Below are 57,671 nucleotides of genomic sequence, written 5' to 3'. Positions count from 1 at the left end.
CTGACTTAAACACTGCAGCAAAGACATCTGATAGTTGGTAAAATGAAAAATAAAAATTTCAATTTTGCTATCTGACTTTTCTGAGGACTTTTTTCAAAAAGGGGGATAGGATACACCCCACCCCATTAAAATTGAAAATTCCTACTTACCATATAGCAAAAACAGCATATTATAATGATTAGCCATCTTCATTGCAAGGTGGCTTTTTTATTTCCACATAAACAGCTAAATTTGAGTTTGTTTATGCTATGTTTATGCACATAAAAAGAAATCCCTCATAAGTCATTGACCTACAAGGGATTACCTGCGCTTTGTCGTACTCGAAGCGGGACTTGAACCCGCACAGCCGCAATGGCCAAGGGATTTTAAGTCCCTCGTGTCTACCGATTCCACCATTCGAGCAGCCTTTCAAAGAAGAGCGGAAAACGAGACTCGAACTCGCGACCCTAACCTTGGCAAGGTTATGCTCTACCAACTGAGCTATTTCCGCGTTTACGGGTGCAAATGTAGGGAGTTTTATAATAAGCTCCAAACATTTCTCCCGTTTTCTTTACAAAAAAATATATTTTATCGACCTAAAAGGCTTTTTTCAGCTTGTTCTACTGCTGAGAAGTTAAACCCTTTCGATATTTCTTCCATTAAACCGACTATTTTATCATTGCATAAATTACCTATACTTCCAGCATGGGTATGATGCACCTGTTTGTTATGAGTAAATTTGCCGGCTTCAATATCCAATCCTACTTTCTTATAAGCATCACGGAAAGGCATACCTTCTGCTGCCAGACGGTTAACTTCTTCCACACTGAATATATACAGATATTTATCATCGTCCAATATATGCTCATTTACCTTTATCTTATCCATAATGTAAGCAGACATACGCAGACAATCTTTCAATTCTTCGAATGCGGGAAGGAAAACCTCTTTGATAATTTGCAAATCACGGAAATATCCGGAAGGAAGATTATTCATTATCATCATAATCTGCTGAGGGAGTGACTGCAACTTGTTACATTTTGCACGGGTCAACTCAAATACATCCGGATTCTTTTTATGAGGCATAATGCTGGAGCCTGTGGTACATTCGTCGGGGAGCTTCACAAAGCCAAAGTTCTGGCTGCTGAACATACAAGCATCAAAAGCCATTTTCGAAATGGTTCCGGCGATAGAAGCCAATGCAAATGCCACATTGCGCTCCATCTTTCCACGTCCCATCTGAGCATAAACCACATTATAATTCATTGAATCGAATCCCAAAAGGCGGGTCGTCATTTCGCGATCGAGCGGGAAAGATGAACCATAACCGGCTGCTGAACCTAAAGGATTGCGGTTACACATTTTATATGCTGCCTGCAAAAACATCATGTCGTCAACCAGGCTCTCGGCATAAGCACCAAACCACAAGCCAAATGAAGAAGGCATAGCTATCTGCAAATGGGTATACCCCGGCATCAATACACCTTTATATTTATTGCTCTGAGAAATCAATACATGGAACAAATCTTCCACAGCCTCAGCAATCTGCTTAAGTTGCTCGCGAGTAAAGAGTTTCAAATCGACCAGTACCTGATCATTTCGCGAGCGCCCGCTATGTATCTTTTTTCCAACATCTCCCAACTTACGAGTCAGCATCAGCTCTACTTGTGAATGTACATCTTCTATTCCGTCTTCGATGACAAACTCGCCACGTTCGGCAGAAGCGTAAATATTCTTCAGTTCTGCCAATAAAACCTGCAACTCATCTGCCGACAACAGACCAATACTTTCAAGCATAGTAATATGAGCCATCGAACCTAAAACATCATGCTTAGCCAGATAAAGGTCCAGCTCACGGTCTTTTCCTACGGTAAAACGGTCTATTTCCTCATTTACCTGAACGCTTTTTTCCCAAAGTTTCTGAGCCATAGTTCTATTTTTTAATAAGGTATCATAGCTAACATATCCGCCAGTCTTTCTACTCCTTCCTGCAACGGTTTAGAAATCATAGCTTTCATAAACATATTCACTTCGGCACGAATGGTTACTTTAATTTTAGCCTCTGCTTCTGTTACCGGAAGTATTTGTATCCATAAATTCAATGGAACAGGAGTTTTGTCGCCTTCGAACTTAACACACTTCATCGGTTCACGTTCGATGATACGCAATGTCAAATTGATACCTTGTACTTTTAATGTTAATGAATCACGGTCGAAAGACAAGTCCTCTATTTTACCACCCAACTTATCTTTCATCATATCCAGACGGTCGCGCACTGATTCCAGATTGCTTAAATCCGACAATTTATTATATACCCGCTCTTGGCTATAAGGTATATGTTTTACTGTGCTTTCAAATTGTACCATAATCTTTTATAAAAAAAGAGCACGGATTACACAGAAAACACGGTTTGCTGACAAAAACCGTGCACTCCGTGTAATCCGTGCTCAGTATAATTATTTAATTTCAATTATTTTCCAGTCCAGTGTGCAGGATCTTCTCTCCAAGCCTGAAGAACCGGTATATCCTGTTCGTCAATATAATCAGTCTTCAAAGCTGCATCCAACACTGCATTGTAGTTGGTCAATGTAACCAGCTCTACTTTTGCATTCTTGAATGCTTCTGCTGATACATCGAAACCGTAAGTGAACGAAGCTACCATACCGATAACATCGCATCCATTACGACGAATAGCATCAACAGCCTTCAAGCTGCTGCCACCTGTAGAAATCAAATCTTCTACTACAACAACTTTCATACCCGGACGAAGTTCACCTTCAATCAAGTTTTCGAGTCCATGATCTTTTGGACTTGAACGTACATATACAAACGGGAGGTTCAATTCTTCTGCCACCAAAGCACCCTGAGCGATAGCTCCTGTTGCTACGCCGGCAATAGCGTCTACCTCACCAAACTTTTCAAGAATAACGCGGCAAAGCTCCAACTTCACGAAATTACGTAATGCTGGATAAGACAAAGTCTTGCGGTTGTCGCAATAAATAGGCGATTTCCAACCAGAAGCCCAAGTAAACGGGTTAGCCGGCTGAATCTTTACGGCTTTTACTTTCAGCAATTTTTCTGCAAATAATCTTTCCAAAGCTTTCATAACCTTAATATATCTGATAAACGTTGGTGCAAAATTATGTAAATCCTACGTGATTAGGAAATATATGTGTATCTTTTTTAGTTAAAGAAATCATTTTGTTCATCGGGCCCATGCCAAAGTCAACACACTAATCTTTATATTTTCCACTCCAAGCAGTGCGTCGGCACAAGCTACCAGCGTAGCTCCTGTAGTAAGAACATCATCAACCAGCAAAATATGTTTATCATGCAAGTTTGCAGCATGGGGTGTAGGCAAAAACAGCCGGTCTACATTTTGCCAACGTGCATAACCGCTTTTGTGGGTTTGAGTCGCATTATTACGAGAGCGCACTACTGCATCTGTACAGAGAGGGATACCCGTTACACATGATATCCCCCGCGCCAGAAGCTCACTTTGGTTATATCCTCGCTGACGCAATCGGGAAGAGAACAAAGGAACCGGAAGCAGATAATCTATTCCTTCAAAAAAGCCGGAATCACACAATTCTCCAGCCATATATTCACCCATCCTGCAACAAAGTTTTTTCCGCGCATGATATTTCATGGCATATAAAATCTGAGCCACATCTCCTCCTTTTGCATAATAAAAAAGTGAAGAAGCACGAACAACCGGAAAACGTCCCCAAAAGCATTTCTCCATTTCATTGCCTGAAGTATTACCTAAATGCGTATATGGTAATGACGAAAAACAGGATATACAAAGTCCGTCTTCGCTTTGCAAGAGTTTCTTCCCACACGACAGGCATAAGCGAGGAAAAAGGAAATCCCGTATGTCAGTCCATAAATTCATCAGGATCTTTCTGTTTAATATAGCGCAACACCTCATCTACTGTAAACCCTCTGCCTACAGCAAAACGAATAAGTTTTGTATTGCGTTCGTATTCGTTTTTCCCCGAAACAGTTTTACTCTTCTGACGCAACAGTTCTTTCAAGTTCTCACAGTATTCGGTTTCGTCTATTTCATCCAGACCTGCAGCAATATCTTCCGAAGAAAGTTGCTTCTGACGAAGTGCCTGAGCAATTTTCATCCTACCCCAACGCGCAAACCGATATTTATCGCGAGCAAAAGCTTTACAAAAGCGCTGAGTATCCAGATAACGTTCTTTTTTCAAATGCTCCAGAATATGTTCTGTCACTACATCATCGGCTCCCCAAAGATTCAACTTAGATATTACTTCAGAAGGGCAATGTTCGGCCGTTGAGCAATATGCTTCGGCTTTATATTTCAATTCATCTTCGGTATATTCTTTCATGGTCTGAATGCTTTTATCATACGGTCGTTGCCAAACATATCTTTTCTTAATTCTACAGATTGATACCCCATTCCTTCAAGCAACTGCACTGTTTCTTTGCCATATGCCCGATTAATCTCATAATACAAAGTACCACCTGAAACTAAAATGTCACAACCTACTTCTGCTATCCGTCGGTAGAATAAAAGCGGATCACTATCCGGAACAAACAAAGCGAGTTCAGGCTCCCAATCCAATACGTTTCGCTCCATCCCGCTACGTTCTTTCTCTGTAATATACGGAGGATTGCTCACCAGAACATCGACATGAATATCCGGTAACGCAGTATCGAATATATCGACTTGAGCCAAAGTGATATCAACCTGGTTGAGAAGTTTATTCCGCCGAGCAATATCCAATGCTTTTTCTGACACGTCCCATGAAGTTATTTTACTGTCTTTTAATTTTTTGCCCAATACGATAGGAATACAGCCACTACCCGTTCCTACATCCAAAATCCGTACTCCGGCTTTATCTGTGTAATCCGAGATAATCCAGTCTATCAGTTCAGCAGTTTCGGGCCGGGGGATTAAGGCTCCAGGAGCCACTTCAAAAGGTAATCCACAAAAATCGACCTTACCCAATATGTATTGTAAAGGTTCATATCGTTTCAGGCGGGAAAGAATATCTTCCAGCCTGTCACACTCGTTCTTAGAAAAATTCATATCTTTGCCCGCATAGAGTTCCGTGGTGGACAGACAAAATACATCTGTCAATATCCACTTTGCTAATGCCGCTGTTTCCTCTTCCGGGTAAACTCCTGCAAGCGTCTGCCTGATGTAAGTATAAATAGGATGCATAGGTACAAATGTAAGAATAAAAAACAAACCGAATATGACAAAAGATGAAAAATATATCCGCCGCTGCATACAACTGGCGCGTAACGGGATGTGCAATGCTGCACCAAATCCAATGGTAGGAGCCGTAATTGTCTGCAACGATCATATTATCGGTGAAGGTTACCACGTACGTTGCGGAGAAGGCCATGCCGAAGTCAACGCAATCCGTTCTGTAAAAGATGAGAGTTTGCTTAAAAAGTCTACCATCTATGTCAGTCTGGAACCATGCTCTCACTATGGGAAAACACCTCCTTGTGCCGATTTAATTATAAGTAAAGGAATTCCTCGCGTAGTAGTAGGATGTGTCGATCCTTTTTCACTTGTTTCAGGCAGAGGTATACAGAAATTAAGAGATGCCGGAATCGAGGTAACAGTCGGAGTTCTGGAGAATGAATGTCGGGCATTAATAAAACGTTTCGTAACTTTCAATATCCAGAAACGCCCATACATAACTTTAAAATGGGCAGAATCGGCAGACGGATTTATTGATGTGAATCGTGAAAGCGGCCAGCCTGTTATACTTTCTACTCCAATAACATCTATGTATGTACATAAGCAACGGGCAGAACATCAAGCTATCCTGGTCGGACGTAAAACAGCCTTACTGGATAACCCTTCACTCACAACACGCAACTGGTATGGTAAAAATCCTATCCGACTAGTTATAGATAAAGAGCTGACTCTACCTTTGAACTTAAAATTATTCGACGGTAAGACCCCGACATGGGTATTTACAGCTTTAGAAAAAGAATCGACGACAAATATTATTTACTACAAACTGGATTTCAATCAGAATATTCTGCCACAAATATTACAAATATTATACGAAAACAAACTTCAGTCATTACTCGTAGAAGGAGGCAGTCAACTCTTGCAATCGTTTATTGACGAAGAAATATGGGATGAAATTTATATAGAATACTCTGAAGCACTACTCCATAAAGGAGTAAAACACCCTGTTGTTCCTGCAGGATATGGCAAACAGGTTTTGTCAAAAGATAAAAACACCATCATTCATTATGAAAAATAAGCACAAAAATATGCCAATTCACAGATAAAAAAGTTACGCTTATCCATAATTTTATATAAAACTTGATATAAAAGTTCCTATTCGAAAAAAAACTTTCTACTTTTGCAACTTGTAATCAAAGACAATTTTATAAATGAAAATAAAGTTTTTACCCATACTGCTAGTTAGCTTACTCGTCACAATGTCTGCAATGACTTCATGTCTGGACAATGATATTGAGCAGGTTACTTATAGTTCTGAAACAAGCATTACTTCATTCTCACTTGGTACACTGCATGTCAAGAGAGTTGGAAAAGACTCGAAAGGAGAAGATTCTACATATACGGATACCATTTCCATGGCAAATTATCCTTTCACCATCAATCAGGCTATGAGAACCATTGAGAATAAAGATTCACTTCCTGTTGGAACTGATATCTCAAGAGTGCTCACAAAAATCACAGCTGACACTGATTACATTCTGTATGGTAAAATCGATTCAGAAGGAGCTGAAGCCAAAGACACTCTCTGGACTTCAAGCGATTCTATCAACTTTGCATTTGCTCCAACAGAAGGACTTTCTTTCAAAGTTTTGGCTTATAGCGGCGTAATGGGTAAGGCTTATCGTGTAAAAATCAATGTTCACAATCAGGAACCTGACTCTTTACAATGGACAAAAGAACCCATCGGAGCAGGATTTACTTCCGGCACTTTAATCAAACAAAAAGCAGTTTATGCCAATGATAAGATTTATGTATTCGGAACTACACAGAATGGCAAACAGGTAGTTGAATACACGTCTGTTTCAAACGGAACGCCTGGAACATCATGGACAACAATTAATTTGCCTGATGCTACAGATACTTACTCTGCAACACTTTGCCAAGGTAATATTTACTTCCTCGTAGAACAGGTTTTGTATAAACTGACAGATAATGGTTGCGAAGCATCTTCGGTTTCTAATTTGTCTCAACTTCTTGCTGGCATAGACAATCTGTTATATGCACGCACTGCCAAAGATGAATCGTATATATATGATGTACAAGCCAATAGTGGAACAACAGAAAATTATAATATAACAGATTTTCCTAGCAAAGGTACAAGAACATTATCGGTAAATATTCCGGTTTCTTACAATACCAGCCTGACCCGTGCTGTCGTTATGGGATATAATACAGAAAAAGCAGATGGTTCTGGTATCGTTTCTACACGCCTGACAAACGATAATACATGGAGCACTTATAATTATGAAGAAGCAGACACCTTCAGATGCCCGAATATTGTTGATCCTTCATTGATTTATTATAACAAGAAGCTATATGTATTCGGCGGTGAAATTACAAGTAAAGATTATACAGACTATAAGAATCCGTTCAGTACACTCTTCTGTTCTACAGATAACGGTCTGACATGGGAAACCGTTAAAGAAGATATGACATTTGCTACAGAAGGTACATCTTTCGTAGAATTGTATAACAGAGGAAAAGTTAAGGGTGAAGGAAGTTATTCGTGTGTTGTTGACAAAGATAACTTTATTTGGATAATCTGGAACAACGGATACATGAGTAGAGGACGAATTAACCATTTTGGATTCCTTCCTAAATGGGAATAATACATTTATAATCCGAAAGCTATGCTATATAAAGACCAAGTGGATAAGACACGAATCCCCGCCCACATCGCCATCATCATGGATGGAAACGGGCGATGGGCAAAACAGCGAGGACTAGTTCGTTCGCTCGGACATCAGGCGGGTGCAGAAACTGTTCATGTCATTGCAGAAGAAGCATCAAATCTGGGAGTAAAATATCTCACACTTTATACTTTTTCTACCGAGAACTGGAATCGCCCAGCAGACGAAGTAGCAGCATTAATGAGTCTTCTGATAGATTCTATCGAAGAAGAAACCTTTATGAAAAACAATATCAGTTTCCGTATTATTGGAGAAACTGAAAAATTACCAGCCGATGTACTGAATCGTCTGAATCAATGTGTACAACGAACTTCAAAAAACACCGGTATGTGTCTGGTATTGGCATTGAGTTATTCTTCAAAATGGGAAATAACCAAAGCAGTCAAAGAAATATCAGAGAAGGTGGCTTGTGGAGAGCTGAATATAAATGATATAACCGATCAAACGGTCAGCCAATATCTGGCAACCAACTTTATGCCTGATCCCGACCTGCTGATACGGACAGGAGGAGAAATCCGCCTCAGTAACTATATGCTATGGCAATGTGCCTATTCCGAACTTTATTTTTGCGATACATTCTGGCCTGACTTCAAGGAAGAAGAATTATGTAAAGCAATCTGTGATTATCAACGAAGAGAACGCCGATTTGGCAAAACAAGTGAACAAATATTGAAGTAAAAAATGCGATACTGTCTTTCTATCATTCTATTGGCTTTGGCTTGCATTTTCAGCTATTCAACTGTTAATGCACAAGAAAATAACAAAACAGAAAACGACCAGCCGGTAATTTTGTATAATGGAACACCCAAAAAGTATGAAATTGCCGACATAAAAGTTACAGATATTGAAAACTACGAAGACTATGTCTTGATTGGAATCTCAGGACTTGCCGTAGGACAGACAATCACTGTACCGGGTGATGACATTACCAGTGCTATCAAACGCTACTGGCGTCACGGGTTATTCTCTGATGTTAAAATCACAGCAGAAAAAATAGAAGACAATAAAATCTATCTGTATATCCATTTGTCTTTACGCCCACGTATTACTGATATCCGATTCCACGGAGTAAAGAAAAGCGAACGTGAAGACTTGCAGGCAAAATTGGGTATGGCAAAAGGAAGCCAGGTTACTCCTAACCTGATAGACCGTGCAAAGATCATTATCAAAAGACATTTCGATGATAAAGGTTTCAAAAACGCAGAAATCAATATTGTAGAAAGCGAAGATCCTGCAAACAAGGAACAGGTATATGTTGATGTAAACATCGATAAGAAAGATAAAGTAAAAGTCCACAAGATTACAATCGATGGCAACAGTGTACTGACAGACAAGAAATTGAAGCGCGTTATGAAAAAGACCAATGAAAAAGGAAAACTGGTCAACTTATTCCGTGCCAAGAAGTTCATCGATGAAAGATACCAAGAAGACAAGCAGAAGATCATAGACAAATATAATGAGCTGGGATATCGTGATGCAATCATCGAGATAGACAGCGTTGCTCCCTATGATGAAAAGACAGTAGATGTCTACATGAAGATTTATGAAGGTAACAAATATTATCTGCGAGATATTACATGGGTAGGTAATACAGTTTATCCTTCAGACCTCCTGAATGAACAACTTCGAATGAAGCGAGGAGATGTATACAACCAGAAACTGTTGAACGACCGTATCAGTAACGATGAAGATGCTATCGGTAACAATTATTACAACCGTGGTTACGTATTCTATCACCTTGATCCGGTAGAAGTTAATATCGACGGTGACTCTATCGACTTGGAGATGCGTATCGTAGAAGGTCCACAGGCAAGTATCAGTCATGTACGTATCAACGGTAACGACCGATTGTATGAAAATGTAGTCCGCCGTGAACTTCGTACCCGTCCGGGAGACTTGTTCAGTAAAGAAGCTCTTGAACGTTCTTACCGTGAAATTGCACAGATGGGACACTTCAATCCGGAAAATATCAAACCAGATGTTCAGCCAAATTACGAAAATGGAACAGTTGATATTAACTGGGGACTTGAATCAAAAGCAAACGACCAGGTAGAATTCTCAGCTGGTTGGGGACAAACAGGTATTATTGGTAAATTGAGTTTGAAGTTTACAAACTTCTCATTTGCAAACTTGTTCCGCAAGAATGATAACTTCCGTGGATTCCTTCCACAAGGTGACGGTCAGACATTGACCATCAGTGGACAAACCAACGGACAGTACTACCAGTCATACAGTATATCATTCCTTGATCCCTGGTTTGGTGGAAAACGTCCTAATTCATTGTCTGTATCAGCATTCTACTCTGTACAGACAGACGTCAGCAGTCAGTATTACAACTCTGCATATATGAACAACTACTATAACTACTTAAGTGGATATGGAAACTACTATGGTGGTTATTATGACAATTACGAATCATATTACGACCCTGACAAGTCTATTAAGATGTTCGGATTGTCATTAGGTTGGGGTAAACGTCTACGCTGGCCGGACGACTACTTTACATTAATGGCAGAATTATCTTACCAGCGATTCATGTTGAAAGACTGGAGCTATCTGTATATCATGCTGAACAACGGACAGTACATGAATACCGGTAACTGTAACAGCTTAAGCCTGAACCTGACATTATCACGTAACTCAACCGATAACCCGATATTCCCGCGTTACGGTTCTGAATTCAGCGCTTCTTTGCAGATTACTCCGCCTTACTCACTGTTCAGTAAGAAAGATTATTCTACTTATGGAAAGAATAATTATGATGAAGCAGCCAGCATGTATAAGTGGATTGAATACCACAAATGGAAATTCAAAGCAAAAACTTATACAGCCCTGATGGATATCCAGAAATGTCCGGTTATCATGACACGTACAGAGTTTGGTATTCTGGGACACTTCAACAAATACAAACGCTCACCGTTTGAAACATTCTATGTAGGTGGTGACGGTATGACAGGATATAGTTACAACTACGCTTCAGAAACAATCGCATTGCGTGGTTACGAAAACGGATCTTTAACTCCGTACGGTAGTGAAGGTTATGCTTACATCCGCCTGGGAGCTGAATTACGTTATCCGTTGATGTTGGAAAATTCAACAAGTATCTATGCTTTGGGATTTGTAGAAGCAGGTAACGCTTGGAATGATGTAAGTAACTTCAACCCGTTCCAGTTGAAACGTTCTGCCGGAGTAGGTGTACGTATCTTCCTGCCGATGATTGGTATGATGGGTATTGACTGGGCTTATGGTTTCGATAAGATCAACGGTTCTACTCAATATAGCGGAAGCCAGTTCCACTTCATCATCGGACAAGAGTTCTAATACAGACAAACCAATTTAATGAAGAATAGAAGAATGAGAAATGAAGAATCCAAAGCCATGGCTAACAGCCAGTTCTTCATTTATCATTCTTCATTACATTTAAAAACAACATTGCTTATGAAAAAAGTTTTCTTTCTAGCAGCATTGCTCGTGTGCAGTATAGCAGCACAAGCTCAGCGATTTGCTTTGGTGGATATGGAGTATATCCTGAAACAAATCCCTGCCTATGAACAAGCGAACCAGCAAATGGAAAGCCTGTCAAAACAATGGCAAAGTGAAGTAGAAGCTAAAGCTCAAGAAGCGAAAACAATGTATGATGAGTATCAGAAAAACGCTTCTAACTTATCAGCTACTCAAAAAACCGCACAAGAAAATGCCATTATCGCCAAAGAAAAAGAAGCAGCAGATTTACGGAAAAAGTATTTTGGTCCCGAAGGTGAAGGCATGAAAAAACGTCAGGAACTGATTACTCCTATTCAGGATGCCATATACAATGCTATTAAAGATATTGCAACACAGAAAAATTATGATGCAGTAATCGACCGAGCATCAGCACAAAGCATGATTTTTGCTTCTCCACGTATAGACATCAGCAACGAAGTGCTCGCTAAATTAGGATATTCAAATTAATTTTATACTTTTGCAAAGTCTAAGAAAGACAGCAAATAAAAAACGGAAATAAATTAATAACAAATAGAAATAATAAGATTATGTTGAAAAAAATTGCTTTATTACTTTTACTTATCGCTCCTATGAGCGTATTCGCACAGAAGTTCGCACACTTCAAGTCTATGGACATTATCCCTGTGATGCCAGAATATACAAAAGCTCAGACAGACATTCAGGCATTGCAGAAACAGTATGAAGACGAAATCAAACGTGCTTCTGATGAATTCAACAAAAAGTTTGCTGAATATCAACAAGAACAGAAAACTCTTCCACAAAATATCCAGGAACGTCGTCAGAAAGAATTACAAGAGCTGTCTGACAAAGGAATGCAGTTCCAGCAAGATGCACAGCAGCAGTTGCAAAAAGCTTATGCAGATATGATGGAACCTATCTATAAGAAACTGGAAGATGCAGTAAAAGCAATCGGTGCAGCAGGTGGTTATACTTATGTGTTCGACCTGAACCGTACAGATATTCCTTACATCAACGACACTATGTCTAAGGACGTTACAAATGATATCAAAACAAAATTAGGTATCAGCCTGACAGCTGTTCCTGCAGCAGCACCAGCAGCAGCTCCTGCTCAATAAGAAATACGTTTTCAACGTAACAAAATAAAGTTGTCATTGGCTCTCACTCCAGCCAAAAGGGTGAGGTCAATGACAATTATTTTTTCACACTTAATCAAGTCATATCCATGCTTTCTGCCACAGGACCAATCGGAGTATTTGATTCCGGATATGGAGGGCTGACAATCCTTGATAAAATCCGTGAATTACTGCCTCAGTACGATTATATCTATCTGGGGGACAATGCCCGTACCCCATACGGAACAAGATCATTCGAAGTTGTTTATGAGTTTACACTGCAAGCTGTACGCAAGCTGTTCGATTTAGGCTGTCCATTAGTCATTTTGGCCTGCAATACTGCTTCGGCAAAGGCCCTGAGAAGTATTCAGGAAAACGATCTTCCACATATAGATGCAACCCGTAGAGTTTTGGGAGTAATCCGTCCTACAGCAGAATGTATCGGTGACATCACAGTTTCGCGCCATGTTGGCTTGCTTGCCACAGCCGGAACAGTAAAATCCCAGTCATACCCGATAGAACTGCATAAGCTCTTTCCGGATATACAACTCACTGGTGTAGCCTGTCCGCTTTGGGTTCCGCTAGTGGAAAACAACGAATTCAACTCTCCGGGAGCAGATTATTTTGTACAGGAATATATTAATCAACTTTTGGAACAAGATCCGAAAATAGATACCATCATCTTAGGCTGTACACATTATCCCTTGCTGATAGAGAAAATACGCCAGTTCACTCCCCCACATATCCGTCTGGTAGCTCAAGGAGAATACGTAGCAGCCAGTTTAAAAGATTACCTCCACCGTCACTCGGAGATAAGAACACGTTGCACAGCAGGCGGAACCTGTGAGTTTCTCACAACCGAATCTGTTGAAAAGTTTCAGGAAGCAGCATCCATCTTCCTGCATCAGAAAGTACATGTAAAAAGTATTACACTAGAATAATACCTGATAAATAGAATCATTCCTAACCTAAGATCATACAATAATGAACACATTCGCCCCGTTTGCACGCCCGATGTATATCATGGCAAAACCAGTGGGTTCTCTTTGCAACCTGGCATGCCATTACTGCTACTACCTGGAGAAGGCTAAACTTTACCAGGACAACCCCAGGCAGATAATGACAGATGAACTATTGGAAAAGTTTATCAAAGAATATATCGAAAGCCAGACTATGCCACAAGTCCTCTTCACCTGGCATGGTGGAGAAACACTGATGCGCCCACTCGACTTCTATAAGAAGGTAGTTGCCTTACAAAGAAAATATGCAGGAGGCAGAACAATCGACAACTGTATTCAGACCAACGGAACTCTCCTGACCGATGACTGGTGCCGTTTTTTCCACGACAATCACTGGCTGGTAGGTGTTTCTATTGACGGGTCGCAGGAGTTTCACGACGAATACCGGAAGAACAAGCAGGGAAAACCTTCATTTGTAAAAGTAATGCAAGGTATCAACCTGTTAAACAAACATCAGGTAGAATGGAATGCACTTGCAGTAGTAAATGATTTCAATGCTGACTATCCGCTCGATTTCTATCACTTCTTTAAGGAAATAGGGTGCCGATACATACAGTTTACTCCCATCGTAGAGCGTATATTCCAACATTCCGACGGGCGTTATCTAGCCTCGGTAGAGGAAGGAGCAACAGAAACCGTAACCGATTTTTCCGTTACTCCCGAACAATGGGGAAACTTTCTCTGTACCATTTTCGATGAATGGGTACGAAATGATGTCGGCGAATATTTTATACAATTATTCGATGCTACACTTGCCAACTGGGTAGGTGAGCAACCTGGAGTTTGCTCTTTGGCAAAAAATTGTGGCCATGCCGGAGTAATCGAATTCAACGGCGATGTATATGCTTGCGACCACTTCGTATTTCCACAGTACAAATTAGGAAACATTTATTCAAAATCGCTGGTAGAAATGATGTACAGTGAAAAGCAATTACAGTTCGGCCGGGATAAATCTGAGAAACTGCCGACACAATGCAAGGAATGTCAGTATCTCTTTGCATGCAACGGAGAATGTCCCAAAAACCGTTTTTGCAAAACAGCTTCCGGAGAAACCGGGCTAAATTACTTATGCAAAGGTTACTATCAGTATTTCGACCATGTAGCTCCTTACATGGATTTTATGAAAAAAGAATTATTGGCTCAGCGTCCACCTGCCAATATCATGGAAGCTATCAGAAAAGGCACATTATAACCAAGGCCGAAAGACTTATCATTCACTAATAAAGATATAACGGGCTCATGCTACTTAGATGACAAAGTTCCTTTCACAATGTCGGCATGAGCCCTGTTTTTTTTGTACAAACTCGACGAACCTTCGTACAAAAAAAATTAAAAATTCTCGATGTTTTCAGTAAAAGATGCTGTTGTTTTTTGCAAAGTATGCACAGAAAAAAATAAAATATCCTCTTTATACTTTTTTCATTGGAGAATAATGTATAAAGAGGATATTGCAATGTGATAATAATAGAAATTATTTCTTTTTCAACTCATCGGCAGGAACTATACGATAAAGCTTGTCGCTAGGACGAATACGGTCGGGTACCTTAAACGAAACATGTACCCCCTTCTTTACCACATCTACCGGTTTCAGGTCAACACGTGCTTCTTCCAAAGTAACATACATGGCTCCCGTAGTAGGACCTGTAATCAGAAGTTTATCTCCAACTTTTATTTCGGAAGCTTCGATCAGGAATTCAGCTACCCCGATATTCGAGAAATATTTGATACCACGTCCGGCATATACCTTACGTTCGGTAGCCTCCGAACCATAGTTCTTGCTCCATTCACCCAGACGTTGTCCCAGATAATAACCGTTCCAGAATCCACGGTTGAATACAGTCTTGAGACGAGTATCCCAGTCAGCTTTCTTCTCTTCTGTAAAAGTACCTTCCAGATACGAGCGTATAGCCTCCTTATAACATTCCACTACAGTTCGTACATACTCAGGTCCACGTGCACGACCTTCGATTTTGAACACCCGCACTCCAGCCTCTATCATCTCATCCATGAAATGAATAGTCTTCAAGTCCTTGGGCGACATGATATACTGGTTATCTATTTCCAGTTCGATATCGCTTTCCTTATCCTTCACAATATACGAACGACGGCATACCTGCATACAAGCTCCACGGTTTGCCGAAGCATTCAATTCATTCAAGCTCAGATAACATTTACCCGATACGGCCATACACAAAGCTCCGTGACAGAACATTTCGATACGTACAGGCTGCCCCATAGGTCCCGTAATATGCTGTTCCTGAATAGCATCATAAATTTTACGTACTTGCTTCAGATTCAATTCACGGGCCAAGACTACTACATCGGCAAACTGCGAATAAAATTTCAAAGCTTCCGCATTACTGATATTCAGCTGAGTAGACAAATGTACCTCCTGTCCTATCTGATTACAGTATGCCATGACAGCTACGTCGGCAGCAATCACAGCGCTGATACCGGCTTCTTTTGCAGCATCTACAATTTTCCGCATCAGAGCCAGATCCTCATCATAAATAATAGTATTTACCGTAAGGTAGCTTTTCACCCCATTCTCGTCACATACTTTCGCTATCTCACGCAAGTCATCAACAGTAAACGTATTTGCAGAACGGGCACGCATATTCAGGCTTTCAATGCCGAAATAGATAGAATCTGCTCCTGCATGAATAGCCGCAGCCAGCGACTCTCGAGAGCCGACCGGTGCCATAATTTCGAAGTCCTTTATTGAGTAATTCATCTTTTCTTATTGATTTCGGATGCAAAGGTAACGAATTTCCGGCAAACACACGAACAAGCGGACAGAAACCCCTGAACGATCTTTCTAAAACAGTACATAAATAAAGCATACATATAGTGTCAGTATGCAGAAAGTAGAAAAACGAACAAAAAATATTACTTTTTATTACATCTTATATAAATTATTTTATATTTTTGTCGTTCGACAAAAAACATAAGGCAAAAAGACACAAAAACCTTTAAAAAAAGTATCAATGTTTTCATTGAGATGAAAACAAGAAAACATAAGGCATAAGCTAAGAAAGAACCGAAAAATTATATTAACCCAAAATCATTAAGAGACAATAGTTCGTTAAAAATTCGCCAAGCCTAAGCGGCTCTGGCAGTAAATAAAATGAGTTCTTTGAAAAGTTTGTCAATAACTTGCGGGTCTGGGCTAATCCCAAACACGCAAATAAATCGTTCAAGCATATAAGCATTGTGTATGAATGACTTGCAGGAGGATATGGAATAGGCTATTCCGAGCCTCTTACATGCCGCTTTGGCCAAGTTGACAGCAGCAAGCGATGCATTGAAGTGAAAATCCAATTTCCTGAAGTCGGTAGACTGGCAGCTGGTGATTCCTGCATGCTGCTTGCCATCTCTAAAGCAAAATTCCAACTGGAACCTGGTTCTGTAATAATCCAGCACCTCACGTCCATCCATGGAATCGTCTGTAGAGAAATAAAGTTGCCACTTGTCTGTTCTTCCGTCCATCGGATACCAGATGGCTAAGGAAACATACCTTTTGAAAGCTTTAGCATAAACCCTCAATCCGTATAGCTTTCCTTTGTTCACCTCGTATTCCTTGCACCGGGTCAAATCCAGATTGGCAAAGTCAATCCTGCCGTCAAACCACTTGGGATGACCACGTTTTCCTGTTTTCTTTTCCAATGTCGGATAGTACAGGACAACATCATTCCTAAAGCGGCTGATGACATGGAAATCGTTCTCACACATAGGCGTTACGAAAGTTTTCTTGGAAAAGAATGCGTCTGCAACCACCGTTTTGGATATGCTTTGCAGCTTGTCTTTTCTGCTGATAAGATAGCAGCTGTACCAGTCAACAAGGTTCTTGTCCATATTATCCAAGGTCTTACAATCCGGTGTCTGAATGGAACCTAAAGTCATGCATTCATGGTTGTCGATGTCAATGACACCGATGCCCATGATTTCCAATCCTCGCTTGTACTCTCCTGCACAACCGGACCAGAAGTAACCTATCCAAGGTGTCTTCTTGCCTGATTTGGGAATATAGGAAGGGTCGATGGCAATGGCTTTTCTTTTGCCTGTGAGATGCTTGCTGATGATAGATCCGTTGAACGCAAACCAGTCGAAAGTTTCATGCTCAAAAAGGTTACGATAAGTCTGTTCTGAGAAACAGCCATATCTGCCCAATTGAAGGAAATTTATACGATCCGGGATGGCCATGAATAATTTCATGGTGTCCATGAATGCTTTTTCAAAAGGTTTGTGTATATTCGCTACTGATTTGAGAGCCGACAGGCACTCGGATTGGTATTGCATAAGGAGTGTTTCTTTAGTCATAATCAGAAGAGTTCAGAGACTTCTAATTTACTAAGAAATAACGAATTATGCAATACTTTTTTACCTTTATTATCAGCAGGTTAGCTCTCTTTTTTCAGCACATTTCTTCATGCTTAACCATTCGTTTTTGACAACATTTCAATGACCTCTTTAGTGTTTCCGAACCAGCTTTTGCCGGTTCTATTGTTTAACTTTTAATTTTTCGGTAAAAATTTACCGAAGTATTGTAAGAGAGAGATTTATGAGTAAATTCTTATCACTGCTATGCAGCTTGCTAATCTGTGTAGCGACTTACGCACAGGAAATTACTGTGAACGGAAAAGTTACGGCCAACGGCGAAGAGATGCCGGGAGTAACAGTGGCAGTCAAAGGAGGAACACATGGTACAATTACCTCCATAGACGGTAGTTATTCACTACAAGTTGAAGCAAAAAGCACACTGGTGTTCTCATTCATCGGATATGAAACCGTAGAAATGCCGGTAAAAGGACAAAAAGTCATCAACGTTGATTTGAAGGAATCTTCTATAGCCATGGAAGAAGTAGTTATTGCCGTGCCATATGGTACTGCCAAAAAATCTACTTTTACAGGTTCTGCCAGCGTTATCGACAAGAAAATTGTAGCAGCTTCACAGGTTTCAAGTGTATCAAAAGCATTACAGGGAACAGTAGCAGGTTTGCAGTCATTCTCTACAAGCGGACAGCCGGGAGAAGATGCTAACATTTACATTCGTGGTGTAGGTTCTGCCAATGCATCTCAGACACCGTTATATGTAGTCGATGGTGTTCCGTATGATGGTAAATTGTCTTCTATTTCTTCACAGGATATCGCTTCAGTTACAGTTCTGAAGGATGCCGCTGCTGCCTCTCTTTACGGTTCTCGTGCAGCAAACGGTGTTATCATGATTACAACGAAGCAAGGACAGAACGGTTCTGCTCCGACAATTCAGTTATCAGCAAAATATGGTTTCTCAAGCCGTGCCGTACGCGATTACGACCAGTTGAGTACAAACGATTATTTTATGCTGCAATGGGAAGCTTTGCGCAACAGCTATATTGACAACGGATCAGACCCTGTTGAAGCAGCACAAAAAGCTTCTTCTATCGTTGCTACTACACAAACAGGAGGTCTGGGTATTAATCCTTACGGAACAAATTATCCGCAGCCTGTAGGAACAGACGGAAAAATTGTAGCCGGCGCAACTCCTCTGTGGAACGACAGTTGGGAAGATGCTTTGTCGCAGAATGCACACTACGCCGACTTAAACGCAAGTGTTTCAGGAGGTAGTGAAAAAACTAAATATTATTTTTCTTTAGGCTACCTGGACGATCAGGGTGCTTACATCTGTTCAGGATTCAAGCGTTACAACTTGCGTTCTAACATCACAACCGATCTGCGTAAATGGTTACAGGTCGGACTGAATGTAGCAGCCAGCCATTCTATACAAAATTACCCGAAGCAGAATGATACAGCTATCGGCAATATTGTATTGGCGGCACGCGACATTCCTTCTTTCTATCCTGTTTATGAACGTGATATGACAACAGGAGAATATATCCTGGATGAAAATGGAAACCGTGTTTACGATTATGGTACTTACCGTAAAGGTTCATACAACGGTTATAACTTCGCACAGTCTATGCTGTACGACAAGAAAGAGTACAAGCGTGATGCTGCATCTATACGTGGTTACTTGCAAATTACCCCGATCGAAGGTTTAAGCTACAAAATGTCTTTGAACATTGACTATGACAGCAAGTTTACTCACAACTACAACAACCCAACCTACGGTAAACAACCGTTGACAGGTAGTGTAGAAAAAGGAAACGACCGTACTACCGGTATGACATACAACAACGTTATCAACTGGAACCATACTTTCAAAGAAGACCATGATGTTCGTCTGATGGCAGGTCAGGAATATTACGAATTTAACACATCAAATTTCAGCGGATCAAGAACGGGTGTCATTACTGACGGTTATTTTGAACCAGATGTAGCTTCTACATTGAGCAGCTTCGGTGGAAACAGCGACCAGTACAAATTGCTGAGTTTCTTCGGAAGTGCCGAATATTCTTATAAGAGCAAATATTTTGTATCGGCTTCAGTTCGTACCGACGGTTCTTCACGTTTCCATCCGGATCATCGCTGGGGTACTTTCTGGTCATTCGGAGGTTCATGGAAAATCTCACGTGAGAAATTCCTGGAAGAAGCAAGCAATAACTGGCTGAGCAACCTGACCCTTCGTGCAAGTTACGGTGCACAAGGTAATGACAATGTAGGTTACTATGCATATAAGGCTCTCTATTCAATCGGCAGCTCACTGGGTGAGTCTACTCTGCACGCATCACGTTTGGAAACTCCGGAATTGAGCTGGGAAACAAACTTGAACTTAAACGTAGGTTTGGACTTTGGATTTTGGAGCAACCGTTTGAACGGTACTATCGAATTCTTCCAACGTTCTTCTAAAGATTTGTTGTTTGCCCGCGACCTGGTTCCTTCAAGTGGATTCTCAAGTATCGATGCCAACATCGGTAAACTGAAGAACTATGGTTGGGAATTTACAATCAGTGGTACTCCAGTTATGACAAAAGACTGGACTTGGAAACTGAGCTTGAATGCAACTACTTATAAGAATGAAATCGTAGAACTGCCAACCGATGTTATGTGGCAGAGCTCAAAGAAATGGGTAAAAGGTGGCTCATTATATGATTTCTGGTTGTATGAATGGGCTGGTGTAAATCCGGAAAACGGTAAACCACAGTGGTATTACACCGCAGAAGATGGCAGCCGTCAGGTAACCGAAGACTACTCTAGCCTGACACCGGACGATAAGGTGAAGGTAGGCAGCTCACTGCCTAAGTTGAGTGGTGGTTTCCAGTCAGATCTTAGCTGGAAAAACCTGTCATTATCTATGCTGTTCTCTTATGCAATCGGAGGTAAGCTGTATAACAACGACAAGATTAGCATGATGAGCGTAAAAGGTGGAAACGGTAGCTCTATGAGTGAAGATATGCTGAACCGCTGGACACCGGAAAACCGATACACAGACATCCCACGTCTGTCGTACAACCAGACAAGCTATTTCACAAGCAGTTCAAGCCGCTGGTTGGTAAACCGCTCATTCCTGCGTTTGAAAACTGTTACATTAAGCTATACTTTGCCTAAAAACTGGATACATTTTGCCACACTGAAAGATGCCAGCATCTTCGTTCAGGGAGAGAACCTGTTGACATTCAGTCACCAGCAAGGTCTTGATCCTGAACAGCCTATCAGCGGTGTCGTATCATACCGCTATCCGGCAATGAAAACATTCTCATTTGGTATTAATGTAACCCTTTAATAAATAGACTAGATATGAAATTCAATTATAAAAATATATGCCTTGCCGCACTGGCTGCTTGCTCTGTAACAGCCTGTGACCTAGATACAGCTCCTACAACTTCACTTGAAGCAAATGCTGTATTCAAAAATCTGGAAAACGCTGACCGTGTAATCAGAGGATCCTGGAACTATATCTTTAATTCCGGTTCTACTTACGCATCTATCGGATATGGAGCTATCATGATCAATGATGATTTTGCAGGTTCGGATGTCGTAAGAACAACCAGCTATGGTTATTCTTCCAGTTATAATCTGACCAATGGTTACGGACGTGGAGAAATAAACGATGTAATGTGGGACATGGTTTACGACCCGATTAACAACTGTAATGCTGTTATCAAAAATATCGACGGTATTTCAGGAGATCAGACAGAAAAGAATCGCATCAAGGGACAAGCTTATGCTACTCGTGGTTTCTTGTACATGTTACTGGCAAGCCATTATTCTTTCGCTATCGATAAAGATCCGGATGCTGTTTGTGTACCTATCTATACAGAACCAACCGACTACGATATGGCGACAACCGGAAAGCCGGCTGCAAGTGTATCGGAAGTATACGAACAGGCATTAAACGATTTGAAATGGGGTTACGACCTGATTCCGGAAGATTACAATCGCGGTTCGAATGCAACAGATCAGTACAAAATCGACCATACTGTTGTAACCGGTCTGAGAGCACGTGCAAGCTTATATGCACGTAAATGGGAAGATGCATACAAATATGCAGATGAAGCTATGAAACTGAAAAATAGCTACCTGATGAGCGAAGCGGAATACAAGTCAGGTTTCAACAACGCACTGAACAAAGAATGGATGTGGGGCTACTCTTGTACGTTGGATGATAACCTTCCAGCTTATAACTTCTATTATAAAGATACAACAACTCCAGGTGGTGGTTATACAAACTTCAACACAGACCCTTACTTCAAGGAACTGTTTGATAAAAATGACTACCGTAGAGATCTGTTTAAATGGGGCTTGAATACAGGTTACGGCGAGTGTGCCATGCTTAACTATAAATTCCTGTTCGCTGATATCAATAATATGTTAGGAGATGTCATCATGATGCGTGTGGCAGAAATGTACCTGATCAAGGCAGAAGCAGCTGCACATATCAGTGGAAAAACTGGTGAAGCACAGACACTTCTGAAAGAACTTCGTGATGCCCGCATGAAAGAGGGATTCGAATCGCCAGCCGTTACCGCTACTGGTGATGAACTGTTGAAAGAAATCTGGCTGGAACGCCGTAAAGAGCTGTGGGGAGAAGGTTTCTCACTGACCGATATCATCCGCAACCAGCAATCAGTAGAACGTAAGAAATTTGAGAAGTACGCAATGGCAGATATTACACACGACAGCAAAGGTCAGGAAATAAGAACTCCAAAACTGGATGAAAACGGTGATGTAATATTAGCTCCGGAAGATGCAAGTGACGAGTATAAAGAAAAAAATTGTATGCTTATCAGCGGACATCCTACATTGAAGTTCCCTGACGGTTCTGATTTCGAAGTGAACAGCAAATATTACCTGTTCCGTATCACAGAAAAAGAAGAACTGCAAAATCAAAATCTGTACAACGATCATCCTAAATTGAGCATCTACCGATAAGTGGTAGTTCAAACAATACTTAATCCTCCCAGACGAAAGGTAATCCTTCCGGTTTGGGAGGATTTCTTTTATTTATTAATTTTGCAGCGATATTCAACAATCTGTTTATAATTGTACTCAAATTTTTACCTGCACTGCTTGCAGTGAAACCCTATAAAACATTACGATGAAAATAAGAAATATTGATCTGGGCGACAAGCCTGTATTGCTTGCTCCTATGGAGGACGTGACAGACCCCGCATTCCGCTTGCTGTGCAAAGAATTTGGAGCAGACATGGTATATACCGAATTTGTATCGAGCGATGCCTTGATTCGCTCAGTTGGAAAAACCATGTTAAAACTGAACATCAGTGATGCAGAACGTCCTGTTGCCATTCAGATATATGGGAAAGATACTGATACCATGGTAGAAGCTGCCCGTATTGTGGAACAAGCCAATCCAGATATTCTGGACTTGAATTTCGGTTGCCCGGTAAAACGTGTAGCAGGTAAAGGAGCTGGTTCCGGAATGTTGCAGAATGTTCCGAAAATGCTGGAGATAACCAAGGCTGTTGTTGATGCCGTAAAAATTCCGGTAACGGTAAAGACCCGTCTGGGATGGGATGCGGAACACAAAATCATCGTCGAACTGGCAGAACAGCTGCAAGACTGTGGTATCGAAGCTTTAACCATACACGGACGTACACGAGCACAAATGTATACAGGTGAAGCCGACTGGACACTGATCGGTGAGGTCAAGAATAACCCACGTATGCATATTCCTATTATCGGTAATGGCGATGTTACAACTCCACAGCGTGCACAAGAATGCTTCGACCGTTACGGAGTGGATGCCATTATGATAGGCCGTGCCAGCTTCGGACGCCCATGGATATTCAAAGAAGTAAAACATTACCTGAAAACTGGAGAAGAACTTCCTCCTTTGTCATTCAAATGGAAAATGGACGTCTTACGCCGTGAAGTACAAGAGAGTGTCAATCTGCTCGACGAACGCCGGGGTATTCTTCATGTCCGCCGTCATCTGGCTGCATCTCCATTGTTTAAAGGCATTCCTAATTTTAAGGATACACGTATAGCCATGCTTCGCGCAGAAACATTGCCGGAGCTGAACGGAATACTCGATCATATAGAAAGCACTTTCGGAGGAGAATAATAGAACAGTTTATCCCATCAGCTTAAAAACTGGTGAGATAAACCATCTTTTATACATCAATGTAGCAAGCTGGTAAACAAAGAATGCCGATACAAAACCTACGATGGCATCTATCAGATAATGCGCCTGAATATATACAGTAGCGCAGCAAAGAAGAATATAGAAAGGAGCCAGCACATAAGCCAGTTTCTTGTTTACACGCCATGCCATTATCATTACAATAGTAGATATTCCTACATGTGAACTGGGAAAAGCTGCGGTAGGACGTTCTCCAACTTCCTGTGAAGCCTCGACAAGCTGATAGAAGAAACCGTGCTCAAAGCCCGGACCAGGTATCAGATAATCATTGGTATTAAAGTAGTCCCCAATAGCAGGGAAAATGCAGGCGTTTACCTTATCCATCCCGATAGCCGGGAAATAGAACTGAGGTCCTGCTACGGGTAACATTATATAGACAAAATAATAAATGAAAAATGAGGTAACCAGTACGAAACAAATCTTTTCGAACCATTCAAACCGGTTCAGAAAATAATATACCACTACCACCAGTATCATCGGATAATAAAAGAAGTAGCCCATATTGAAAGGTTCACTGAACCATATGGAAGGACAGAGCTTGCTGAATTCAACAGCAGGCTGACAGCCAAACAATATCTGCTCAGCATGAGCAAATAAATAATCCAGGTTAGGGAACAGACGGTTAAACTCAAACGTATCCGGATACCAGTAAGCGAGCAGACTCATCTGTACAGCCATACGGACAAAAGCCGTCAGACGACAGGGAAAAGCCTGATACAGAAATATCAGGACAAACGTCAGAATAACAATACCCAGACGCTCCAGCAGCATCATGCCCGGATGATCCATACGAGGAAAAAGCAATAAAATCAGCAAAGATGTTAAAGCATTGTATATCAAGCTAATTGTTTCTACTGCAAACAATCCCCTTCCACTATCTACACGTTCAAACAATTTTATAGCCATTTCTCCTTTTTATACCATGCAATAATCTCTTTTACACCTCTCTCTAACGGGTATTCTGCCCGATAGCCTAATTCTTTTTCCAATGGAGTAATATCACATTGCCAGTTACGCTGCTTCATTATTTTATACTTATCCAGATTCAATGTGCTCGATTTATGAAACAGTCGGGCTATGTTTTCAGCAAAGAAAGATATTACTTTAAGCAAAGCCAACGGACATGTAAAACGTATCAACCACGGATTGCCTAACTCTTTTTGGATTAAATCAGAAAATGTCCGGCTATTATATACATATCCGTCACTTACAAAATAAGCTCTGCGCACTACTTTCTTATCAATAGCGCGATATACAGCTTGAACCAGGTCCTTGACATACACAAATGTTATATCCTGCCGACGAAATCCGGCAGCAAAATCAACATGACGGGAAATCGATTCGACCATCAGGAAATAGTCTTTCTCCCGAGGACCATAAACTCCTGTCGGACGGAATATGACATACGGAAAATCCTTCAGCTTCTGCAAGTATTCTTCCGAATGCAGCTTACTTACCCCATAAGCTGTATTAGGGCAAGGCGTATCTTGTTCACAAATGGGAGAATAGTCTTTTTCCCTTATCGGTCCGAAGATACTCAACGAACTGATATAAATGAATTGTTCGGGAAGCATCTCCAAACGCATCAATGTTTCAATAAAATGACGAGTGGCCCAATAATTACCTATTTCAAAATCTGCTTTGTCACGGCACTTCGTCACCCCTGCACAATGAATGATGTAATCCCATCCACCATACTCCAGTTTATGTTGCTTCAATTGTTCTTCCAAACGGTCGGAATCAGTAAAATCAAGCTCAGCAAAACTGATACGGCTATCTTGCAAATATTTCCTGCTACTGCTCTTACGTACACCAGCCCATACCTGCATACCGCGCTCCAGCCCTCCTTCTACCAAAAAGCTTCCGATAAAGCCGCTTGCTCCGGTTACCAATACTTTTTTCTCCATGCGGCAAAGATAATAGTTTCTCACCTTTCTACCTTAAAATATAGCGAGTTATTGCTCCTTTATTCCATTTATTTTGTTTACTTTGTGAAAGAAACAGTTGTTGTATCAGGCTGGTTATTCCAAAGGTTATAGCAGCAAATTAAAACATTACGATTATGGCAAAGAAAAAGAAAGAAAAAAAAGGCGGAAAATATATGAAGAAAAAAGAACTGGCAGAGATGCTGGTCAATTATTTCCGTATGAAGCCAATGGAAAGTTTCGGTATGAAACAGTTGTTCACCGGACTGAAACTAACTACTCATCCATTGAAAATGCTTTGTGCCGATATCGTTCAGGAAATGGCAGAAGATAATTTTCTGATAGAAACAGAAAAAGGACATTATAAGCTGAATGATAAAGGTCAGATTATGACCGGAACATTCCAGCGTAAAAGCAACGGAAAAAATCTTTTTATTCCGGAAGATGGTGGAGAGCCTGTCTTTGTAGCAGAACGCAATTCTGCGCATGCCATGAATAATGACAAAGTTAAGATTATCCTTTGTGCCAAACGCCGTCGTCATGAAATAGAAGGACAAGTTATTGAAATTCTCGAGCATGCCAATACCAATTTCGTAGGAACTCTGAAAGTCAGCAAAAACTATGCATTCCTTCTTACAGAAAGCAATACACTTGCCAATGACATCTTCATTCCTAAAGAAAAGTTGAAGGGAGGGAAAAACGGAGATAAAGCTGTGGTCAAGATAACCGAATGGCCCGAAGAAGCAAAAAATCCGTTTGGAGAAGTTATAGATATTTTAGGGAAAGCAGGTGAGAACACAACAGAAATGCATGCCATTCTTGCTGAATACGGATTGCCTTATGTCTATCCGCAAGCTGTAGAGGCTGCAGCCGAAAAGATATCGGCAGAAATAACTCCTGAAGACTATGCAGAACGTGAAGACTTCCGCGATATCGTAACTTTTACCATCGACCCCAAAGATGCCAAAGACTTCGACGACGCACTTTCTATCCGTCAGTTGAAACCGGGATTATGGGAAGTAGGTGTACACATTGCTGATGTTTCACATTATGTAAAAGAAGGTAGTATCATCGATAAAGAAGCTGTAAAACGAGCTACTTCCGTGTATCTGGTAGACCGTACTATTCCGATGCTGCCCGAACGTCTTTGTAATTTTATCTGTTCACTGCGTCCAGACGAAGAGAAGCTGGCTTATTCTGTTATTTTCAATATGAACGAAAAGGCAGAAATAAAAGATTACCGTATTCGTCATACAGTCATCAAATCGAATCGCCGTTTCACTTATGAAGAAGCACAAAACATCATCGAGACAGGAGAAGGAGATTATAAGGAAGAAATACTTCAACTGAATAAGCTTGCACAAATTCTCCGTGAAAAGCGAATGGCTGCCGGTGCCATTAACTTCGACCGTTGTGAAGTAAAATTTGAAATAGATGAAAAAGGAAAGCCTTTGAGTGTATACTTCAAGGTTTCCAAAGAGGCAAACAAGCTGATAGAGGAATTCATGTTGCTGGCAAATCGTACGGTAGCCGAACATATCGGAAAAGTTCCTAAGAACAAAAAGCCGAAGGTATTTCCTTACCGTATCCACGACCTGCCTGATCCGGACAAACTGGATAACCTGAGTCAGTTTATAGCACGTTTTGGCTACAAGATACGTACAGGAGGAAGTAAAACAGATGTATCTAAGTCAATCAACCGACTGCTGAGCGACATTGAAGGTAAAAAGGAACAAAATCTGATAGAAACCGTTTCATTACGTGCCATGCAGAAAGCAAGATATTCTATTTATAATATCGGGCACTATGGGCTGGCATTTGATTTCTATACACATTTCACTTCTCCAATTCGCCGTTATCCGGACTTGATGGTTCACCGGTTACTTACCCGCTACCTTGCAGGAGGAAGAACTGCACAAGCTGATAAGTATGAAGAATTATGCGAACATAGCTCTGCTATGGAGCAGACTGCTGCCAGTGCCGAACGTGCATCCATCAAATACAAACAAGTAGAATTTATGAGTGAGCGTATCGGAAACGTTTATGATGGAGTTATATCAGGAGTCACTGAATGGGGACTTTATGTAGAAGTCAACGAGAATAAATGTGAAGGTATGGTTTCTATGCGTGATCTGGGTAACGACTACTATGAGTTCGACGAGAAGAACTACTGTCTTATCGGACGGCGTCATCATCGCAAATTCAGTCTTGGCGACCCGGTAAAAATTAAGGTAGCCCGTGCTAACCTGGAAAAGAAGCAGCTTGATTTCATCCTTGCTGATGAATAAAGAAACAGTGTAATATACAAAAACGGACCTGTACAGAAAGCTCTACAGGTCCGTTTTTTTATAATGTCTTTACTAACTTTCTATTGCAGATATAAATCAATTCCTACTTATTCAGCAACCGTTTACTAAGAAAACGTACAGGATACCATACCGACAGAAAACCAATCAATAATACGGTGATAAAAATAAGAAGTACATCTGATGCATGTACACTTACCGGATAAGCATCAACTACAAAGCTTCCAGAGCTTCCCAAAGCTATCAAGCCATATTCTTGCTGCAACCAACAAAGCAGCAAACCTAATACAACTCCTGCAAACGCTCCGAAAAACGATATCATACGTCCTTCGAACAAAAAGATACGCACTATCTGCCGATCGCTCGCACCCAAATTGCGCAAGGTCACAACATCATCGCGCTTATCAATAATGAGCATCGAGAGAGAGCCTATCACATTGAAACATGCAATCATCAGGATGAAGGTAAGAAACAGGTAAGAAATAAGCTTTTCTATCTCCATTATACGATAGGTATCTGCCTGCTGCTCGTAACGGTCTTGTACCAGGAAATCATCACCTAACAAATCTTGTATATGTTTTTTTACTGCATCCGTATCCGCTCCAGCTTTCAGTTTCAGATTTATTGCACTGACCTCTGTAGTATATTGAAATAAACGTCGGGCAAAATCTATTGATGTCAGTATGTAAGAAGCATCATATTTTTCCTGGTTTACAGCAAAAACCAGTCCCGATGAAAATAAATTACCGGTAACAAAAGCTGTAGAAGGATTTGCCATATTCACCTTTGCACCACGACGGGGAGCGTATATTTCCAACGGATCCAGAAAACGGATACCTGAGCCTAATGTAGAAAGCAATTGAATACCGGGAATAGCATAATCAACAACCTCATCATGAAGTAGTAAATCACCTCTTCCAAAAAGAATACTGTCTATGGGAGTCAGCTGATCAAAGTTATCTTCAACTCCTTTCACCACCGCCATAGCCTGTCTGCCTTGATATTGCACCATTACATTGTCTTCCAAAGACTCGGAATAAACTTCTACGTCTGGCATTTTTTTGAGCTGAAGCACTCGCTTATCTTGCCCGTCAAATACCTTTCCACGAACAGCAGTAATCTTCAATTGCGAATCGAAGGCTGTAAAAAATGTAGTTACCAAATCTTGAAACCCATTGAATACAGACAACGTACATACCAGTGCCAGCGTAGCAAGTGCCACTCCACATACGGAAATAGCTGAAATCACATTGATAGCATTGTGCGATTTCTTGGAAAACAAATATCTTCGAGCTATGTAAAAGGGGAAATTCATGGTGTATTAATTTTTCACCACAGACCGCACTTCTATAACAAAAAGAAATAGAATGATGCAGCCTGTGGTGAACAAGAGAGTTTATTTCTTAAGCAGCTCATCGATATGAGCAGCATAATCCAGCGAATCGTCGACAAAGAATTTAAGTTCCGGAATAATACGCAACTGATGACGTACCCGATTTCCCAATTCAAAACGAATCGACTTCATATTGTCATTGATATTTTTTACGATTTCCTCACTACGTTCCGACGGGAACACGCTAAGATATACACGAGCGTAACTCATATCCGGGCTAATACGCACAACACTGACTGAAACCAATACACCGTGCATCGCCTTTGTTTGCAGCAAGAAAATATCACTCAGCTCTTTCTGAATGAGCCGAGCGATTTTATTTTGTCTGGTTGTTTCCATATAAATAATTACTTTTTACGTATGATGGTTAAGCCGTCACGCAAAGGCAATATAACTTTTTCTACACGTGTATCGGCCGCCACCAAATCATTAAACTTCTTAATACCGATAGTTTGCGTATCTGTATGATGAGGTTCGGGTTCAAGTACATGTCCGTCCCACAAAGTATTATCGGCTATAATATAGCCTCCTGAATTCATCTTTTTCAGAATCATCTCATAATACTCTACATAAAAACGCTTATTACCGTCAACAAAAGCAAGATCAAATGTTACGTCCATATCAGGCACAATCTTCAAGGCATCACCTATATAGAACTTTATTTTATCGGCATACAATGAATTTTCCAGCCACGGACGTGTAAAATCCTCTTGCTCATCATTTATCTCGAAAGTATGGAGCATAGCCCCTTCTTCCAGTCCTTCTGCCAGACAGAGAGCGGAATATCCGCTGTAAGTACCTATCTCAAGCACTTGTTTCGGACGTATCATCTGTACAAACATTTTCAGCATACGTCCTTGCAGATGCCCTGAAGCCATACGGGGACGCAAAAGTTTAACATGCGTCGCCCGGTATAAAGCCTTCAAGTATTCTCCTTCTTCATCTATATGCTGAAGTATATAGTCGTCCAGAGCGTCCGTTTCTTTCATATATATTATAAGTAACGGTTACGGTTGGGTAAAACATATTCATCTTCACTGTCCAACACATCGCCTACCTGATTGATTTCAAGGAATGAAGTATGAGTACCTTTCTTTCCTCCGCTCAAATAAGCCACCATGTCTTTATCTGAAAGAACTCCATCAGCAATCAATTTACGCAATGCTGTGAAATAATATTCCTGACCACTGGCTTTTTCTGGCATATAGATAGCTTCCACTCCATAAGATAATGCCAGATGACGCATAGTCTTTTCCTTATAACATACAGCCAACACAGGATATTTTCCACGGAAAGCTGCCAGGTTACGAGCAGTCAAACCACTGAAACAGTCAGTAATGATAGCACGAATCGGCATCAATGTAGCAGAACGTACAGCCTGTTTAGCAAGGAATGCAGTAACATCTGTATTTTCCGGAGTCAAAGGAATCTGGATATCATTTTCTTCCATTTTATCCTTTTCAGCCTGTGCAGCAATCTTGGCCATTGTCTTAACAGCTTCTACCGGATATTTTCCATATGCAGTTTCACCACTCAACATCAGCGCGTCTGTACGATAATAGATTGCATTTGCAATATCTGTAACCTCTGCACGAGTAGGACGTGGGTTGTTAATCATGGTATGCAGCATCTGAGTTGCTACGATAACCGGTTTCTTTGCCAGAATACATTTCTTGATAAGCTGACGCTGAATACCCGGAATACGTTCCTGAGGGACTTCAATACCTAAGTCACCACGAGCAACCATAACTCCGTCAGCTACCTCAAGTATTTCATCAATATTATCTACACCTTCCTGATTTTCAATCTTTGCAATAATCTTAATGTCGCTCTTGTGTGCATCCAATATTTCACGAATGTCAAGTACATCTTGCTTATTGCGTACAAATGAATGTGCGATGAAATCAATATCCTTTTCGATTGCATAAAGAATATTGTTTCTGTCTTTTTCAGTCAGTGAAGGAAGGTTTATACGTACACCCGGAACATTCACGCTCTTACGGCTTCCCAGTGTAGCGTCGTTACAAACCTCGCAAAACAAAGTATCTTCACTCTTTTCTACAACCTTCAGTTCCAGTTCACCGTCATCAATCAATACATCGGCACCAACCGACAAATCGTGTACAAAGCCCGGATAGGTCACAGCAATGCATTCACGAGTAGTTTCCTGTGCAGGATTGCCAACAATACGTACTTTATCTCCTGTTTTAAAATCAATAGGACCTTCTGCGCTTGCAGTAGTACGTACTTCCGGACCTTTTGTATCCATCAGGATAGCGATACGGTTTGATACCGCACGCACGTTACTGATTAATTTTTCGAATCCTTCACGACTGGCATGAGCTGTATTCATACGAACAACATTCATACCGGCATTAAAAAGGTCTCTGATAAAATCTACTTCACAACGTAAGTCCGAAATGGACGCAACGATTTTTGTTTGTTTGAGCATCATATTTTGTTCTTATTCTAAATGTATTATTTCTTTGTATATAAAAGTGCTTCCAAAGCAAGTCTGTACGAATCAAGTCCGAAGCCACATATCACTCCTTTACAAGCACAAGAGATCATAGATTTATGCCGGAACTCTTCCCGGGTATGCACATTCGAGATATGTACTTCAATGACAGGAGTTGTTACAGCACGGATAGCATCTTGCAAAGCTATAGAAGTGTGCGTATAAGCTCCTGCATTCAGCACAATTCCATCACAAGAAAACCCTATTTCATGGATTTTATTAATCAATTCCCCCTCTATATTCGACTGATAGTATTCTATCTGTACATCGGGATACTGTGCTTTCAGCGTCACCAAATAATCTTCAAAAGAAACAGCACCGTAAATTGAAGGTTCTCGTTTCCCCAATAAATTGATATTGGGACCATTGATTATTTGTATTCTCATACCTATTCAAACTAAAACTTTTTAATACCTTTGTTGAGAAATTTGGCACAAAGATACGAAAAAGAAATGAAAACTTATGTGAAAAGAGAGAAGATAATAATAAAGTATAAGCAATATCTGAAATTAGAAAAATCTCTCTCTGAAAATACAGTACAGGCTTACCTCACAGATTTGGATAAATTATTCGCATACCTGACATTAGAGAATATCGATTATACCCAAGTTACCCTACAAGACCTGGAAACATTTTCCGCCGGACTTCATGATATCGGAATTCACCCGCGGTCACAGGCGCGCATACTTTCCGGCATACGTTCTTTTTACCATTTTCTGGTACTGGATGACTATATCCAGCAAGATCCTACAGAACTACTGGAATCTCCTCAAATCGGAAAACATCTTCCCGATGTCCTAAGCGTAGAAGAGATCGATGCCCTCATCGGAAGTATAGACCGAAGTACCCGTGAAGGACAGCGAAATTGTGCGATTCTAGAAACCTTATACAGCTGCGGGCTCCGAGTTTCTGAGTTATGCAACCTGAAAATATCCGATCTGTATTTTGACGAAGGCTTTATAAAAGTCGAAGGGAAAGGGAGCAAACAACGCCTTGTACCTATATCTCCTCGTGCCATCAATGAAATCCGGAACTATTTTATCGAACGGAACCAGGGACTCATCAAACCGGAATATGAAGACTTTGTATTTATCAGCCGTTTCGGAAAAAACATTTCCCGTATTATGGTATTCCATATTATAAAGGAATTAGCCAGCCTGATCGGATTAAAAAAGAAAATAAGCCCACATACATTCCGACATTCCTTTGCTACTCATTTATTAGAAGGTGGAGCGAACTTACGTGCAATACAATGCATGTTAGGACATGAGAGCATCGGAACAACTGAAATTTATACACACATAGACAAGAACAGATTACGACAAGAAATCATCGGGCATCATCCTAGAAACATTAAGCATCAAGGTGCAGAGAAAGAGAAAATGACTTAATTTAATCTTTTTTTTAATATCTCTTTAAAAAAAAGGAGGTTAAAACATCCACACCTAATAGAGTTTTTCTTATCTTTGCCCCCAAAAGAATAAAAAAACAGCTAGATTATATTTTTATAACAAACCTAATATTTAAAAAATCATGATTAAGAAGTTGTATTTGCCTTTAGTGGCATTGTTAGTCCTTGCTTTCTCTTCATGTAGCAAGATGGGCGAATTATCCGCTGACTACTTCACAACAAATCCAGAAGTGTTAGAAGCTGTCGGAGGTAAAGTTCCTGTTACTATCACAGGTAAGTTCCCCGAAAAGTACTTCAAAAAGAACGCTATCGTTGAAGTAACTCCAGTATTGAGATGGGATGGCGGTGAAGCTAAAGGCCAGCCAGCTACATTCCAGGGTGAAAAAGTACAAGGTAACGACCAGACAATCTCTTACAAGACTGGTGGTACTTATACAATGAAAGCCTCTTTCGACTATGTTCCTGAAATGGCTAAATCTGAATTGTATCTTGATTTCAAGATCAAAAAAGGTAAAAAAGAATACACTATTCCTTCTGTAAAGATTGCTGATGGTGTTATCGCTACTTCAGAACTTCCTACTGTAAACTCTGCTAACGCAGCTTTGGCTCCAGACGCATTCCAGCGTATCATCAAACAAGCTAAAGAAGCACAGATCATGTTCTTGATCCAGCAGGCTAACCTTCGCGCAAACGAATTGAAGTCTGAAGGTTTGAAAGACTTCAACAAGCAGGTTGTAACAGTTGCAGGCGATACTAAGAACTATAAGTTGAACAACATCGAAGTTTCTGCTTATGCTTCTCCTGATGGTGGTGTTAAATTGAATACTACTTTGGCTGAAAATCGTCAGAACAACACTGAAAAGTATTTGAACAAAGAATTGAAGAAAGGTAAGATCGAAACTACAGTAGACACTAAGTATACTGCTCAGGACTGGGATGGTTTCCAGGAATTGGTTTCTAAATCAAACATCCAGGATAAAGACCTGATCTTGCGTGTTCTTTCTATGTATAACGATCCAGAACAGCGTGAAACTGAAATCAAGAACATTTCTTCAGTTTACAAAACTTTGGCTGACGAAATCCTTCCTCAGTTGCGTCGTGCTCGCTTGACTGCAAACTATGACGTTATCGGTCGTAGCGATGAAGAAATCAACGAAGCATTCGATACTGATGCTAAGGTATTAAGCGCAAACGAATTGCTGTACGCTGCTACTCTGACAAACGACAAAGCTCGTCAGGAAGCTATCTACAAGAAAACTACAGAATTGTATCCTAACGATTTCCGTGCATACAACAACTTGGGTATGATGGCTTATGCTAACGGTGACTTCACTACAGCTGAAAACTACTTCAAACAAGCTGCTAGCAAAGACGCTAACGCTCCTGAAGTTAACACTAACCTTGGTTACATCGAATTGGTTAAGGGTAATGTAGCTAACGCTGAAACTTACTTAAGCAAATCAACTGGTGCTAACACAGCTAATGAAGCTCTGGGTAACTTGTATATCAAACAAGGTCAGTACGATCGCGCTGTACAGGCATTCGGTGATACTAAGACTAACTCAGCTGCTTTGGCTCAGATTCTGGCTAAAGACTACAACAAAGCTAAAAATACTTTGAATGCAGTTAAGAATCCTGATGCTTACACTGACTACTTGATGGCTATCGTAGGTGCAAGAACAAACAACGCTGATTTGGTTAAGACTAGCATGGCTAAAGTTGCTCAGAAAGATGCAACTCTGGCTGCAAAAGCTCAGATCGACCGCGAATTTGCTAAATATGCTAACGAAATCAAGTAATTGATTTTATCATATCTTTTGGAAAACCGGAATACATTCCCTTGTATTCCGGTTTTTTTATTACAAATAATTTAGTACTTTCGCAGAAAATAAATATGGAAACATGAGAAAAATAGTATTCTTCCTGACGATTGCAATCTGCTTGGCTTCATGTAAAAAGAAACCAGAGTTTGTTTTACAAGGCGAACTGCAAAATTGTAGTTCCGACGAAATTCTGGTTGTTTATGACGATCCTGTTTCCAAGCTTGATACTATTATTCTCAAGGACGGAAAGTTTACATATACTTTTTCACCCGATACATTAACATTATTCCGGCTAGTTTCGCCCGATATGTTAAAAACGATACCTGTATTTGCAGATAAGACACTGCATATGACTCTTAAGGGAAGTTTTGAAAATCCGGTTATCAGCGGTGACGGAGAGAATGGGGTATATGGAAAATTTCTGGAAAGTTTGCAAAACCTAAAAGACAGTGCGGCTATCACTCAAAAAGCAGAAGAGTTTATTGTACAACATCCGCACTCATTTGTATCAGCCTATCTCATCAACGATTATTTCGTACAAGTACCTCAGCCTGACATTGAAAAGACCAGAAGTCTGATAGAGCCACTTGGAGGAAACATAAAAGACAGCCGCATATTAAGTATGGCTTTAAAGTCAATACCTCCTAAAGACAAAACAGAGAGAAATGAAAAATACCTCACATATTTTTCATGCAAAAACCGTAGTGGCAAATATGTGACATGGAGTAGTTCAGAGAATAATTACACACTTTTGAACTTTTGGGCCAGTTGGGATAAAGCAAGTGTATCCGTACGTGATTCACTAGCCAAAATGGCAAAGGAATTTCCGGAAAAGAAATTCAGAGTGCTCAACATCTCACTCGACTACGAAAAAAAGAAATGGCTTGAAGCTTGTAAAGAAGACAGCAAACAATGGATTGAAGTCTGCGACTACAAAGGCTGGAGCAATCAGGTTGTCAAACAGAATAACATACATAAACTGCCTGCAAATATTTTAATAGACCGCAACCGAAAAGTCCTTGGTAAAGACTTAACGGAAAAAGATCTGTATACGACAGTAGAGCAGCTTATCAAAAAAGAGGAAAAGAAATAAAATAATCTCTTCATGTTAACCAAATTATTCGGAGCAGCGGTACAAGGTATCGACGCAACAATTGTGACCATTGAAGTCAACAGTTCACGCGGTATTAAATTTTTTCTAGTCGGTTTACCCGATTCTGCCGTAAAAGAGAGTCATGAACGCATCATGTCTGCACTGCAAGTCAACGGTTATAAATTTCCCACCTGCCAGATTGTTGTAAACATGGCACCTGCTGATATCCGAAAGGAAGGATCATCATACGATCTTCCCCTGGCTATCGGTATACTTGCTGCTACAGGAACTGTGTCATCCGACAAACTGAACCGTTACCTAATTATCGGAGAGCTAGGATTAGACGGTAATTTGCAGCCTATCAAAGGAGCACTTCCTATTGCTATATGCGCCCGTGAACAAGGACTGGAAGGATTAATTCTTCCCAAGCAGAATGCCCGAGAAGCTGCTGTTGTCAACAACCTGAAAGTATTTGGAGTAGAAAACATTACTGAGGTAATTGAATTCTTCAACGGGATTCGTACCTTAGAACCAACAATAGTCAATACCCGAGAAGAGTTTTATCGAAGCCAGGATAACTTCCCTTTCGATTTTGCCGACGTAAAAGGACAAGAAAATGTAAAGCGCGCACTTGAAGTTGCAGCAGCAGGCGGACACAACCTCATTATGATAGGCGCACCGGGTAGTGGAAAATCAATGATGGCGAAATGCCTTCCAAGTATTCTTCCCCCTCTGACACTGGCAGAAAGCCTGGAAACAACTAAGATACACTCAGTTGCCGGAAAGCTTGGTAAAGATTCTTCATTGATAGCTGTACGCCCTTTCCGCAGCCCTCATCACACAATCTCACAAGTTGCCATGGTAGGTGGCGGGAGCAGTCCCCAGCCTGGAGAAATCAGCCTTGCCCACAACGGTGTACTCTTTCTTGACGAGCTGCCTGAATTCAACCGGAGCGTACTCGAAGTCCTTCGTCAGCCACTTGAGGACCGTCGGATAACTATTTCACGTTCTAAATATACATTAGAATATCCTGCCAGCTTTACGCTCATAGCCTCCATGAACCCGTGTCCATGCGGCTATTATAATCACCCAACGCGTCACTGCGTATGCAGCCCCGGACAAGTTCAACGTTATCTGAACAAAATATCCGGTCCGCTACTCGACCGTATCGACATACAAATAGAAATAGTCCCTGTCCCTTTCGAAAAACTGTCTGAACAGACTAAAGGTGAGTCGAGTGCAGCTATACGCGAACGAGTTATCCGGGCAAGACAGATACAAGCCAGCCGATTTGCTCATGACGCAGGAGTCCACTGCAACGCACAAATGTCATCACGTCTGTTACACCAATATGCACTTCCAGACGAAAAAGGGCTCTCATTACTTCGCAATGCCATGGAGCGTTTTCATCTTTCAGCACGTGCCTACGACCGTATTCTGAAAGTCTCGAGAACTATCGCCGACCTGGAAAATGCCGAACACATACAGCCTCATCATTTGGCAGAAGCCATCAGTTACCGTAACCTTGACCGCGAGAATTGGGCAGGATAGTTTCTCGGTTACAACCGGCCTTCTCCTGATACATAAGTATCTTCATGAATAGAAAGCCCCCTATCAGGATACAAAAACGGCTAAAGGTTCTGAGACATGACAGTTCAGGAACAAGAATTTTATTCAGTCATCAACAATCAAAAAACATATATAAAATTTTACGTATCTATTCAGCCAATATGAAAAATATCAGTAAAAATGCAATTATCGGGTATCCCGCCGGAATTATCACCGGTATAACCTATGGATTAAATCCGTTGTTCGGAGTTCCTTTAATGAAAGAAGGTGCAGCCATCGAATCTATTCTTTTCTTCCGTTATGCCATTGCCGTATTATTCTTAGGTGGATTTCTCTTATTGAGCAGACAAAGTTTCAAGATTTCATGGAAACAAGCCGGCGTGTTGCTTATACTCGGACTACTTTACACATCAAGTAGTGTATTCTTGTTCGAGGCATACAGCTATATAGCCTCAGGACTTGCAACAACTATTATATTTCTCTATCCGGTTCTTGTAGCTATCATCATGGTCTTTTTGCGGGTTGTTCCCTCCTGGCCGGTCTGGCTTTCCATCATTCTCACCTTTGTAGGGGTAGTGATCATGACACAGAGCGATTCTACACAGACCATCAATCCGATAGGAGTCATCCTTTCGTTAGGTTCGGCTTTAGTCTATGCACTATTTATAGTCATCATCAACCGAAGCAAAATTATCAGCAATATATCAAACAGCCTGCTTACATTCTATGCACTGACAGTAGGTGCAATTATCTTCTTAGGGAAAATTACATTATCCGACATTCATATAACAACCGGACTTACAGGAAACATGGTCTGGTTGAACCTTGTCGGTCTTGCGATTCTTCCGACTGTCGTATCAACCGCTACATTGGCTATTGCGACACGAAACATCGGAGCCACCAAAGCATCCGTCCTTGGGGTATTCGAACCCGTTACTGCTATTCTCATTGGAACTGTTGTCTTTGGAGAAGCTCTCACAACCAATATCATTGTCGGAATTTTACTTTCCATAGCAGCCATAACCTTTATGATTGCCAAAACAAAAAGATAGGATCCGGCCTTTAACAGCCTGAAAATATTGTATTTATCAATAAAAGTTTCTTTTTACCCTTCACGGCTTCCACCGGGTTACTGGCATCAAGAACCGGTGAAAGCCGTGAAAGGCAAAAAACAACACATTCCTTTTCCAAAAATATCAGCATCTTTTCACAAATTCATCGAGATATTTTTTTAAAATTCGTACAAAAAATACAGGAAACATGCTGATGTTTTTAAACTCCTATTAACCAACTATTTAAGATACTCACTAGGAGGTATTCCGAACTGCTGTTTAAAGCTCTTCGAGAAATGAGACAATGTATTGAAACCTGTCATATCAGCTATTTCAGAGATTGTATATTTACCCTCCTTCAAAAGTTCTACCGCACGATTTAATTTATACGTTTTGAAAAAGACACTCGGATTCTCTCCTGTCAGTCCTTTTACCTTATAATAAAATTTAGTTCGTGATATTTTCAGAAGCTGAGTCATTCTTGTTACATCCAGCTCAGGATTAGAAAGTTCACTCTCCATCAGATGATATAATTCTGTCATAAACATATTATCCTGCGGTGAAAGCACATTCTCGTCCATCTTGTCTGTCTGGGTAGAACGGCTAAGCAAACTACGTGTCTTTTCCCGGTTATTGAGCAATGACTTGATAAGAGCCATCAGATAATGCGGTTCAAAAGGTTTTGTCACATAAGCATCAACTCCTACATTCAACCCTTCCACCTGATTTTCTATGGTTGTCTTTGCCGTAACCAGAATGACCGGAATATGACAAAGCTGTAAACTCTCCTTTATCTCGCGGCAAAGCCAATAACCATCCTTTCCCGGCATGACCACATCACTCAGAATCAGATCGGGAACACTCTCTGTAATAGCTTCGAGTGCACTCTCTGCATTAAAACGGCAAACGACCTGATAATCGGAGCCAAGCAGCAGCTCCAGATAATAAGCAACTTCAGAATCATCATCAACAACCATGATTGTTTTTTTCTCCTTGTCAAGATCCGGATCAGGTTTTACAGGAAGCGGATTTTCCTCAAGCGGGAAAGCTTCCAGCTGATTGACTTGTTCATGCGACCGCTCTGCTTCCGAATAAGCCGACTGACCAACAGGTACAATAAGTGTAAACATTACTTTATTGTCGTCTTTCAGATTAGAGGCAGTCAAGCTCCCATGATGAAGTCGGGCAAGACTGCGGGCATAATAAAGTCCAATACCCGTTCCCCAGTTATATATTCCTCCATGCTCATCCGAAATCTGATAATAACGTTCGAAGATCTTTTCCAGTTTATCATCCGGTATCTGTCCGGTATTAATAACTTCTATCTTTACAGCTTGTACAGCATCCTCCCCCGATACAATATCAAAATTCACATTGATACGTCCACCAGCGGGAGTATATTTCAAGGCATTCGACATCAGGTTAGTAAATATCTTATCTATTTTATCTTCATCTATCCAGGCAATGAAACTTCCTTCCAAGCCGTTGGTTATCATTGTAATCGACTTACTTTCAGCATTAACACGGAATATATCTGTCAACTCTTTCAGAAACACAACAATCTCAGTAGGACGTACCTTGAGTTTCAACGTATCATTTTCCAGTTTATTAAAATCAAGCATTTGGTTTACCAGCCTCAGCATACGGTTTACACTACGCTGTACGATACGAAGCAGATTTTTATTCTCACCGGTTATATCCGAACTGCTATACAATAAAGAAATCGGACCGGAGATCATTGTCAGAGGTGTACGGAATTCATGAGAAATATTGGCAAAGAAACTCATATTCATCTTATTGATAAACTGCTCTTGCGCCTTTGCCTGTTCTGCACGAAGCACAGCCTGCTTCTCCGCGCGTATACGCCACATGGCTCTTATAAAGAAGGCCAAGATAGTAATCCCCGCTATCAGATAAAAAGTATATGCCCACCATGTAGCCCACGGAGCAGGATGTACAATAACCCGAATAGCATTTTCTCCTACGATAGTACTCTGATCATTTTGAGTAATCCGAACCCTAAAAGTATAAGTTCCAGCAGGAAGATTTGCATAATAGGCTTCTTTATTGTTATGAGCGTTAATCCAATATTGGTCGAATCCATCCAATTTATAATAATGGTGCAGACGTTCACTTTCACTATAGTCGAGTGCGGCAAAAGAGATACTGAAACCATTTTGATCGTACTTCAAATTAATATCCGGATTATAAGATAAATGACGATCTATACAGGCTCCTTTTCCCGGACGGACCAACGTATTATGTATTTTAATATCTTCAAACAGCAGAGGTATATCATGTCTGACCTGCATGTTAGTTGGCTGGAATATTGTCACCCCATGTGTACCGCCAAAAACAAGTGTACCATCATCCAGACAGCATGAAGCTCTGTCATAAAACTGATTGCCACCTAACCCGTCGGCTTCATAATAATTTATCCATTTATCAGTTTGAGGAATATATTTGCTTAAGCCGTACAATGTACTTATCCATAAATTTCCTTGTCTATCTTCCTCGATACTGGATATATCTGTACAAGTTGTCCCCGGGAACGGAGTAACTTTTCCTGATTCAGGCGAATAACACATCAGTCCGTTACTTACGGTTCCTATCCATATATTACCAGAACTGTCTTTATACAAATCGGTCGGAATAAAAACAGAACGCTGGATACAACGTTCAAAGTCTTGTATATTTACTTTAGGCTCAGATATTGTTCCATCTGCAGATACCAGTTTTAAAGGCTGGTAAAATGCTGAAGCAAGAATAGTTCCATTACCTATAGGTAAAAGCCCTGGAATAAATGTATAGCCGCTGAAAACCGGGAAACGAGAAAACGCTTTATCTCCTTTACGCAATACATATAGGAAACTACTCGCTGTGCCAATCCACAGATTCTGTTTATCATCTTCCACTATAGACATGGGAACATTCACCATATATCGCTGCTCTACCCGAAAACGTCCTTCTTCATACTTACATTTCAATACTTCATTGGATGTAGCTGTCATCCAGACAGTTCCATCTATATCGCTGACATACAACTGATTGACATAAGCAGTATTCCCTTCACCTCTGCCAAAGAGCTCATTACGGTCTATCTTTTCCAACTGCTGATTGCCAAACCGATAGACAAATACCCCATCCATCAGTGTTGCAATCCATAAGTTCTGATGTTTATCTGCCGACAAAGAAATAACAGACTTATCCTTAAAATAAGAACTCAAGTAATTATTATTGTTAAACAGTTTCTTATAACGATAATGTACTGCATACCCCTGATCTACTGAACCAATCCATAAATTGCCTTGTGAATCATTAAACATACGGCTAATCTTAAAATTCGGGACTTCAAAAGGAAAACCATTCTCACCCTGATGAATGACTGTCTTCGATGTTTTGTCGTAATAAAACACTCCCCTTCCCTGCGTACACAGCAAGACACCGTTTTCATAAGGATAAATATACTCAACAGGAGCATGTGACAAGACCGGATGAGAAGCTATCGCCTCGGGCAATGACAAATACTTGCGCTGCCTTACATCGAATATAGATACCGACTGATTGCCTGCCATCCAGAGTTCTCCATTTTTCAGTAAATAAGAAGCACGACAATACTCTTCTCGTTTCATCGAGAATGTTCTTTTATAATTGGACAAAGAATAGCACCGCATATCCTTGGAAGTTATTACCCAGCAATTATCTTGTGCATCGACAAAGCTGTTGATAATAAACATAGATGATGTATCAAAATCATAAATAGCCGGTTCAAAACACTCTTCCGATGAATTATACAGACAAATACCTGTCAGTGTAGTAAGCAAAATATCACCTTTGGAAGATTCAGACAAACGCAATCCGTTTCTGTTATTTCCACTCAAGCGGATATTCTTAAAATTATCCTTATCGGTATACTGGCACACACCGTTTACTGTCGATATCCACAAGCGCTTTTTTGAATCAAGAAAAATATCCTGAATATGATTGTCGGGAATATCAAGAGAGTCATCCGTACAAAAATACTGATGATATTCATTTACGCTGAATTTATTCAACCCACGGAAAGTACCTATCCATATATGTCCCTTCCCGTCTTCACCGAATGCCGTAATCTGTTGATTGGATATATCATTGGTGACAAGAGGACTTTGTCTTTCTACTTCTGAAACCAAATCTTTCCCACTGCGAGTGCATGAGAACAATAAAAAAATAAAAAACAAAAGACTTAATGTTTTCATTTTAAGTATCGCTAGTTAACAAAATTACAGACACAAATATAAGCAAAAAAACAAGGCATAAAGTACCCCAAAAGCACATTTTGAACAAATGAACAAACATTTAAACAAATAAGACAGGAGGATTGAACGCTGCAACAAACATTAAAAATAAATAAAATAACTGTAGAGAAAGGAACATCGTAATATTGCAATCGGAAAACCTAAAACAATAAATTTATGATAAAACACAAATTCTCTACCTTAATCTTCATTTCACTGCTTGCATTATATACAGGAAATGCAAGTGCTGCCGGCAAGCACAATGAGCCATGCGATGAAATTTCCGCATCATCGAATATTGCCGTCACACAAACCCAATATGGTAAAGTGGGTGGTTATCTTGAAAATAATGTATTTACCTTTAAAGGTATTCCTTACGCCAAAGCTGAAAGATTTATGCCTCCTACAGCACCAGACCAATGGAAAGGCATCCGTAGTTCACGGGCATACGGACCTACTTGTCCACAAGCAGAACGTATGGGATGGCAATCAGACGAACAAGCTTTCGCATTCAACTGGGATGACGGTTTTCCAGGTGAAGATTGTCTGCGTGTAAACATTTGGACTCAAGGATTAAAAGACGGGAAAAAGCGCCCTGTAATGGTATGGCTGCACGGCGGAGGCTACGCTGCCGGTTCAGGTCAGGAACTACCTTCATATGACGGTGCTGCTCTGTCAAGAAAAGGAGATGTGGTAGTAGTAACCTTAAACCACAGATTAAACGTACTTGGTTTTCTCGATTTATCAGCTTACGGAGGTAAGTATGCCCAAAGTGTAAACGTAGGTTTGCTGGATTTGGTAGCTGCACTTCGCTGGGTAAACGAAAATATTGAAAACTTTGGAGGTGACCCATCAAATGTCACCATATTCGGACAGTCAGGTGGCGGAGGAAAAGTATCTACACTACTCGCTACTCCCTCTGCAAAAGGTCTTTTCCAAAAAGCCATCGTACAAAGTGGTTCCATGCAGCGGACAATGGAAAGCAAATACTCCCAAAGGATAGCTGCGGCTACATTAGAAGAACTGGGTATCAAAGCTGAAGAGATTGATAAACTTCAGACCATACCTTATAAAACATTACTGGCTGCAGGCGAAAAAGCAATAGCCAATGTCCGCAAAGAAGCCGAAAAAGAAGGCATCCATTCTTTTATATTCGGATGGGGACCTACCGTTGACGGAAACATCCTCCCCCAACAGCCCGAAAAGCAAGCCGAATTATCAAAAGATATTCCAATGATGATCGGTACAACCTTACATGAGTTCTGTATCAGTACATATGTTCCCGAACTGAGAAATGCAACTCTCGATCAGGCAAAAGAAATGCTGAAAGCTAAATATGGAGAGAAGACCGATAACTATATCGAAATATTCAAAAAAGTATATCCGGCTGCAACTCCTCAAGATATGATCGATTTTGACGTAACATTCCGTCCAGCAGCAATCGAACAAGGAAACTGGAAAGCTGCCCAGCACGCCGCCCCTGTTTACATGTATCAGTTTGCATGGGAATCACCCGTAATGGATGGAATTCTCCGTTCTACTCATTGCATGGAAATAGCTTTTGTTTTCGACAACATCGCTCGATGCGCCTCAATGACAGGTGGAGGTAAAGATGCACAAGCACTGGCAGACAAAATGAGCAGTGCATGGATACAGTTTGCACGTACAGGAAATCCTAATGTAGAAGGTCTTCCAACATGGGAACCGTATACAGTAGAGAAAGGTGCAACAATGATTTTCAATAATACATGCGAAATAAAGTACAACCACGACAAAGGACTGCTCGATGTGGTGCGCTCGTTTCCTGTGAGGGGATTCTGATGAGAAAATATTTAGATTAACTTACTATGAAGAAATGCATACTATATCTGTTTACGGCTTGTTTCTTGCTGACGGCTTGCAATAAAGAGAATGCTCATGTCAATAATGAACCTGCCCGTCCGCGCCTGAATGCGCAGGATAGCCTGGCTATTGTAGCTTTCTATCACTCTATGAAGTGCGCTGAGTGGAAAGAGCCTTTCCATTGGGATTTGAAAGACTACACCACATGGGGTGGAGTGACTGTAGTGCTTGACCCTGAAACCAATGAATATAGGGTGACGGAAATTGAAACTCCATTTGATTCAAGGTATTATTTGCCTGCTGGCTATTCGTTGCCTGCCGAGTTAGGCAATCTTTCCTGCTTACGCTATCTGATTGTTTGGGGAGATAGCCGAGCCCAGGGAGGCATTCCACCCGAAATATTCAACTGTCCCTTAGAATATCTGCACATAGAGGGTAAGGCGAATGGAGAAAAAAACAAAGGCTTTTACGGCTCCATCCCAAAAGAGATAGGCAAGGCTGGTGATACAATGAAATGGGTATATATTGTCAATACCAATATCGGGGGTGAAATACCCGAGGAGATTGCATCGCTGCAACACTTAAGAACACCGCTCTATCTTTACGGCAATGAGTTCATGGGGAAAGTACCTTTATGTCTTCGAAAATTGCCGGTGGTAACTTCGCTGTACGATAATTATTTTACAGAAATGGACTGGCGTTACTATACGGAATATATAGGCTATGTACCTGATTTGAATGATAATTGCTTATCGGGCGATATACCTGCGGAAGTACTTGATACAGAAAGATGGAAGAAGTTTCAACTCAGAATTGAGAATCAGCGTACTGGTTATGGATATAACAAAAAATATTTTAACTAAGATTCAATGATGAACAGAATTTATATATTTATATTAGGAAGTATTATGGTGTGCTTACAAGCATGTCATAATTATGAAGAACCACTTTGGGATGATAAGTCAATGGTTCAAACTCGTGCAATAGTAGACGAATATCGTCCTTCTTCATCCAATCCTGATTTGTTGACCAATTGGGAAAACTTGGAAGAGATTGTATTAAATACAGAAAAACCCACTGGAGGTGGTTATAAAGTTGATGTTCCTTGGACAGATGGTATTTCTTCTAACTTGTCCGAATCTTTTAGGAAGAATATTAAGAAGGAAGATGGGTGGAAAATGCTTTTTCATACGTTCAAAGAAGTAGGATTGAATAAAGGATTGAATTACATGTGCTTTTATAATCAGTTTATAGGGTGTATAAAAGTCTTTTATTATAATGAAGAAGCTGTGCTTAGTCAAGGAGCACAATGGTATATTAAAACAAACGGAGGAATAAAAACAAAAATGTTGGATGAAGTAGCTTATTTATCTATAACAGCTGCTGAACCTGCTACCAATGACATGTTGATATTATCTAATTTGGCTGATGTTCCAACTACAGGTATTGTTCGTGGTTGGAATGGATTTGAGTTTAGCTTTCCCTATTCAACAGATTTGCCAATAGGAGATATTAAAATAGGTGCTTATGAGAAGCATATAACAGATTATAATATTACGGGTAAAGAGTTTTTGACAAGTTTAGGAACTATAACTACAACTCAACAAAGTAGTACAGGATTAAGTAAAGCACTTGCCAATATTACAGGACCGATAGCAGGAAGTTATATAAAGAAACTGGGTGAAGGAGTTTTTGGAAATACTGTTATATTGGGAAAGAAAATAACCGATTTGATAAATAATATTCCAGGTTCAAGTGTTGCTTCTATAATAAATAAGGGACTAAATTTGATATTTGGTAGAACTTCTACTATTTCAACTTCTGATATAAAGTTGACTACCTCGGGAACTATTGAAATGACAGGAACCGGAACTTCTGAAACTACATCTGTAATACCTACGTTGAACTTTAATTTGTATAATATATTAAATCCGTCTGTTTCTTCATCAAATACCCAACTTGTAACAAATACTGTTTCTACTGGTAATCATTATTTAGGTGCTTGGACTTTAGAAAAGACTCCGGAAGTTTCATTAAATAGATTTGTGCAAGTATGGAATCAACAATTAATACCGAATGGACATGGATATACTGTTAAAGGGAATGTTTATACACCTTCCGTAGAGAAAGAAAATTATAAAGTGATTATAAATCCGGATATTCTACCTTATATAAAAAGTTCAAATATCTCTGTGAAATATGTAGAATGCACGAAATTAGATGGGAAGGAAATCGCGGGATTAGATATGCATAGTCGATTGCAATTCCCTTTAATTTATTCCGATGAAAATAGAACCTTCTATGAAACAGAATCATATAGAACAAATATTAATGGAGATTTTTCTGTATCAGGTAATCCGCAACCATTAGTTTGCTGGTATGATTGGGGAGATATTCTTACAGGAAAATGGCTTGCGGTGGTTTGTGTTGATTTAAAGGTTGAATATGAAGGAAAGATTAATGACATTAGTCAAAGTCGAGTTTACACTGTTGATTTCAAGGTAGATGACGAACTTTCAAATATGGATGATATAATAAATCATCCTCCCTATTCAGTTATCATAAATGAAGGGAAACCATTCTTTCCCGCGGGCTATTTTTATCCTCTTACTGATTTTTGGGATTAATATGTGTAGCTTTTGAATGTCAAATATCTACATCTTTAATTTTTAACCATATTATTATCTATAAAATGAAAAACATTATGAAAAACATGACCTTGAAACGGTTCGTAGCATTGGCCGCGTTGCTTCTGTGTAATGTCTCCTTCCTGCTGGCTCAGGGACCGGTGAAGGTGACAGGTAAAGTGGTGGACAACATGGGTGAGCCCATGATTGGTGTAAGTATTCAGGAAAAGGGTACTACGAATGGTGTGATATCCGATTTCGACGGTAATTATAACCTCTCAGTCAAGCAGGGGGCTGTCCTTGTCTTTTCTTATATCGGCTATGTTATGCAGGAACATCAGGCTGTGGCCGGTACGCTGAATGTTACTTTGAAAGAAGATACAAAGGCACTGGAAGAAGTAGTTGTTGTAGGTTACGGCGTACAGAAAAAAAGTTCTGTAACAGGTGCTATTTCTCAGGTAAAAGCTGAGGACATGCAAAACCGTACCATAACATCGGCAGCTCAAGCCTTGCAGGGTAAGACAGCCGGTGTACAGCTAATCTCTACTTCATCGGCTCCGGGTTCATCTCCAACTATCCGTGTACGTGGTTACTCATCCAACGTTTCGTCCGACCCCTTGTATGTGGTAGATGGTGTACGCACTACCGATATTTCGGGTATCGACCCCAACGACATTGCCAGCATGGAAGTACTGAAGGATGCTGCCTCAGCAGCCATCTACGGTGCGGAAGCTGGTAACGGTGTTATCCTTATCACTACCAAGAAGGGTAAGGCAGGACAGGGCAAGATTACCTACGATTTTCAGTTCTCTTCACAGTCCATTGCTCGTATTCCCGAGTTACTCAATGCTGAAGAATACATTAACTACATGTGCGAAGGAGGCATGAACCGTGATGACATCATGGCCATATGGGATGGAAAAACCGATACCGACTGGGTAGATGTAGCCTTTGAAAATAGCCGCATGCAGAAACACAACGTAGCCTTCACTGGCGGTGGTGACCGTGGTAACTATTATCTGTCTCTGACCTATCTGGACAACAATGGTATTGTGGTAGGCGATGCCGACCATTATACCCGTATGACGGCTACTATCAATTCTGAATATAAAATTAAGGATTGGCTTAAAGTGGGTACTACCAACCAGATTGAGAAATACAACGTACGCAGCGTATCATCACAAAACGAATACGGCAGCTTGTTCTCGGGCGTAATGCTGATGGACCCTCTGACAGCTCCAGTATATTCAGCCGACAACCTGCCACAGCATATGCAGAACGCAATGGCACATGGCAAGCACCTGATGCAGGATGAAAATGGTAACTATTATGGAGTATCTAACTGGTACACCGGTGAAAACTATAACCCGCTCATCATGCGCGATAACGGTATTACCCGTAACAGCGGTTTCAATGTAAACGGTTCTATCTACGGTGAATTTACCCCATTCGGCGGATTTACTTTCACATCTCGCTTCGGTTACCGCCTGTCAGGTACACGCAGTTCAAGTGTCAGCCTGCCTTTCTATGGTAACTCTACGCAGAGCCGCGACTATGTAGACATCAGTGGTACTTCTTCCACTACTATCTACTATCAGTGGGAAAACTTTGCCAACTACATGAAAACCTTCAATAAGGCTCACACCGTAACTGCCATGCTCGGTATGTCTTATCAGGAACAGACCTACGACTACGTAAACGCAGGACTCTCGGCCAACGGTGAGCATGCCGTACTGCAAAATAACCCTTTGTTCTACTACCTGAACTATGGCTCAGCTTCTGCCACTAAGAGTTTGGGCGGCGAGAAAACACGTACAGCTAAGATGTCTTACTTCGGCCGTATAGGTTACGACTACAAGGGCCGCTATATGATACAAGCTTCACTTCGTGCCGATGCAGCCGATTTATCGCTCCTGCCGGCATCAAACCGTTGGGGATATTTCCCTGCTGTATCAGCCGGATGGACGATTTCTGAAGAAAACTTCTTTGAACCGATAAAGAACTACGTTACCAGCTTCAAGCTGCGTGGTAGCTGGGGTCAAAACGGTAGTTTGGCTGCTTTGAGCGGTTATCCATACAGCACCGACATGTCTTCATCTGGTATCTACTCTTTCGTTACCGGAAATTCATACATCACAGGTGTATCTCCTTTATCATTGGGTAACGACGAACTGAAGTGGGAAACTTCAGAACAGTGGAACGTTGGTTTCGATGCCCGCTTCCTACGTGACCGCTTAACCTTGGGATTCGACTATTTCGATAAAAAAACCAAAGACCTGCTGGTTACAGGAACCAAACCTTCACTTATCATCGGCGGTAGTACTTCTCCGATTAATGCCGGTAATGTAAGCAACAAAGGTGTTGAATTCGAACTGGGCTGGCGTGACAACATCAAGGACTTCAACTATAGCATACGTGCTAATCTGGCTACACTGAAGAATGAAGTGACTTATCTTGACCCGTCGTTGGAGCGTGTGGCAGGTACAAACTATCATACTTATCCCATCAGCTATTTTGAAAAGGGCTATCCGGTGTATTACTTCCGTGGTTATAAGTTTGCAGGTGTAGATCCCGTTACTGGAGATCCCACTTTTGCGGATGTGGACGGTGACGGTGTAGTGACAGAGAATGACCGTACTTATATTGGCGACGCTATACCCGATTTTACATACGGTATTACGTTGACCGCTGCTTACAAAGGTTTAGACCTTACTGTATTCGGTACAGGCTCATATGGGAACGATATATTCCATGCTTCTTATCGTCCTGACTACAAGGAAAGTAATAAGATGAAAGAAGTGTTCTATGACAATCGTTGGACTGTAGATAATCCGAATGGCACTGTACCTCGCTCCAATGCCAACAATATGGATAAATATATCACTTCTGATGCCATGGTATATGATGGCTCTTACTTCAAGATCAAACAGATTCAGCTCGGATATACTCTTCCTAAATCATGGTTGAATAAAGTCTATATCGGCAATATGCGCTTGTACTGCTCATTAGACGACTTCTTTACATTCACCAAATATCCGGGCTTTGACCCCGAATCTTCTTCTAACGCAACCAGCGGTATGGGTATCGACAAAGGAGGTTATCCAACTTCTAAAAAAGTTGTATTCGGTATAAATGTTGAGTTTTAATTACCTTAAAGACATCTTACAATGAAATACCCATGAGATAAAAAATCACGCCCAAGAGAATGTAAATAGTCAAGCTGAAGTTACCTTTGTATAGTGTAACCCTAAAATGTATCAGTTATGGCAGAAGTGACATTCCCTCAGTTGATACAGCGCGCTTGCGGTATCGACGTCCACCTGAAGGTTGTGGTGGCGACAATTGACGGAGCAGGCATCCAACGCGAGACCCGCTCATTCAAAACCTTCACGAGTTCTTTGAATGAATTGAAAGAATGGCTATTGTCCAATGGTGTAACGCATGTGGGAATGGAGAGTACCGGTGTTTACTGGAAGCCGGTTTATAAGGTTCTTGAAGATTCCATTCCCAATGTCTGGATAGTCAATGCCCGTCACATTAAGAATGTTCCGGGTCACAAGACAGACAAGATGGACAGCGAATGGATCTGCAAGCTTCTTCTGGCAGGTCTTCTCAAACCGAGCTATATTCCTCCCAAGGAGCAGCGTCAGCTTCGTGACCTGACGCGTTACCGGAACAAGCTTATTCAGCAGATAGCTTCAGAGAAGAACCGTATGATGCGTATTCTTGAAGACTGCAACATCAAGCTTTCAAGTGTAGTAAGTAATACAAGCGGTACGACAGCTACTTCTCTTATTGATATGCTTTGTGAAGGCAAAGTCCTTACTCTTGATGATATAAATTCAGTTTATCACGGTAAACTGTCAGCCAGTCCTGAAGAATTGCTTGAGGCGTGTACCGGTTTTGTTGAAGAGCATCACATTTATCTTCTTCAGATGATCCGAAAGGATATAGACCAGACTCAGACTTTGGTTGATGATTTGTCCGAACGTATAAAGAGACTGTTGTCCAAGTACGAGAATGTCCTTGAACTTCTCAGGGAGATTCCCGGTTTTAGCACCAAGGTTGTAGAGGATCTGGTTTCTGAGATAGGTCTTGACATGTCCCACTTCCCTTCTGAAAAGCATCTTTCGTCCTGGGCCGGTCTTTCTCCGGGCAACAACGAGAGTGCGGGTAAAAAAAAAGCGCACGAATCACTCACGGAAACAAACAGGTAAAGGCGGTAATCACAGAAGCCGCATGGGCTGCGACCCGTACAAAGAATACGTTTTTTAGTGAGAGATACCATCGTATAGCTGCCCGCAGAGGAAAGAAACGTGCCTTGATTGCAGTGGGACATTCTCAGTTGATATCCGTTTATCTGATACTGAGTACAGGGTCCCGTTACCATGAACTTGGAGCACAATATATGCAATCCAAGATAGAGCAGAAACGCAAGGTATATTTGTCTTCTGAACTTAAAAAGCTTGGATACAATGTCTCACTTACTAAAGTTCCACAAGCTGTAACACTGAACTAATAATATAGACCAAAGGCCGACTTTTACTGGAATTACCATAGCCCGACAATGAAATTGGTTTCAACAGCTAAGCGCCAAAGATTGTGACTTATGTACACGTGTATGAAACTTTTAAATTCTTAGCTGTTGCTATTTATTATTGTACAATAGCCGCACTTGTGTTCTCATAAGTGCTAATCTTTCTTTTATCCAAAACCTCGGATTTATATCAATTTTAGTATAAACCTGTCCTACTTTGTGTGTAGGACGCTTAATATTTACGTATGAAAAAGCAATATTATATAATTACTTTATTATTCGCTCTATTGGTAGGTATGACTACCTCTTGCGAAGACCGCCTGAACATTCCTAAACATGGAAATATGGGTAGTATGGACGATTATTATCAGACCGATAGTGAGGTTGAATCTGCACTGGCATCCATGTATCTCTCTTGGCGTAGCGCATATTATAATTGGTGGTTTGTAAAAAATGCCCTCTCTGATGACGCCTGGGCAGCCGGCGGTCAGCGTAGTGATAATGTGCTATTGGAACAAATGAACGAATATACGTACGATACATCCAATACCATGATCAGTGGCTTGTATTCAGATCTCTATACTATTATCTATAAAGCAAATCTGATTATCGACTTAGTACCTGGCACTACCAATTACATGAAGCAGGCTATTGCCGAGGCTAAAGTAGCTCGTGCATGGTCGCACTCCGAACTGGTAAGCCTTTGGGGAACCGCTCCTATCGTCGACCACCTGCTAACTCCCAATGAGTACCGTCAGGCCAATGGCACACCCGAAACGACTTGGGCTTTTGTAGAACAAGACCTGCAAGACGCCATCTCCTCGGGCGCTTTGGTAAGCAAAAGCGGTGTAAACGACCAAGTAACCGGCATGCATTTGTCACTTGAAGCAGCCAAGGCTTTCTTGGGCAAAGCTTATCTATTCCAAGGTAAGTACAAGGAAGCTGCTGCTATCTTAGACGAAGTGATAGACTCACAGAAATATGACTTGTACTCCGACTATGATGCCTTGTTCCACGCAAAGGCAAATAACTGCTGTGAATCCATCTTCGAATTACAGTTCCGCAATGACGCAGAACAAGCTTGGAATCAATGGGAAATGTTTTATATCATGATAGGTTGGCGTACCGATAAACTAACACTTACCGGCAATGCCCTGTCTACTATTGCATCAGGAACCTACGGTTTCATGAATCCTCGTAAATCTCTCTATGATGCTTTCGTAGCTGAAGAAGGAACTGATGGTTACCGATTGAACTGCTCTATCCGCAACTATGAGCAGATGCAAGCCGAAGGTGTCAGTGTTGCCCCAGGATCTCGCCTGGTAGGTAACGAAGGCTACTTCAGTTGGAAAACTCGTATCTTAAAAGAAGACTGTGTGATTGACCAGTCATACTTCCAAGTACTTCAGTACATCAATCACCGTATAATGCGCTATGCCGAAGTTCTTCTGATGGCAGCCGAAGCACATTTGCAAAGTGGTGGTAATCGTGCACTGGAATACATCAACAAAGTTCGCACAAGAGCTCAAGTAGAACCATTAAGCAGCGTAACACTGGACGATATCAAGACCGAACGTCGTCTGGAACTTTGCCTGGAAAGTTGTCGATTCCAAGACCTGATTCGTTGGGGTGATGCTGAGAGCGTTTTGGCTAATCAGGGTAAAGAAGTTCCTGAAATGGGATATTTTGCTACTGGCCAAACAGACGAACAAGGAAATCCGGTTTACGAATTCGGTCAGAAGTGGCCTTACACCAATACCACTTACGGTTTCAAGGCTAAACACAAATTGTTACCTATACCTCTGACTGAAATAGAAGTCAATCCTAACATGACTCAGAATGTTGGTTGGAATGAATAATTATGAACAGAGCTAAGGAGGGATTTATTTCCACCCTTAGCTTCCTGTTAATAAAAAAGTAAGCATTCTCAACAGATAAAGGTAAATAGATTGTTTCAGGATAAACATACAGATTATACATCTTGAATTATAGAATAAGTTATGAAGAAAATTATATTTTTTCTTTTGGCTGTCAGCCTGGTTTTAATAGCTGATGCCCAAACTCCCTGGGGACCTCGGAGTAAAGTGGTAACCGATACCATCTATAGCGAGATTCTGAAAGCTGACAGAGCATATACCATTTATTTGCCTCAAAGCTATGACGTGAATAAGACTCGTACTTATCCTATTCTTTACTTATTGCATGGAGTACTGGGTGTCAATACCAGCTGGTTTACCGACCAGCGGGCTGGGGAGGTAGCTGACTTGCTGATAGCCTCAGGCGAAGCATGCGAAATGGTTATTGTCAGCCCTAATGCCGGTGGTAATCCATACAAAGGTGATTGGAACGGATATTTCAATATGCCGGGCTGGGCTTACGAGGATTTCTTCTATAAAGAATTCCTGCCATACATAGAAAAAACATATCGCGTAAAATCAGACAAACAGCATCGTGCCATTGCCGGCCTGTCAATGGGAGGCGGAGGAACAACAAGCTACGCCCAAAGACATTCAGAAATGTACTGTGCCGCATATGCTATAAGTGCATTAATGGACATTCCTGAAGTTGGAGCCATTCCTTCTCAGAGTCCTGATGACAAAATGGCTATTCTGAATAAATCAGTACAGGAGCATAGCTGTATAAAGTATGTACAGAACGCGGACGAGGCAACCAAGGATAAAATCCGTTCTGTAAAATGGTTCGTGGATTGTGGAGACGATGATTTTCTCCTCGACCGAAATATAGAATTTTTCCATGCTATGCGTCAGGCTCAGATACCTGTTGAGTTTCGTGTACGCGATGGTGGACATGTAAACGAATATTGGCACTCTGCTCTTTACAATTGCTTGCCTTTCGTAAGCCGTTGTTTTAATAAGTAAACCTAAAAAATAAGTAAAATGAATAGATTATCTGTCTTAACGGCAGCCATGTTAATGTGTACCACATCGTGGGCGCAACAGGCTCTTTGGGGAGGAGCTTCTGTGATTTCTCCCGAAATACACGATAACAATACCGTTACTTTCCGCCTGAAAGCTCCTAAAGCTGTACGTGTACAAGTAACTGGCGATTTCCTTCCGTCTATACCAATCGAAACACCTCGTGGTATTTGGGAAGGTCCCGGCATTGCCGATCTGAAAGAAAATAAAGACGGTATTTGGGAATTTACCACAACTACACCTTTAGCACCTGAGTTATATGGGTATTCTTTTATTGTGGACGGGCTGAAAATTATGGATCCAAGCAACGTCTATATGATTCGCGACGTAGCTACCGTCACTAATGTATTCATTATCGGAGGCGAACGTGCCGATTTGTATAAAGTGAATGATGTTCCTCATGGTACAGTACGAAGAATGTGGTATAACAGCCCAACACTCAACATGGAACGACGCATCACAGTCTATACTCCTGCCGGCTATGAAACTAGTGGTAAAAGCTATCCTGTATTCTACCTGCTGCATGGTGCAGGTGGTGATGAAGAAGCATGGATAAATCTTGGACGTACGTCACAAATACTTGACAATCTCATTGCGCAGGGAAAAGCCGAACCAATGATTGTAGTAATGACTAACGGAAACGCCTGGCAAGAAGCCGCTCCCGGAGAATCGTCTAAAGGATTTACCACTCCATCAATGCGCCCTACAGAAGCTGAAAATGCTATTGAAGGAGGATTTGAACTAGCTTTCCCAGATGTTATAAAATTTGTAGAAAAGAATTTCAGGACCAAGAAAGGACGTACCAACAGGGCTATTGCAGGCTTGTCAATGGGTAGTTTCCACTCTGCCAACATTTCTCGCTATTATCCGGATATGTTTGGCTATGTCGGATTATTCTCAGGAGCTGCCTCAAAGAACGAAAAATCAAATTGTCCGGTATATACAGATTTTGAAGGTAAGTTGAAAGTACAATTCGAAAAGAAACCGTTGCTCTATTACATTGCTTGCGGTAAAACAGATTTTGTATATCAGGGTGTAAGCGACTATCGTAAACTACTGGATGACAATGGTTACAAATACGAATATTATGAAAGTGATGGTGGCCATATATGGCGCAACTGGCGTATTTATCTTACCGAATTTGCACCTAAGTTGTTTAAATGACAGTTATAAAAAAATAAACATTTCATAAAGAAAAACATACACATATGAGAAAAATATTATTCTTTTCAGTATTAATGCTGGTCTGTACAGTTGCTTTTGCACAACAGGCGTTGTGGGGAGGAGCTCCAGTAATATCTCCTGAGATACATGATAATAATACAGTAACTTTCCGTCTGAAAGCTCCAAAAGCTGTGAAGGTACAAGTTACAGGTGACTTCTTGCCAACTCAGAAAATCAAGACTCCATTTGGAGAGTTCGACGGACCAGGTGTCGTAGATTTAAAAGAAGGTAAAGAAGGTGTTTGGGAATTTACTACACCAGAACCTCTAAAACCTGAACTCTACAGTTATTCCTTTATTGTAGATGACTTGAAAATTATGGATCCAAGCAATGTCTACATGATTCGCGATGTGGCAAGTGTTACAAATGTATTTATAATAGGTGGCGAACGTGCTGATTTGTATAAAGTGAATGACGTACCTCACGGTACAGTGTCACGAATCTGGTATAACAGCCCTACTTTAGGAATGAATCGCCGTATGACAGTGTACACTCCTGCCGGTTATGAAACAAGTGGCAAACGTTACCCCGTATTCTATCTGCTTCATGGAATGGGTGGAGATGAAGAAGCATGGATTGCTTTGGGACGTACATCGCAAATTCTGGACAATCTGATAGCACAAGGTAAGGCTGAACCTATGATTGTCGTAATGACAAACGGTAATGCTTCTCAGGAAGCAGCTCCAGGTGAAACTCACTATGGAATGGTTCCACCAAGTATGAATCTGCCAAAAACGATGGAAGGTAGCTTTGAAACAGCTTTCCCAGAAGTAGTAAAATTCATAGATAAAACTTATAGAACAAAAGCCAATAAACAGAATCGTGCTATCGCCGGACTATCTATGGGCGGATACCACTCACTTCACATATCAAAACAATATCCTGACATGTTCAACTATGTAGGTTTGTTCTCGGCAGCTATCATGCCCGACAAGAAAGTTCAGTCGCCGATTTATGATGATTTCGACCAAAAACTGAAAATTCAGTTCTCTAAGAAACCGGCTCTATATTGGATAGGTATCGGTACTGCGGACTTCCTTTACCAGTCGAATACCGATTTCCGCAAGATGTTAGACGAAAAA

Annotated in this window: 42 protein-coding genes and 2 tRNA genes (1 of these 44 cut by a window edge); 26 read left to right on the top strand and 18 right to left on the bottom strand. The window is 40.9% G+C overall.

Features of this window, described 5'->3' with window-relative positions:
• Positions 1–317 precede the first annotated feature (317 nt).
• The 8 genes from ACDG22_RS03820 to prmC all read right to left on the bottom strand — a co-directional run bounded on the left by ACDG22_RS03820 (position 318) and on the right by prmC (position 5,176).
• Positions 318–402: transfer RNA gene (locus ACDG22_RS03820), tRNA-Leu, on the bottom strand.
• A gap of 15 nt (positions 403–417) precedes the next feature.
• A tRNA-Gly gene (locus tag ACDG22_RS03815) sits at positions 418–490 on the bottom strand.
• Between the two features lie 77 nt (positions 491–567).
• A complete protein-coding gene (argH, locus tag ACDG22_RS03810) occupies positions 568–1,908 on the bottom strand; it encodes an argininosuccinate lyase (RefSeq protein ID WP_022124811.1) in 1,341 nt (446 codons plus the stop codon).
• 11 nt (positions 1,909–1,919) lie between these two features.
• The gene (locus tag ACDG22_RS03805; protein WP_007570316.1) at positions 1,920–2,345 is read right to left on the bottom strand and encodes an SRPBCC family protein; all 426 of its coding nucleotides are present in this window, start codon (positions 2,343–2,345) and stop codon (positions 1,920–1,922) included.
• Between the two features lie 104 nt (positions 2,346–2,449).
• Complete coding sequence (gene pyrE, locus ACDG22_RS03800) at positions 2,450–3,085, bottom strand: orotate phosphoribosyltransferase (RefSeq protein WP_007570314.1); 636 nt, start codon at positions 3,083–3,085, stop codon at positions 2,450–2,452.
• A 99-nt stretch (positions 3,086–3,184) separates the two neighbouring features.
• Complete coding sequence (locus ACDG22_RS03795) at positions 3,185–3,874, bottom strand: ComF family protein (protein ID WP_022124810.1); 690 nt, start codon at positions 3,872–3,874, stop codon at positions 3,185–3,187.
• Positions 3,858–4,337: a regulatory protein RecX gene (locus ACDG22_RS03790; protein ID WP_270212897.1), complete on the bottom strand. Its 480-nt coding sequence runs from the start codon at positions 4,335–4,337 to the stop codon at positions 3,858–3,860. Before ACDG22_RS03790 ends, ACDG22_RS03795 begins: the two co-directional genes overlap by 17 nt.
• A complete protein-coding gene (gene prmC / locus ACDG22_RS03785) occupies positions 4,334–5,176 on the bottom strand; it encodes a peptide chain release factor N(5)-glutamine methyltransferase (RefSeq protein WP_204482950.1) in 843 nt (280 codons plus the stop codon). The genes ACDG22_RS03790 and prmC overlap by 4 nt, the downstream gene beginning before the upstream one ends.
• A gap of 34 nt (positions 5,177–5,210) precedes the next feature.
• Between prmC and ribD the strand changes: the two genes are divergently transcribed.
• From ribD to ACDG22_RS03745, 8 genes are all read left to right on the top strand, one after another.
• The gene (gene ribD / locus ACDG22_RS03780) at positions 5,211–6,245 is read left to right on the top strand and encodes a bifunctional diaminohydroxyphosphoribosylaminopyrimidine deaminase/5-amino-6-(5-phosphoribosylamino)uracil reductase RibD (protein ID WP_270230375.1); all 1,035 of its coding nucleotides are present in this window, start codon (positions 5,211–5,213) and stop codon (positions 6,243–6,245) included.
• Positions 6,246–6,378: 133 nt separating this feature from the next.
• The gene (locus ACDG22_RS03775) at positions 6,379–7,836 is read left to right on the top strand and encodes a DUF6242 domain-containing protein (RefSeq protein WP_007570302.1); all 1,458 of its coding nucleotides are present in this window, start codon (positions 6,379–6,381) and stop codon (positions 7,834–7,836) included.
• Positions 7,837–7,857: 21 nt separating this feature from the next.
• Positions 7,858–8,595, top strand: a complete 738-nt coding sequence (locus ACDG22_RS03770) for an isoprenyl transferase (protein ID WP_007570301.1) — start codon at positions 7,858–7,860, stop codon at positions 8,593–8,595.
• Between the two features lie 3 nt (positions 8,596–8,598).
• Complete coding sequence (gene bamA / locus ACDG22_RS03765) at positions 8,599–11,238, top strand: outer membrane protein assembly factor BamA (protein WP_270212900.1); 2,640 nt, start codon at positions 8,599–8,601, stop codon at positions 11,236–11,238.
• A 117-nt stretch (positions 11,239–11,355) separates the two neighbouring features.
• Positions 11,356–11,868, top strand: coding sequence for an OmpH family outer membrane protein (locus ACDG22_RS03760; RefSeq protein ID WP_022124805.1), 513 nt, complete (start codon positions 11,356–11,358; stop codon positions 11,866–11,868).
• Between the two features lie 80 nt (positions 11,869–11,948).
• Positions 11,949–12,497 (top strand): OmpH family outer membrane protein, encoded by a 549-nt coding sequence (locus ACDG22_RS03755; protein ID WP_007570296.1) that lies wholly within the window; start codon positions 11,949–11,951, stop codon positions 12,495–12,497.
• Between the two features lie 107 nt (positions 12,498–12,604).
• Entirely contained in the window at positions 12,605–13,435 is an 831-nt protein-coding gene (gene murI / locus ACDG22_RS03750) for a glutamate racemase (RefSeq protein WP_177593088.1), read from the top strand.
• Between the two features lie 43 nt (positions 13,436–13,478).
• On the top strand, positions 13,479–14,705 hold the full coding sequence (locus tag ACDG22_RS03745; protein ID WP_022124804.1) for an anaerobic sulfatase-maturation protein: 1,227 nt from the start codon (positions 13,479–13,481) through the stop codon (positions 14,703–14,705).
• Positions 14,706–14,984: 279 nt separating this feature from the next.
• Here the strand turns inward: ACDG22_RS03745 and ACDG22_RS03740 are convergent, their stop codons facing one another.
• Together ACDG22_RS03740 and ACDG22_RS03735 are read right to left on the bottom strand one after the other, a co-directional pair.
• Positions 14,985–16,247 carry a peptidase U32 family protein gene (locus ACDG22_RS03740; protein ID WP_007570290.1) on the bottom strand — a complete coding sequence of 421 codons (1,263 nt, stop codon included), beginning with the start codon at positions 16,245–16,247 and terminating at the stop codon, positions 14,985–14,987.
• Positions 16,248–16,615: 368 nt separating this feature from the next.
• Positions 16,616–17,833, bottom strand: coding sequence for a transposase (locus ACDG22_RS03735; protein WP_370858780.1), 1,218 nt, complete (start codon positions 17,831–17,833; stop codon positions 16,616–16,618).
• 241 nt (positions 17,834–18,074) lie between these two features.
• Between ACDG22_RS03735 and ACDG22_RS03730 the strand changes: the two genes are divergently transcribed.
• The 3 genes from ACDG22_RS03730 to dusB all read left to right on the top strand — a co-directional run bounded on the left by ACDG22_RS03730 (position 18,075) and on the right by dusB (position 23,978).
• Positions 18,075–21,176 carry a SusC/RagA family TonB-linked outer membrane protein gene (locus ACDG22_RS03730; protein WP_370858779.1) on the top strand — a complete coding sequence of 1,034 codons (3,102 nt, stop codon included), beginning with the start codon at positions 18,075–18,077 and terminating at the stop codon, positions 21,174–21,176.
• A 14-nt stretch (positions 21,177–21,190) separates the two neighbouring features.
• Positions 21,191–22,825, top strand: coding sequence for a RagB/SusD family nutrient uptake outer membrane protein (locus ACDG22_RS03725; RefSeq protein ID WP_177593086.1), 1,635 nt, complete (start codon positions 21,191–21,193; stop codon positions 22,823–22,825).
• Positions 22,826–22,991: 166 nt separating this feature from the next.
• Positions 22,992–23,978, top strand: coding sequence for a tRNA dihydrouridine synthase DusB (dusB, locus tag ACDG22_RS03720; RefSeq protein WP_270668993.1), 987 nt, complete (start codon positions 22,992–22,994; stop codon positions 23,976–23,978).
• A 9-nt stretch (positions 23,979–23,987) separates the two neighbouring features.
• Here dusB and ACDG22_RS03715 read toward each other — a convergent pair whose 3' ends face one another.
• Positions 23,988–24,962 carry a phosphatase PAP2 family protein gene (locus ACDG22_RS03715; RefSeq protein ID WP_007566060.1) on the bottom strand — a complete coding sequence of 325 codons (975 nt, stop codon included), beginning with the start codon at positions 24,960–24,962 and terminating at the stop codon, positions 23,988–23,990.
• Entirely contained in the window at positions 24,953–25,963 is a 1,011-nt protein-coding gene (locus tag ACDG22_RS03710) for an NAD-dependent epimerase/dehydratase family protein (RefSeq protein WP_270668991.1), read from the bottom strand. The genes ACDG22_RS03715 and ACDG22_RS03710 overlap by 10 nt, the downstream gene beginning before the upstream one ends.
• Positions 25,964–26,118: 155 nt before the next feature.
• Here ACDG22_RS03710 and rnr point away from each other — a divergent pair, with 155 nt between their 5' ends.
• Positions 26,119–28,269 (top strand): ribonuclease R, encoded by a 2,151-nt coding sequence (rnr, locus tag ACDG22_RS03705; protein ID WP_007566057.1) that lies wholly within the window; start codon positions 26,119–26,121, stop codon positions 28,267–28,269.
• Positions 28,270–28,372: 103 nt separating this feature from the next.
• On the opposite strand, the gene ACDG22_RS03700 is transcribed toward rnr, so the two are convergent.
• The 5 genes from ACDG22_RS03700 to aroQ all read right to left on the bottom strand — a co-directional run bounded on the left by ACDG22_RS03700 (position 28,373) and on the right by aroQ (position 32,584).
• Positions 28,373–29,602: an FtsX-like permease family protein gene (locus tag ACDG22_RS03700; RefSeq protein ID WP_007566055.1), complete on the bottom strand. Its 1,230-nt coding sequence runs from the start codon at positions 29,600–29,602 to the stop codon at positions 28,373–28,375.
• Positions 29,603–29,683: 81 nt separating this feature from the next.
• On the bottom strand, positions 29,684–30,019 hold the full coding sequence (gene rbfA / locus ACDG22_RS03695; RefSeq protein WP_007566053.1) for a 30S ribosome-binding factor RbfA: 336 nt from the start codon (positions 30,017–30,019) through the stop codon (positions 29,684–29,686).
• A gap of 8 nt (positions 30,020–30,027) precedes the next feature.
• Entirely contained in the window at positions 30,028–30,669 is a 642-nt protein-coding gene (locus ACDG22_RS03690) for an O-methyltransferase (RefSeq protein ID WP_007566050.1), read from the bottom strand.
• A gap of 5 nt (positions 30,670–30,674) precedes the next feature.
• The gene (gene pyk, locus ACDG22_RS03685; RefSeq protein ID WP_007566049.1) at positions 30,675–32,135 is read right to left on the bottom strand and encodes a pyruvate kinase; all 1,461 of its coding nucleotides are present in this window, start codon (positions 32,133–32,135) and stop codon (positions 30,675–30,677) included.
• 23 nt (positions 32,136–32,158) lie between these two features.
• Positions 32,159–32,584, bottom strand: a complete 426-nt coding sequence (gene aroQ, locus ACDG22_RS03680; RefSeq protein ID WP_270672937.1) for a type II 3-dehydroquinate dehydratase — start codon at positions 32,582–32,584, stop codon at positions 32,159–32,161.
• Between the two features lie 66 nt (positions 32,585–32,650).
• Here aroQ and xerD point away from each other — a divergent pair, with 66 nt between their 5' ends.
• From xerD to ACDG22_RS03655, 5 genes are all read left to right on the top strand, one after another.
• Positions 32,651–33,589: a site-specific tyrosine recombinase XerD gene (gene xerD / locus ACDG22_RS03675; protein ID WP_007566045.1), complete on the top strand. Its 939-nt coding sequence runs from the start codon at positions 32,651–32,653 to the stop codon at positions 33,587–33,589.
• 142 nt (positions 33,590–33,731) lie between these two features.
• Positions 33,732–35,408 (top strand): tetratricopeptide repeat protein, encoded by a 1,677-nt coding sequence (locus tag ACDG22_RS03670; RefSeq protein ID WP_007566043.1) that lies wholly within the window; start codon positions 33,732–33,734, stop codon positions 35,406–35,408.
• Positions 35,409–35,511: 103 nt separating this feature from the next.
• Positions 35,512–36,525 (top strand): thioredoxin-like domain-containing protein, encoded by a 1,014-nt coding sequence (locus ACDG22_RS03665; RefSeq protein WP_278676739.1) that lies wholly within the window; start codon positions 35,512–35,514, stop codon positions 36,523–36,525.
• Between the two features lie 12 nt (positions 36,526–36,537).
• Positions 36,538–38,076 carry a YifB family Mg chelatase-like AAA ATPase gene (locus tag ACDG22_RS03660; protein ID WP_007566039.1) on the top strand — a complete coding sequence of 513 codons (1,539 nt, stop codon included), beginning with the start codon at positions 36,538–36,540 and terminating at the stop codon, positions 38,074–38,076.
• A 179-nt stretch (positions 38,077–38,255) separates the two neighbouring features.
• The gene (locus tag ACDG22_RS03655; RefSeq protein ID WP_040311754.1) at positions 38,256–39,146 is read left to right on the top strand and encodes an EamA family transporter; all 891 of its coding nucleotides are present in this window, start codon (positions 38,256–38,258) and stop codon (positions 39,144–39,146) included.
• Between the two features lie 239 nt (positions 39,147–39,385).
• Here ACDG22_RS03655 and ACDG22_RS03650 read toward each other — a convergent pair whose 3' ends face one another.
• Positions 39,386–43,384: a hybrid sensor histidine kinase/response regulator transcription factor gene (locus tag ACDG22_RS03650; protein ID WP_370858778.1), complete on the bottom strand. Its 3,999-nt coding sequence runs from the start codon at positions 43,382–43,384 to the stop codon at positions 39,386–39,388.
• Positions 43,385–43,600: 216 nt separating this feature from the next.
• Here ACDG22_RS03650 and ACDG22_RS03645 point away from each other — a divergent pair, with 216 nt between their 5' ends.
• The 9 genes from ACDG22_RS03645 to ACDG22_RS03605 form a co-directional block, all read left to right on the top strand.
• Positions 43,601–45,244, top strand: coding sequence for a carboxylesterase/lipase family protein (locus ACDG22_RS03645; protein ID WP_270668987.1), 1,644 nt, complete (start codon positions 43,601–43,603; stop codon positions 45,242–45,244).
• Positions 45,245–45,270: 26 nt separating this feature from the next.
• Complete coding sequence (locus tag ACDG22_RS03640; protein WP_270230381.1) at positions 45,271–46,128, top strand: leucine-rich repeat domain-containing protein; 858 nt, start codon at positions 45,271–45,273, stop codon at positions 46,126–46,128.
• A 6-nt stretch (positions 46,129–46,134) separates the two neighbouring features.
• Positions 46,135–47,892 carry a hypothetical protein gene (locus tag ACDG22_RS03635; RefSeq protein ID WP_270230382.1) on the top strand — a complete coding sequence of 586 codons (1,758 nt, stop codon included), beginning with the start codon at positions 46,135–46,137 and terminating at the stop codon, positions 47,890–47,892.
• A 77-nt stretch (positions 47,893–47,969) separates the two neighbouring features.
• Positions 47,970–51,038: a SusC/RagA family TonB-linked outer membrane protein gene (locus ACDG22_RS03630; RefSeq protein ID WP_270230383.1), complete on the top strand. Its 3,069-nt coding sequence runs from the start codon at positions 47,970–47,972 to the stop codon at positions 51,036–51,038.
• 117 nt (positions 51,039–51,155) lie between these two features.
• On the top strand, positions 51,156–52,109 hold the full coding sequence (locus tag ACDG22_RS03625) for an IS110 family RNA-guided transposase (protein WP_007566304.1): 954 nt from the start codon (positions 51,156–51,158) through the stop codon (positions 52,107–52,109).
• A 565-nt stretch (positions 52,110–52,674) separates the two neighbouring features.
• On the top strand, positions 52,675–54,288 hold the full coding sequence (locus ACDG22_RS03620; protein ID WP_270668944.1) for a RagB/SusD family nutrient uptake outer membrane protein: 1,614 nt from the start codon (positions 52,675–52,677) through the stop codon (positions 54,286–54,288).
• 141 nt (positions 54,289–54,429) lie between these two features.
• A complete protein-coding gene (locus ACDG22_RS03615) occupies positions 54,430–55,308 on the top strand; it encodes an alpha/beta hydrolase (RefSeq protein ID WP_270230297.1) in 879 nt (292 codons plus the stop codon).
• A gap of 18 nt (positions 55,309–55,326) precedes the next feature.
• Positions 55,327–56,529 (top strand): esterase, encoded by a 1,203-nt coding sequence (locus tag ACDG22_RS03610; protein ID WP_270230298.1) that lies wholly within the window; start codon positions 55,327–55,329, stop codon positions 56,527–56,529.
• Between the two features lie 44 nt (positions 56,530–56,573).
• On the top strand, positions 56,574–57,671 hold the 5' portion of the coding sequence (locus ACDG22_RS03605) for an esterase (RefSeq protein ID WP_270230299.1). It continues 99 nt past the right edge of the window; only the first 1,098 of its 1,197 coding nucleotides appear in the window; its start codon is at positions 56,574–56,576; its stop codon lies off the right edge, out of view.

Source organism: Phocaeicola coprocola (assembly GCF_041333015.1).
GTDB classification, from domain to species: domain Bacteria; phylum Bacteroidota; class Bacteroidia; order Bacteroidales; family Bacteroidaceae; genus Phocaeicola; species Phocaeicola coprocola.
The sequence above is the reverse complement of the archived record's forward strand: the minus strand, read 5'-3'. Positions and strand labels throughout refer to the sequence as shown.

Bases quoted from the DNA above. Each gene is read 5' to 3' on its own strand.
- ACDG22_RS03715 (WP_007566060.1), bottom strand. From the start codon at position 24,962: ATGGCTATAAAATTGTTTGAACGTGTAGATAGTGGAAGGGGATTGTTT.
- argH (WP_022124811.1), bottom strand. From the start codon at position 1,908: ATGGCTCAGAAACTTTGGGAAAAAAGCGTTCAGGTAAATGAGGAAATA.
- ACDG22_RS03805 (WP_007570316.1), bottom strand. From the start codon at position 2,345: ATGGTACAATTTGAAAGCACAGTAAAACATATACCTTATAGCCAAGAG.
- ACDG22_RS03770 (WP_007570301.1), top strand. From the start codon at position 7,858: ATGCTATATAAAGACCAAGTGGATAAGACACGAATCCCCGCCCACATC.
- pyk (WP_007566049.1), bottom strand. From the start codon at position 32,135: ATGATGCTCAAACAAACAAAAATCGTTGCGTCCATTTCGGACTTACGT.
- pyrE (WP_007570314.1), bottom strand. From the start codon at position 3,085: ATGAAAGCTTTGGAAAGATTATTTGCAGAAAAATTGCTGAAAGTAAAA.
- ACDG22_RS03690 (WP_007566050.1), bottom strand. From the start codon at position 30,669: ATGAAAGAAACGGACGCTCTGGACGACTATATACTTCAGCATATAGAT.
- ACDG22_RS03660 (WP_007566039.1), top strand. From the start codon at position 36,538: ATGTTAACCAAATTATTCGGAGCAGCGGTACAAGGTATCGACGCAACA.
- ACDG22_RS03635 (WP_270230382.1), top strand. From the start codon at position 46,135: ATGATGAACAGAATTTATATATTTATATTAGGAAGTATTATGGTGTGC.
- ACDG22_RS03740 (WP_007570290.1), bottom strand. From the start codon at position 16,247: ATGAATTACTCAATAAAGGACTTCGAAATTATGGCACCGGTCGGCTCT.
- rnr (WP_007566057.1), top strand. From the start codon at position 26,119: ATGGCAAAGAAAAAGAAAGAAAAAAAAGGCGGAAAATATATGAAGAAA.
- prmC (WP_204482950.1), bottom strand. From the start codon at position 5,176: ATGCATCCTATTTATACTTACATCAGGCAGACGCTTGCAGGAGTTTAC.
- murI (WP_177593088.1), top strand. From the start codon at position 12,605: ATGCTTTCTGCCACAGGACCAATCGGAGTATTTGATTCCGGATATGGA.
- ACDG22_RS03745 (WP_022124804.1), top strand. From the start codon at position 13,479: ATGAACACATTCGCCCCGTTTGCACGCCCGATGTATATCATGGCAAAA.
- ACDG22_RS03645 (WP_270668987.1), top strand. From the start codon at position 43,601: ATGATAAAACACAAATTCTCTACCTTAATCTTCATTTCACTGCTTGCA.
- ACDG22_RS03615 (WP_270230297.1), top strand. From the start codon at position 54,430: ATGAAGAAAATTATATTTTTTCTTTTGGCTGTCAGCCTGGTTTTAATA.
- ACDG22_RS03620 (WP_270668944.1), top strand. From the start codon at position 52,675: ATGAAAAAGCAATATTATATAATTACTTTATTATTCGCTCTATTGGTA.
- dusB (WP_270668993.1), top strand. From the start codon at position 22,992: ATGAAAATAAGAAATATTGATCTGGGCGACAAGCCTGTATTGCTTGCT.
- ACDG22_RS03665 (WP_278676739.1), top strand. From the start codon at position 35,512: ATGAGAAAAATAGTATTCTTCCTGACGATTGCAATCTGCTTGGCTTCA.
- ACDG22_RS03755 (WP_007570296.1), top strand. From the start codon at position 11,949: ATGTTGAAAAAAATTGCTTTATTACTTTTACTTATCGCTCCTATGAGC.
- xerD (WP_007566045.1), top strand. From the start codon at position 32,651: ATGAAAACTTATGTGAAAAGAGAGAAGATAATAATAAAGTATAAGCAA.
- ACDG22_RS03640 (WP_270230381.1), top strand. From the start codon at position 45,271: ATGAAGAAATGCATACTATATCTGTTTACGGCTTGTTTCTTGCTGACG.
- bamA (WP_270212900.1), top strand. From the start codon at position 8,599: ATGCGATACTGTCTTTCTATCATTCTATTGGCTTTGGCTTGCATTTTC.
- ACDG22_RS03655 (WP_040311754.1), top strand. From the start codon at position 38,256: ATGAAAAATATCAGTAAAAATGCAATTATCGGGTATCCCGCCGGAATT.
- ACDG22_RS03610 (WP_270230298.1), top strand. From the start codon at position 55,327: ATGAATAGATTATCTGTCTTAACGGCAGCCATGTTAATGTGTACCACA.
- ACDG22_RS03670 (WP_007566043.1), top strand. From the start codon at position 33,732: ATGATTAAGAAGTTGTATTTGCCTTTAGTGGCATTGTTAGTCCTTGCT.
- rbfA (WP_007566053.1), bottom strand. From the start codon at position 30,019: ATGGAAACAACCAGACAAAATAAAATCGCTCGGCTCATTCAGAAAGAG.
- ACDG22_RS03760 (WP_022124805.1), top strand. From the start codon at position 11,356: ATGAAAAAAGTTTTCTTTCTAGCAGCATTGCTCGTGTGCAGTATAGCA.
- ribD (WP_270230375.1), top strand. From the start codon at position 5,211: ATGACAAAAGATGAAAAATATATCCGCCGCTGCATACAACTGGCGCGT.
- ACDG22_RS03710 (WP_270668991.1), bottom strand. From the start codon at position 25,963: ATGGAGAAAAAAGTATTGGTAACCGGAGCAAGCGGCTTTATCGGAAGC.
- ACDG22_RS03775 (WP_007570302.1), top strand. From the start codon at position 6,379: ATGAAAATAAAGTTTTTACCCATACTGCTAGTTAGCTTACTCGTCACA.
- ACDG22_RS03650 (WP_370858778.1), bottom strand. From the start codon at position 43,384: ATGAAAACATTAAGTCTTTTGTTTTTTATTTTTTTATTGTTCTCATGC.
- ACDG22_RS03725 (WP_177593086.1), top strand. From the start codon at position 21,191: ATGAAATTCAATTATAAAAATATATGCCTTGCCGCACTGGCTGCTTGC.
- ACDG22_RS03730 (WP_370858779.1), top strand. From the start codon at position 18,075: ATGAGTAAATTCTTATCACTGCTATGCAGCTTGCTAATCTGTGTAGCG.
- aroQ (WP_270672937.1), bottom strand. From the start codon at position 32,584: ATGAGAATACAAATAATCAATGGTCCCAATATCAATTTATTGGGGAAA.
- ACDG22_RS03790 (WP_270212897.1), bottom strand. From the start codon at position 4,337: ATGAAAGAATATACCGAAGATGAATTGAAATATAAAGCCGAAGCATAT.
- ACDG22_RS03700 (WP_007566055.1), bottom strand. From the start codon at position 29,602: ATGAATTTCCCCTTTTACATAGCTCGAAGATATTTGTTTTCCAAGAAA.
- ACDG22_RS03795 (WP_022124810.1), bottom strand. From the start codon at position 3,874: ATGAATTTATGGACTGACATACGGGATTTCCTTTTTCCTCGCTTATGC.
- ACDG22_RS03735 (WP_370858780.1), bottom strand. From the start codon at position 17,833: ATGACTAAAGAAACACTCCTTATGCAATACCAATCCGAGTGCCTGTCG.
- ACDG22_RS03630 (WP_270230383.1), top strand. From the start codon at position 47,970: ATGAAAAACATGACCTTGAAACGGTTCGTAGCATTGGCCGCGTTGCTT.
- ACDG22_RS03625 (WP_007566304.1), top strand. From the start codon at position 51,156: ATGGCAGAAGTGACATTCCCTCAGTTGATACAGCGCGCTTGCGGTATC.